Raw genomic sequence first — 57,671 nt, 5'->3', positions numbered from 1 at the left:
TGAAAGAGCTTCCGGCGGAGCTGTCGAAGATTCAGCTCATTTTCGAGACGAAGGACGGGTTCCCGTACAAAATCGAGGCGCGCGTCGTACGGTATATAGACGGGAACGACGGAAGCAAACGCCTCATCACGGCGCATACCGACAAAATCACCCCGTTGCAGATGAGGCAGTCGGAGCGCGTCGAGCTTCAGCTTCCGTGCAGTTTCTCTTCGGTCAAGACGAGCGAGAAAAAGAAGGGCGAGATATCGTACGAGCGCGCGGAAAAGACGCACGAGGGCACGCTCGAGGACGTTTCGATTGGAGGTTGCAGGCTAATAACGACATTGCCGATAAAGCCGGATCAGTTCATATACATCGAGGGGCAATTCAACAGAAAAGTGACGGATTCCGCGATAGGATCCATTGTACGGACGACAAAAAGAATCGACGGAATGTTCATTCTCCACGTCAGATTCTTGAAAATCGAAAATGCCGCCACGAACAGAATCCAGGCGCTCGCGATCGGCTATGACGACTAGTATACAGGAGATTCTATGAAAGTTTTGGGATTGGATCAGATTCGGACTGATGACAATTACATTTATTACAGAAGAAATTACACGGCGCAGGCAAAACTGGAACTGCTGTCAAAGACTCTCAGCGCGAACATCTCATTCACCATCGAAATGGGGCCGTTCGGCGACAAAATAATATACGTCGATTTGGCTCCGGGAACGGACATAGACTATCCTCTGATTCCGGTAAAATCCGCGCTGAAAACGTACATTCTCTCGCTCGACAACGAAGGCAAGCTGCCATGCGCCTGACATTCACCACTAACAGCGCCGAGGAGACAATCGCGCTCGGAAGAAAAATCGGCGGGGCGCTCACAGGCGGAGAAATCATAGCGATGCAGGGAACGCTCGCGGCGGGAAAAACGACCATGACGAAGGGAATCGCGGAGTCGCTCGGCGTTGCCGACACGATAACAAGCCCGACATTCTGCCTCATTTCAGAATACGAAGGTCGCCTCCCCCTCTACCACATGGACGTATACAGGCTCGACGGCGGAGAAGATTTCATAAACCTCGGCGTCGAGGACATGATGTACGGAAACGGAGTCTCGATAATCGAATGGAGCGAGAAAGTGATGGACGAGCTTCCCCGCGAGACGATAATAATCAGAATCGAGCCGAAGGAAGGCTCGACCGAAAGAACGATAACAATCGAAAACTGGCCACACGGCAGCATCTAAAGGAAAAACAAAAATGAAATCATTGGCAATAGATTCGGCGTCGCCCTGCATGGTGATCGCCGCAAAAAACGGAAACGAGAAGGCGACGCTCTCGCTTGACATAGGGATGAAGCAGTCGCAGAGGATTCTTCCGGCAATAGACGATATCCTTGCGCAGGTCGGGCTGAAACCGGCCGACCTCGATTACATGGCGCTGTGCGAGGGACCGGGAACGTTCACGGGGCTGCGCCTCGCGTTCTCCGCGCTGAAGGCAATAGAGCTTTCGTGCGGAAAGCCGATATACGGAATTCCGAGCCTTGAAGCGTACGCGTTTCCGTTCAGGGATTTCGGCGGGACGGTCGTCTCGGTCATCGACGCAAAAAAAGACCAGTTCTTCGCGGCAGCATACGAGAACGGAACCTGCGTTCTTGAGGCGGAAGACACAACCGCGGAAAAAATAGCCGCATTTTTGGGCAGGCGCGGGACAAAATCGCTCGTCGTCGGCCCTGACGCCGCGCTTTTTTCTGAAAAAATAAGGGAAGCCGACGGAGCGCTCGACATCATATCGTTCTCATCGCAGCCGAACCCGACCGACGCGCTTTTCACAATTGCGGAAAACCTCATCGAACAAAAAAAAGAACCGCTCAAAGATTATGACGGTCCCGTTTACTTGAGGAAAAGCGAAGCCGAACTTGCGCTGGACGCAAAATAGGCTCCGCATCGCATCATTTTTTCTTGCCGAAGAGTTTTGACAGAACATCGAGCGCCGGGGCAGCAGCTGCGGCCTCCATATTCTGCCTCTGGATATCATCAAATACTTCCTGCCGGAAGACCTTGACGTTCTTGGGGGCTTCCACGCCGATTTTCACCTGATCGCCGGAGATTCCGATAAGCGTTATCGTTATGTCGGTACCGATTTTTATTTTCTCATCGACTTTTCTTGAAAGAATTAGCATTCACATCTCCCCCAAGCTCATCTTTTTGAGCTTGACCTGAGCGCCTCTACGATATTGTGCTTCGTAGTCCATTTTGAATCCGAAAGGATAGCCTGCATGGCGTTGTTGTTACGCCTGTTAATGACGACAGGTCCCTGAAGGTTTGCCGTCACGGGGCCTCCGTCAGCGGGAACAGTCACGATAGAATACACGACGACATCGGCGGGCGAATCGACGCCAATCTCAAGGAGCGTCTTGTCGTCGACGTCAATCTCATACCCGTCAGTCACCGTGAACGGGTCGATGAGGAGGAACGCGAGGTTCCTGTCATTAAGCGACTGCATCCATATGAAAGGGCGATACTCAGCCTCGATAAGGGCAAAATCATGGTAATTCTCGAACCCGAAAAGCCCCACCGGAAATTTTATCACCTTGTCCATATCGACAGAAACCGTTCCCATTGTCTTTGTTTTCACTTCAATTTTGTTCATTTCCATTTTTCAATACCCCTCCATCAATTTTCTGTCATCTCATGTAATTAAGAAGCGAAGACGAATAAATCTTGCTCGCAGAATGGAGCGTAGCCTGCTGAACGTGCTCCAGCGCCTTCTCGTCCGTAATCGCCTTCGTTATGTCCAAATCGCCCTCACGGGAAATCTGCTCCGTCACATTGAGAGCGACAGAGGAATTCCTCAATATGTCCTTCTCCAGCCTCTCGTATTCGGAACCGCTTTTCGCGAGACGGTTCACGAGGTTGTTGATTCCGCTGTCAATTCCCATCAACGCGCTTCCGCCGACCGTCTCCGAGTCGCCGGCAAAAAGGGCATCGCGCAGCGTTATCACGGCATCGAAAAGCGAACCGCCCGAAAGCCGCACGCTGTCGCCGATATTGTACGGGGGTTTCTGGCTCGAATCCTTTATGATGCCAAGTTCATTGAGCGTCGAGCCGCTCAAATCCTCAAGCCAGAGCTGATGCGCATCCGTCGTCGCAAGGTTCAGGCCGTGCGAAACGGGATCGACGGACGCTTTCACGGCGATTCCGCTCGCGTTTATCTTGGAGACGAGGACAAAAACATTGTCCCCCTCGTCGATGTAGATGTTCTGCCCGTCAATCGCGACGACGGAATCCTCCTGCGCCTGCCAGTCGGAAGCGTCGCGCCCGCCAAACAGGCGCTGGTTTTCCGCCCAAAAAGTATGGTTTCCGGCATTGTCAACCGCGATGAATTTGTTCTCGTCCACTTCGATAAGATTCTTGTCGATTGAGCCGTTGTAGCGGACGTTGGCGATAACAGGATAAATAGAGCCCTTCACCGCCCCCATCTCCGCGTCAAATGCCTGGATGTTCGTGCTTGTTCCGGAAAAAATCGAAGTGCCGTCAGGCCCGACCGCGTTCGCGTTCTGCAGAAGCTCGCCGAGAAGCTCGTTGACCTCGACGGCGATGTTCCGCATATCTTCGGCAGTGTTTATCCCGTTCGCGCCCTGCACGGCAAGCTCGCGCACGCGCTGCATAACCTCAAGGGAATTCTTCATATATCCCTCGCGATATTCGAATTTATCGCTGAGGGTCTGCGCATTCTTCTCGAAATTATTTACGCGCGAAAGATACGACTGATATTTGACAAGATGCCCAGCAGCGAGAGGATCATCGCGAAGGTTGGATATCTTCGACTGGGTTCCAATCTGATTATCAATCTTTGCCTTCTGTATTTCCTGACGCCTCAGATTGTTCTGTGTCTGCCTGTTGTTGTACTGACTGCTGATTCTTGTCGGCATTCGCTATATCTCCTGAAAATCAAACTCCGAGCCTGTTTATGACAGTATCAAGAAGACTGTCCATGACGGATACGAATTTCGCGGCGGCGTTGTAACCGTGCTGGAATTTTATGATATCCGCAAGCTCCTCGTCGATATTAACACCGCTGATGGAATCTCTCAATCCTCTCAAATCGTTCATTACCGCGTTCTGGCTCAGGTAATTCGTCTCCGCCTGCTCGCCCTTGAGACCGACATTCGTCACGGAATTCGCGAAATAATCGTCGAACGTCCTGTCCTTCCCAATCATGACGTACGTGTTGCGGATTGACGCAATCTCAACCGCAGCGCGACCGTCGCCGGAAAGCGCGCGCCCGCGCACGGGATAAGCCGCCGCCACGCTCAGGACATCGGTCTTTATCTCCTGGTTCACGGATATATACGCCGCGGGGTTCTGGACGGGGGAAACGGCAAACTGCGCGTCCTGCCTGAGCGACGAGACAGCATCCGCACGGGCAAAATCATACGCGCCCTCCGGACCTGTCATAGAAAGAATTCCCGAATATCCTGTGAGGAACAGCCCGGAATCCTCGATGTGGCGGATTACGAAGTCTGGATTCTCCGCATTCGCCGCCGTCGTCGCCTTCAAAACGAGCCTTGAATTCCGGTCGAGGTACGCCTTCACCTCGCCGTCCGAATCGTTGATTCTGGCAATGACTTCCTCAATCGTGTCCGTCGCGTGGTACGGAACCGTAACATTCCCGTTCTTGCCGGAAAGAACCATCTCGCCGTCAAGCCCGACTTTCTCCTGCGGGTTCAGCCTGTTCGTACCGGTGAACCTGAAAACATACGACGAATCGTTGGTACCGTCGCCGTTCCTGTCGTAATTTCCGCTCGCATCAGTCACGAAAGGCTGCTGCGAGAAGAAATCGATTCCCGTGACGTTGTTCGCGCCGACAGCATTCCTGTGAACATCGTTGACGAGGTCGGCGAAATTCATCGTCATGGTGTTGAGCGACTGAATCTCGTTCCTGATATCGACGTCGCGGAGCTCGATAAGGGCGCCGAGAGAGCCACCGGAAATATGCGCGTCAGCACCGGTGTCGTTCCAGACGACCTTGCTGTATCCGCTGTTGTCCGTAACGGGCTCCACGTCGAACCCTCGCGCCAGATGCCCTTGGACGAGGATATGCCCGTCAAGGTGAACCATAAATTCGTCCGAATCACGGTTGTCCGAAGTTATGTTCGCAAGCTTCGACAGCTTCTCGACAAGCACGTCGCGCCTGTCCATCAAATCGTTGGGATTGTCGCCGACCGCCTTCGATTTGACAATCTCGGAATTTATGCTGGCAATCTGCTTGGCGATGTCGTTGACCTGCCTAACGGAACCTTCAATATCGCCGTTAATGAGGGAGCCGACACCGGAAAGGCTCTTGAAGCGCTGCTGTATCGATTCCGCAAGGGACTCTCCCCTCGTCACGATTGCCTGGCGCGCCGCCTGGCTTTCCGGATACATCGAAAGTTCCTGCCAGCCCTGCCAGTATTTATCCATGTTCCCGCGCACGGAAATCTCGTCCGGCTCGTTGTAGATATCCTCTATCATGGAATAATATTTCTCGCGGGTTTCCCAGTACGACTCCTGATTTCCCTGCGCCACGATGCGCTGGTCAAGCAGCTCGTCGCGCAGGCGGGTGATGCTCTCGATGCACGAGCCCTGCCCGAGCTGCCCCGGAGTCTCCGCCCTGGAAAGGTCCGCCCTGTAAAGCGGATCCATCGTCTTTATCTGGACGCGCTGACGGGAATATCCCTCTGTGTCCGCGTTGGAAATATTGTGGCCCGCAGTAGAAATCTGCTGCGTGTGCGCCATCAAACTTCTCTTTCCGATTTCGATTCCAGCGAACGTACTTGCCATTTATTATTCCTCCATTTTTTTCTATGAACGCGCCCGCATGTCACAGGCTGATATCGAGCGAAACACCGCTAATCTCCGGACGGACGATTTTTCCCGTCTTCGAGTAGAGAACGTTCCTCCGCTGCGGCACGACAGAATCGAACACACCCTGAAGAAACTTGCGCGTCGTCGTTATGTATTCGTTCAGCGCATGGTTCTCTATTTTCGATTTCTGGAGTTTTCCCCGAACCTGCGTCAGCACCGGCGAAAGCTCCTCGTCCGAGCGCATGTCGATAAGCTCGCAGAGCGTCTCGCGCTCCTCCTCAAGCTCGGAAAAACTGTCGCTGAGATTCTGAAGGCTCTCAAGCTTCTCGTTCAGCGAATCCCAATTCTTCTGCCTGACAAAATCGTGGAGCTCCGCCTGCGTCCTGAGAATCTCGTCGAGAAGGTCGTTCTCGCGCTGCATCACATCGACGAGGCATTTCTTGCTCTCTATCAAATCCGGGGACACGCCCATCTTCTCGAGAAAATTCCCGACGGATTCCGGGTCGAGCGGATTGAACGCCGCCCCCGCCTCCTCTATCGCGCGGTTCTCGTCCTCAACGGGGGGAACGTCGCCCGAATCATCCCCGCCCGACGGAATTTCCTCCGGATTTTTCTCGGCGAAAGCCGCATCGACTTCCTGAACGGGAACGACAGCGGCGCTGTTTTCCGGAACGGCAGGAGAAGGCTCGTCCTCCTCATGAACGGAAGCGCATTCATCTTCCGAACGGGCGTCGTCGACAAAAACATCAGCGGCGGAAGCTTTTTCCCGAGACGTCTCGTCGACGCCGCGAGCGTTTTCGGCAGCAGAATCGTCAGCCATGACGCCAAATCCGTCATCCTCATCCATCTGCGCTACGACTTCATCAAAAGAAAAATCAACAATATCGTCTGCCATCGAAAACCCTCGGAAAACAGTTCCTCTTTATGATTTTCGGCGTCTGAAAGATAAAACTTAACGGCAACGACGGCATAAAAAAAAGCGCGCCGCCGGAAGAGAGGCACGGAGAGCACCTCAGACGGCAGCACGCTTTTATGCGTCCGGGAAGGATTCAGTTATGAGAACGAAAGCGATTTCCCGTCGGGCGCGACATCGACAGTGACGGAACCGCCGTCGCCGAACACACCTTCGAGGATTTTCTTCGCCAACGGATTCTCGACGAATTCCTGCACGGCACGCTTGACGGGACGGGCACCGAACGCGGGGTCGTACCCTTTATCGGAAAGAAAGTCGATTGCGCCGTCCGTGAACGAAAGCCCGATTCTTCTTGCGGAAAGCCTGTCCTTGACGCGGGAAAGCTGGTTCCTGACGATTCCGGCGATGCATTCTTTGGCAAGGCGGCTGAACATCACGATTTCGTCGATTCTGTTCAGGAATTCGGGACGGAACTTCGACTTCAGGAGGGCATCAACCTGAACCTTCGCCTCAGCCATCTTCTCGTCGCTGTCGGCGTCAAGAATCAGCTCGCTTCCGAGGTTGCTCGTCATGATGATTATCGTGTTCTTGAAATCGACAACGCGCCCCTGCCCGTCCGTAAGCCTTCCGTCATCGAGAACCTGAAGGAGTATGTTGAAAACGTCGGGATGCGCTTTCTCCACCTCGTCAAAAAGGACGACGCTGTACGGACGGCGCCTGACAGCCTCGGTGAGCTGCCCGCCCTCGTCATAGCCGACATATCCCGGAGGCGCACCGATAAGGCGCGACACGCTGAATTTTTCCATATATTCGCTCATGTCGATTCGAGTCAGCGCGCGCTCGTCGTTGAAAAGAAAGTCCGCGAGCGTTTTTGCCAGCTCCGTCTTTCCGACACCCGTCGGGCCGATGAACAGGAAACTGCCGAGCGGCCGGTTCGGGTCGTTCAGGCCGGCGCGGTTCCGCCGTATTGCGTCGGAGACGACGCGCACCGCCTCGTCCTGCCCGATTACGCGCTCGTGCAGGACGCTCTCAAGCCTGACGAATTTCTGCTTCTCGCCCGCCATCATCTTCGCGACAGGAATTCCCGTCCACACGGATACGACGCGCGCGATGTCCTCCTCAAGAACCTCCTGGCGGAGAAGCGAATCGTCCTCGCCCGACGAGCGGTCAGCATCGGCCTTCATGCTCTCGGCGAGCTGCTTCTCAAGCGAGGGAATCACGGAATACTTTATCTCGGCAGCCTTCTCGAGGTTCCCCTCGCGCGAGAATTTCTCCTCGTCAAACCGAGCCGCCTCAAGGGATTCCTTGAGCTTTCTCGTCCGGTCTATCTCGGATTTCTCGTTCTGCCATTTCAGCTTCATCGCATCGCGCTCGGCCGTTATCCCAGACAAATCCTTGTCGAGCTTCCGCAGGCGCTCAGCGGACGCCTCGTCAGTTTCCTTCGAAAGCGACTGCCGCTCAATCTGGAGCTGGAGAATCTTCCGGTCGAGCTGGTCGAGCGCAATCGGCTCGCTCTCGATTTCCATCTTGAGACGGCTCGCCGCCTCATCGACGAGGTCAATCGCCTTGTCGGGCAGGAAGCGGCTCGTAATATAGCGGTCGCTGAGCGTGGCGGCAGCCACAAGCGCCTCGTCGTTTATTTTCACGCCGTGGTGTATCTCGTATTTGTCGCGCAGCCCGCGGAGTATGGCAATCGTGTCCTCGACCGTCGGCTCCGCGCAGAAAACCTGCTGGAACCGGCGCTCAAGCGCGCTGTCCTTCTCGATGTATTTTCTGTACTCGTTCAGCGTCGTCGCGCCGATTGCCCGAAGCTCGCCGCGCGCAAGGGCAGGTTTGAGGAGGTTCGACGCGTCCATCGAGCCTTCCGACGCGCCCGCACCGACAATCGTGTGAAGCTCGTCGATGAAGAGGATTATGCGCCCCTCGCTTTTCGCGACCTCGGTTATGACAGCCTTGAGCCGCTCCTCGAATTCGCCGCGGAATTTCGCGCCCGCGACAAGGCTTCCCATATCGAGGGAAAGCAGCCGCTTGTCCTTGAGCGACTCCGGGACATCACCCGACGCGATTCGCCTTGCAAGCCCCTCGACGATTGCCGTCTTTCCGACGCCCGGCTCGCCGATGAGGACGGGATTGTTCTTCGTCCTCCTGACGAGCACCTGCATCACGCGCCTGATTTCCTCGTCGCGCCCGATTACCGGGTCAATCTTGTCCTGCCGCGCGCGTGCCGTGAGGTCGGTGCAATATTTTTCGAGCGACTGCATTTTTGCCTCAGGGTCCTGCGAATCGACGCGCTGGTTTCCGCGCAGCGACTTCAGCGCCTCGAGGAGAGTCCGCCTGTCGACGCCTGATTTTCTGAGCATCCCGCCGACTTTCGTGTCCGAATCGGCCATCGCGAGGAGAAAATGCTCGACGGAAAGGAACGAATCCCCGAGCGCGCCCATCTCCTTCTCCGATTTCGCGAGAACGCGCTGCGCTTCCTGGTTGAGTCCCAGCTGGATATTTCCGGAAACCTTCGGGTAAGAGCCGAGCATGTCCCGTGCGGAAGATAGTATCGCCCCCGCATCCGCTCCGACGCGCTCGACAAGGGGACGTGTCATACCGTCCTTCTGCTCGACGAGCGCCACGAGCATGTGCTCAAGCCCGATTTCGCCGTTGTCGTTCTGCTGTGCGATTGCGGACGCAGACTGGAGCGCGTCCTGCATTTTTATCGTAAACTGTTCGTAGTTCATTGTACGCCTCCGTTTCTTTTTTCATGAGCAAAGATAATCACGGATTCTGAAATCGGCAAATCGCGGGGACAAAAAAAACGCCCCGCGCAGTGCGGGACGCTTCACGACAAGCAACGAAAAATCATTGAGCGGATGTGTCGTTCTGACCGAATTCGCATATCGTGTCGACGAATTTCGCATGCTCAAGAAGCTCAAGGTTCCCCCCGACTTTCTTGTAGATGCGGATTTCACCGACGCCCGTTCCGCCGCCCAGAATCTGCATGAGCTCGCGGTTCCTCTGCGGAAGCTCGTAGCTTCTGACGAACATCTCGGAAGTGTCGCAGAAAACGTCGAGGTCGAGAACCGTGTTCCCCTGCTCGACGCATATCGTCCAATGCAGCTTCTCCGCGGACTCGTTCGCGGGAACCTGGATGCAGTCGTGCCGCTCCTTCATTCCGCCCATGCAACCAAAAAGCCCGCCGAGCTTGAATTTCCATTCGCCGATGCTGATTACGCCGGACAGGCATTTCTTCGAGCCGAATTCACCGTCCACGGAAAAGAACGACTTTTCGAGAGGCTTGCCGGTAATAATGCTCGTGATTCTTCCAGAGGCAAGATGGAAATACGAATCGCCGAATTTCTGCCCCCAGCTTTTGTCTATAAAGCCGAACGACTTCATCGGCTCGACGGAATATTCCTCGCCGTCAAGGACGACACGGCCGCTGAACATCGTCCCGATTCCGAGCGGAACCCACGAATACATCGAATTCCCGAAAAGGACTTCCTGCTCGCGGCACATTTCCTTCCTGTCGTAGCGGAGATCCCATTCCATCGTCCCCTCATTGCAGAGAATCTCGGGACGGACGCGGATATCGGAAGCGGAAACCGACACGGAACCGACGAGCGCCTCCGCGGAAAACTCGCAGCCGCCAGCCCTGAACGAGGCGATGGAGCGCGTGTAGTCGAGATGGGACGACGCGACAAACGAATTCATCTGCTTGCCGCCAGCCCCAAAGACGCCGGCCTTTATGAGAACGTAAGACGGTTTCACCACTATATCCTGCCCGGAATACCGCCCGCCATACGACGAGCCTCCGACAAGCGCGTTTTGGACATCGGCCTCGGTCTCCCCGACAAAAGTCCGGGTCTTCTGGGCGATGACGGCAACATTCGGGGAAACGCTCGGGTTTACCAGATACATCTCGATGAAAAATCTCTTTTCGGAGCCTGTGAACCGGCTGACGCCGCAGAAGGAATACCTCCACCTCTCAAAGCCCTCAACCCGAAGTTTCCCGCGCAACAAATACTGTTCCAAACCGCTTGTTTTTCTAGAAGCCGCCATTTCCTACCAATCCTTTTGCCGATGAATGAACATCAACACTTTTGATTTTCGGCATTTAAAAATAGCAACTTCATATTTTATTGGCGCTGTCCGCAAAATCATGACGCGCGATGCCGACGCGCAGCGACGCTCATTATTTGTCGAAAAGGTTGTCCAGCGTTTTTGAGAAATCGCTCTTTTCGAGAGGGAAATTCAAGTCGAGATAGCGGAAACACTCGCCGGCCGCCTTCTGAACGTGCTCATACCAGATTTTGTACAGCTCCGGCTCAAAATCATCCCCCGGATACGGCGCGCCCTGGATGTCGGAAACAAGCTGCCGCATCATCTTTATGCACTTCCTGAACTTTTCGCTGTCACATGCGACCTTCTTTTCTTTGCTGTTTACATTCTGCTCCATAAAAAGCCTCCTTTTTTTATTGAAAACAGGGCAGGGAATATTACCGGGCCCCGCAAGAAATTTCCCAAAACAAGACGGAAATCACACAGGAAGAACTATAACCTTTACGCCCGCGGAATCAATATCATCCGGCAGCTGCCCCTTCCCGCACATCACGGCGCGCCGCCTCTTCGTCCCCGCGCTCATTCGGAAACGGGCAAACGATTCCCGCATCGATTCGGCCGTCGTCCCGATCGCGTTCATGAATTTCCGCGCGCGGTCGCATTCGCACAGCCCCTCGAGCGAATGCATCATCCCCGTCATCCCGCGGTCGCGCGGTGCGAACGGCTGAATCCACCGGCTGTAATCGCCGACGACCGCCTTCTCGACATCATCCACGCTGAAATCGATTCCGGACGCCTCCTCAAGGCACGACTCGAAGACGTCGCACGACGAGAACGGGGACGGATCGCGGAACGTGGAGAATTCGAGCAGCCCCTGAAATGAATTCACGGAGCAGAACGCGCCGTAAGCGCCGCCGATTGTCCTGATTCGTTCCCAAAGAAGGTTGTTCGAAAGCCAGTGCGCGCAGACATCCTCGACCCCGGCATTTTCCGATGCAAGCGTTCCCGCGCCGACGACTTCCGCCGCGAAACCGACCTGCGAGTTGACGACGAAAACCTCGTCCCCGTCGTCGGAGCCTTTCCTGTCAATAAGCGTCAGCCCGACAAAATCGCCGACAGAACGGCGAGCGACGGTCCCGAGAGAGCGCAGCGAAACCTTCCGCACGAACGAGGGAAGCAGCTTGCGGACGGTCCGGAGCCCGCTTTCCTCCGCGATGACGTTCACGAGCGCGCCGCCCTCCATCATCCTCGCGACCATTTTCCGGAACCGTTCGGAAAGAGCCCCGATTCCATCATCATCAATACCGTGGAGCGTCATGAGCTGGCTCAGCCCGCTCCAAATCTCGTCGACGGCGCACGAGCGGCTTGAGCGGCATTTTGCGCGGCTCTCGACGTACATGCTTCCGTCGGGGACGATTCCCGAATCCATGTCGTTGCGCCCCTCGACAATCAAATCCTTAATGCGCTTCGTGTCGTGGAAATCGGTTCCCGTCATGCAGTCGGCAAGGATTCCCAATGCAGGCTCGATTTCTTCCTCAAGCATCGAAAGGCGGAACATGAACCAATCCCTGCCGAGCCAGCCGCGGCTTTTCCCCATTTCCACGGCGGCATCCGTGTCGCCCGAATCGGTCGTAACGAACATGGAGCCGAGCCCGCCCGTGTGAAGCGCGCATTCCTCCGCCGACTCCGCCCAGCCGAGCTCCCGCCCGTCAAGGGTCCGCCATCCGCATTCCGTAGCGACGAGGGACAGCATCGGGACGAACGGATAATCCTCCACATCGAGGACATCGACAGGAAGCGCGACATTCACGTACACAAGGCCGTTCACGTTTTCCCTGCATTCAAGGAGCGGAATCCCGCGCCCAGTTTCGGCAGAATCGATTCCGTCAACGGAAGAGACGGACACGCCGAATCTTTCCATGCGCGGCTTCCCGTCTATTATGAAATCCCGCGGGTTGAGATGCGGGATGCATGACACGTCGTCTTCCTTGCGCTGGAATTCATGGAGGCGCGAGCAGACGTCACGGATTTCCTCCGCCGACGTCCTTTCGGAAAGGAGAGCGACGAGTTTTCTCTCCGCATCGTCGCGCTCCTTCGAGAAATGCTCCGAGGGGACGACGACGACGAGCGAGCGCCCTTCGTTGTCGATGAGAAGGCGTTTCATGCGTTCGACGAGGAAACCGGGATTCTGCGCGAGGATGCGCCTCATCTCGTCAAGGTCGCGCCGCTGCCGTATCTGCCGGCTCAAATCGAACCCGTACAGCCATCCATAGACGATGCGCCCCATCAGCACCCGGGAATACGGGCCGTCGCTTCGCCTTATGGAGCGCTGCGAGAATTCAAGCGCCATCATAGTGGCATCGATATCGTTCGCGGAAATCCCGTCATCCGCGACTTTTTTCAGCGTATCGAGAACGAGCTCCCCCACTTTCCGCTCGTCCCCGTCGCGCACCCCGCGAAGCCCGAACGACATCACGGATTCGTAGAGATAGCTTGAGAAGCCGGACTGCGGCGCGATATCGTCGCCAAGCCCGCTTTCGATAAGCGCCTTGTGAAGGGAGGAACCGTCGTGATTCATGAGCACGCCGAACATGACGGTGTTCTCCATCGCCGAAAGGGAATCGGAAACCTGACCGAGCCTGAAATTCAGCACGACCGTATTCTTCGTCTCGTCCCCGTCGCCGCCTTTCGGCCCCTCGTACCTGCATTCCACCGGCTTTTTCATCGGCGCGGGCGCAACATACGAAAGGAATTCCGCGACGCGGCTCTTCCGTCCCCCGTCCGACACGTCGGCAGGAGGGAATTTCTGCTCAAGACGGCTGAGGAACCGTTCCTGAAGGAAATCGAGCTGTTCCTCCGTCGGTATGTTCCCATAAAGGAAGACAAGGCAATTTTCCGGGCGGTACCATTTCTCGTGGAAAGCGACAAGCTCCCCGTGCGTTATGGAAGGAATCTCGAGCGGATCCCCGCCGGAATCCTTCTCGTACACGGAGCCTCCGAGCACGCTCGCATTGCAGGCATTGGACACGGCGGATTCGAACGACGAATAATCGCCCTTCATCTCATTGTAGACGACGCCCTGAATCGAATGCACGCCGTTCTCGTCGCACTCAAGCCGGTGGGCTTCCTGCATGAAAATCTCCGGCGCCAAATTCGGAAAGAACACAGCGTCCCCATAAACGTCCATCAGATTGAAATAATCCGCCTTCACTATGGAACTCGCCGGATACACAGTCCTGTCAGGATACGTGAGCGCGTTGAGATACGTCTTCACGCTTTGGTTTGACAGCGCGACGAACGGGTCTTTCAGCGGATAGCGCTCCGAGCCGCAGAGAACGGAATGCTCAAGGATATGCGCGGCACCGTTCGATTTTTTGTTCGGGGTTCTGAACGAGAACGAAAATAGGTTCTCGTCGTCGTCGTTGAGGAAATGAACGACCTCAAGCCCAGTCTTCTCGTGGAGCAGATGGAACGCCACGGAATGGTAATCGGAGACATCGAAAACATCCAGAACACGGAAATTCTTGTAACAATCGCCTTTCCTAAACATACAACTCACCATTCCTGCCGCTTACTATCAAATCTCCATTGTCATAAGCCATCTTCATGTCTTCCATAAATTTCGCCGTAATCTTATCGACCTCGCTTCTCGGCATCGGCTTGTTGATAACCTCAAGCTCAAGAATCCCGTTCCCGCGCGACTGCGAAACGTTCCGCAAAATTTTCCGCCTGAAATCATCGTTCTTCGCGGCTATAAGGTACGAAATGTCGTTGTCCCCCATTTTTCTGAGGTAATCCTGAATGAACCGGTCATCCGCCATGACGACATCTTCCGTAGTGAACAGGCGGCTGCGCAAATCGTCGCCAAGCTCATGATCCTGCTCGGACAGGGAACTGAGAATTTCTTCCTCCGTCCCCGGATCCATCCGCTTGAGGATTTGTGCCAGCGCCGACCGCCCGTCAATCGCATCCGATTTCTGGACGGACAATTTATTGGCTTTCTCGTACATTGCCTCATCAACGCGCCGGAGAACATCAGGATTTATCTTTTTCAAATTCGCCAAACGGATGACGACATCCCGCTTATCCTCCGCGGAAAACGACTTTATGACATCCGCGGATACTTTCGGCTTCAGGTACGACAACACGAGCGCACGGACTGCATTCGACTCGTCCTTCAGAAGGACAGAAACCTTGTCCCCGTCGGACTCGGAAAGATAATCGAACGGCTTTCCCGCGGGACGCCTGTCAACACTGTCAAGAATCTGCTTCGCCTTATCGCTTCCGAACGCCTTCTCAAGAATTTCCTTTGCAGTATCGATTCCGCCGCTTTCACGAACCTTGTAGAAAAGCGACTGGAATTCCGAGAGTATCTGCTCGGCTTCATCCGGGTCTATTTTTTGTATTGTCGCTATCTCGGGAATTATCTTCTCGGTCTGCTCGTCGCTCAGATGCGGAAGTATTTTCGCAGCTTCATCAACACCAATAAGAAGGAGGAACTTTGCCACGCGCCTGTAAACGCTTTCCCGCCCGTCGCTTTCCCGCGGAAGCGCCGGAACTTTTATCAAGCCGCCGGAAGTCAAGGCTTTTGCGGCTTCGCTCACGCCAACGTCACCAGCATACCGTTCCTTTGAAGACGCTTTTTCTATCGGGTTTATTATGCTTGTATTATTTATCTGAAAATTTGTTTTTTTTTCTTCAGTCGGTCTGGAATCGCTTTCCGCTGTTTTTGACAGCCCGCCATTCTTATAGGCTTTCATTAAGAGAGCATTGAAATTCATAGACAACTATTCTACAGAGAATCCGCGAAAAAGGCAAAAAAAAATCCGCTTTTTTAAGTCCAAAACCTAAAAAAGCGGATTTTTGGGAGAATCTCAGAATCCCCCAAAAGCGTAATCTCCGAACCGGCGATTACCAGTCATCCCTCATGTCATCCTCATCGCGGTTCTCGACATCGTAGAGGTCGGTAACAGCGCGAAGGTCATCGAAGTAGAGGTAGTACGTACCGCGTGCAAGCATCGGATCGCAATCAACCCTGAAGCCGACAATGCGGAGACCAGGGCGGATTCCGTCATACGCGCTCTGCTGGATGATTCCATGCTCCCCATCGGGAGTCGGGGGAACAGCAACCTGCATCTTCTTCCAGCCGCTGAATCCGAGAGAACCAACATAAAGCTCGAAGTTGTTTCCGTAGTAGTCCTGAACGAGAACATACAATGAGTGGTCCATATTGCGTCCGGCAACCCACAAAGAGATTGTCTTTGTGACGCCTTCAATCGGAATCGGGCGTGTAGAGCGGATATAGAAAGAGTTCAGACCGCGATGGAAGAACTCGACCTTAACACCGAGAACCCTTGTATCGGGCGCATCCTCGTCACCCTGAAGCGGCTCCTTTGCAGCAGGAGCTCCTTCGAACAAGCGGGCGCTGATGACACCGTTATCGGGAGAGATGGACGCATTCCAACTTCCCTCCAACTCAAACTTGTCAACAGAAACCTCTTTCAAAGCCTGACGAGCTGAATCATTTCCGATTACGGTCGGATCAGGATTTGCAAGGCTTTCCTGAGCGAACATCAAACCGGCCGTAGCCGTCAATGTCAACACAGCAGTAAGTATCTTTTTCATTATTTTGCGTCTCCTGTAGATGATGTCGTATTAGTAGAGCCTGATGATGACGAGCCGCCGAAATCGATGTCGGTAAGCTCATATCCATCATAGATGTTGCTCAAAGAATTCGTCGTGTACTTGAGCTGGTCAAAGAACACGTTGAAATCATCAACATACTCGTTCGGATCCGTGCGAATCCTGAATCCGACGAACATCATCGTCTTCGGACCGCTGCGGAGCCGAGAGCGCTGCCTGATATAGGTCGGAACCGGAACGATGATGTTCTTCCAACCAGCGAATGTAAGGTTTCCTGCGGGAAGCGTATAGACGCGACCATCAGCATCGCGAACGAGGAGGTCAATGTAGTAGAGGTACTTAGCGCCCCATACCCAGAAATCAATCTGCGTAACATGGCCGGCCAACGGAATTTCAAAAGCCTTTCCGTCCTTCTCCGGATAAACCTCGAACCAGTTCTCTCCCTTGCGGAGGAAGCTGGTCTTGACACCGAGCACTTTCGGCGTTGACTCATCTCCCTGTTTCAGGAATTTGAGGGAATTCGGCTGCCCCTCAAAGAAACTCTGTTTCGGGAATCCGTTCTCCGAATCGATAAAGCGACTTGCCGTAACGTTCCAAGTCCACTCATTACTACCTGTGTCGTCGAAATTATCGACGACGATTGTCTCTACAGCTCTATTGCTAGGCTGCGCAACTGCCGGAAGGCAGAATGCAACCAGAAGAGCAAGACTAGTAAAGACTACTGCGCCCTTTTTCATTCAAAACTCCTTCATTTTGTTTGTGCAATCCCACCTTGTATTAAGACTACACTTTGAAAGCATTATATTTCTAGCCCTTCTCTTTGTCAAACATTTTATTATTCTTCAAGTTATTTTTGGTTTTTATAAAACCGCACAATCGGCGATAGATTACAAAAAAGTGTTCCTTGATTTATTGCGAGAATATCCTTATCATCAGTCATGTCATTTTTATTAAAGGAGTGAAAAATGGTCAGCTACAAAGAGCTCGGTCTGGTGAACACGAAGGACATGTTCGCAAAGGCTATCAAAGGCGGATACGCTATCCCTGCCTACAACTTCAACAACATGGAGCAGATGCAGGCAATCATCCAGGCTTGCGTCGAGACGAAATCACCGGTCATCCTTCAGGTTTCGAAGGGTGCCCGCCAGTATGCCAACGGAATCCTGCTGCGGAACATGGCAAAAGGCGCCGTCGAATACGCGCACGAACTCGGATGCGACATCCCGATTGTCCTCCATCTCGACCACGGCCCGAACTTCGAGGTCGCAAAGGACTGCATCGACAACGGATTCTCATCGGTCATGATTGACGGTTCCGCCCTTCCCTACGACGAGAATGTCGCGCTCACGAAGAAAGTATGCGACTACGCCCATGAGCATGACGTCACGGTCGAAGGCGAGCTCGGCGTTCTCGGAGGAGTCGAGGACGACGTCGCCGCCGAGGAATCGAAGTACACGAAGCCCGAGGAAGTCCAGGACTTCGTATCGAAGACGGGCGTAGACTCGCTCGCAATCTCAATCGGAACGTCACACGGACGCTGCAAGTTCACGCCGGCGCAGTGCACACGCACGGCTGACGGAATCCTCGTTCCGCCGCCGCTCGCATTCGACGTCCTCGAGGGTGTCGAGAAGATGATTCCGGGATTCCCGATTGTCCTCCACGGCTCAAGCTCGGTTCCCGTCGAGTACGTCAAGATGATTGAGCAGTTCGGCGGAAAAATCCCCGATTCTGTCGGAATTCCAGAAGAGCAGCTCAGGAAGGCGGCGAAATCGGCTGTCTGCAAAATCAACATCGACTCCGACGGACGCCTCGCGATGACAGCTATGATTCGCAAAGTCTTCGCAGAGCACCCCGACGAATTCGACCCGAGAAAGTACCTCGGACCGGCTCGCGACGAGCTCAAGAAGATGTACGCCCGCAAGAACATCGAGGTTCTCGGTTCTGCAGGCCACGCGCTTGACTAATCGCGCCGAACGAAAATAGAAAACGCGGGCTCCGCAGAGACGCACCTCCGTTTTGGGGGACGGCTCATGCGGAGCCCGCGTTTTTTTTCGCAGCGCTAAAGCTCAATAAGCTCGCCAACCTCGCAGTCGTCGGCGCGCATGCGGTCGTACTTCCGAATCTGCGAAAGAAGCACCTCGCTCTCCTCGACAAGCTCGTACAAATCGACCGGGGCAGAGACTCCCTTCAGGCTCGTGCGCTCGACGAACCTGCACACGAAGAAATCTTTGACCATATCGAACGTACGTCCGCTTATGAGAATCTGCGTCCCATATTTCTTGTTGCAGTCCTCAATCCGCGAGGCGATGTTCACGTTCGAGCCGATTATCGTGTACTCGAACCTGCTCGCCGAGCCGATGTTCCCGACGACCATATCGCCCGAATTCACGCCGATTCTCGTATACAGGGGAGACGAGACCAGCCCGGAGGAAACAAGCTGCTCGTTCAGGATGCGCTCCATGCGGCGGAGCCTCAGCGCCGCGAGGCAGCAGCGCACCGCATGGTCGACAAGCGTATGCGGCGCGCCGAAAAATGCCATAATCGCGTCGCCCTCGAATTTGTCGATTGTCCCGCCGAGCCCGAATATGACCTCGCTCATCTCGGAGAAATACATGTTGAGAATCTTCACGAGGTTTTCCGGAGCAAGCGTCTCGGAAAGAGACGTGAACTCGCGCAAATCGGTGAATATGACGGAAAGCTCCGCCCGTTTTCCGCCGAGCTCCACCTCCTCGGGATTCTCGATAAGGCTCTCCACGACATCGGACGAGACGTACTTTGAGAAGGCGAACCGCATCATGTCCCGCTCGCGCCTGCTCTTCATCGCCTCAAGGTAAACGAGGACGTGGTTCAGGGTTCTGACGACAGGAATCATCTCGCGCATCGCGTTCATCGTATGGAGCGTGCCGTCCATCCTCGGCCCGACGAAAATGCATCCGGGAGTGCCGTCCTCCATCCTGAACGGGACGGAGAAACCCCTGTTGCGGTGCTTCAGAAGCCTGTCGTGGGCGGCGTAAACCCTCCGCTCCGCGACAATGTCGCTGACGCTCGCCGCCCCGGGGACGCGCTCGCCGTAATTCAGGACGCGCCCCGAATCCGAATGCACGTCCGAATAGAAAAGGACATACGTGCAGCCGAATTTCCGCGCGAGGAAATTTGCGAGAACGCGATATACGACCTGGGGCGACTCAAGGGACAGAAGCCTGTTCTCAAGATGGTCGTACTCATTCTCCATGAACACTATCTCATTCGTAGAAAAATCTTCCATAAAAAGACGACTCCTTTTTGCGGGTGCGGCAGAAACTGGGGATGCCTCAAAAAAAACGGAATCATCCCGCGCGTGCAGGGACAATTTCGTCGGAAATCATGCAGGGAAAAAGCCCCGTTCCGTATTTTCATGCCGACAGGAATTTCCGGGAATCAGATTCCCAATAAATTCCTATCGGCACGGCGGGGCGTTTTCAGCATGTTTTTACAATCCGCCTATTCCATCATCTGCTGGTCGATAGGCTTTCCCGGTATCGCCATCGGAAGAATCATCTCGTCGATGTCGACCCGCGTGTCGACGATGAAGGGGCGGCCCGCGCGGAACGCCTCCCCGAACGCGGCCTCGAATTCATCGTTGTTGCCCGCGTGGACGTACCCGACGCCGTATGCGTCGGCAAGCTTCTTCCAGTCGGGACCGAAATCGAGCGTCGTGTGGCTGAAGCGGCTCTCATAGAAAAGCTTCTGCCAGACGCGGACATTCCCGAGCGTCCCGTTGTTGACGAGGACGATGACAATCGGGAGGTTGTACCTGGCGATCGTGCAGAGCTCGTTGCAGTTCATGCGGAAAGAGCCGTCGCCCGCGATATGGACGACGCGGCGCCCGGGGTTTCCGACCTGGATTCCCATCGCGGCGCCCGTTCCGAATCCCATCGTCCCCAAACCGCCCGACGTGACGAACGTGCGCTCCTTCATGAACGGATAGAACTGCGCCGTCCACATCTGGTGCTGTCCGACCTCCGTCGTCACGAACGCGTCGTCGCCGGCGATTTTGTGGACGGTCTCGAGCATGAATTTTGGGTTGACGGAATCAGCCTTGACCACAGAGTATGATTTCGGCACTTCCTTTTTCCATGCGTCAATCTTCGAGAGCCAGTCCTTCCGCTCCCGTTTCTCCACGAGCGGGAGAAGGCGCTGGAGGATTGCCTTTATGTCGCCGACGAGGCATCCGTCAGTCTTTATGTTCTTGTTCACCTCGGCGGGGTCGATGTCGATATGGAACACGGTAGCCCCGGAAGCGAATTTGTCGGGGTCGCCGATGACGCGGTCGGAGAAGCGAGAGCCTAGGGCGAGGACGAGGTCGCTTTCGGTGATGCCCATATTGCTCGCGCGCGTTCCGTGCATTCCGACCATCCACGTGCACAGCGGATGGCTTGCGGGGAACACGTCGCGCCCCATAAGGCTCTCGGACACGGGAATCTGCGCCTTCTCGGCAAACGCGAGGAGCTCCTTCTCCGCGCAGGAAAGCTTCACGCCTCCGCCCGCGTAGATGATGGGGCGCTCCGCCTTGTTGATGATGTCCGCGGCACGGCGAATCTCATCGTCGGTCGGGACGGCGACGGTCATGACGCGGTTGAAGTTCGAATTCTCGGCGACGAGCGCGGCCGAGCCGTCATCCCCGTTCGGAAGCGGCTCGAAATCGCAGACAGCCGCGGTAACGTCCTTGGGGATATCGACGAGGACGGGGCCAGGGCGCCCTGACTTGGCGATGAGGAACGCCTCGCGGATGGTGCGGGCGAGGTCCTTCACGTCCTTGACGATGAAATTGTGCTTCGTGATGGGGAGCGTGACGCCCGTTATATCGATTTCCTGGAACGTATCCTTCCCGAGGAGGAACGTCGCGACGTTGCACGTTATCGCCACGACGGGGGACGAATCCATGTATGCCGTCGCGATTCCGGTCACGAGGTTTGTTGCCCCCGGGCCACTCGTCGCCATGCAGACGCCGACCTTTCCAGTTGTGCGCGCGTACCCGTCCGCCGCATGCGCCGCTGCCTGCTCGTGGGCAGTAAGGATATGGGTAATCCTGTCGGAATTTTTGTAGAGCGCATCGTATATGTTGAGGATGTTCCCGCCCGGATAACCGAACACAGTGTCCACGCCCTGCTCGACAAGGCATTCAATTACGATTTGCGAACCGTTGATTTTCATTTCTTCCACCTTTCCGATTTTTTATGCATATCTGCAAGGCCTCAAGGATAAACGAAAATCACGCGATGAAAAAGGGGCAGACGCGCGAAGGGATTCCCGCGCGCAAAAAAAATGCGCCCGGAATCAGTTCCCCCTGAAAGCGCATGAAACTACCAATTCCGGCGTTTCGACTATATAATCCATCCCCATGGAACACATCGAGAAAACAGGTCAATACGATTTCTTCCCCGTCGGCGACGGAGAGGACGCGCTCAGGAAAGCCTCGGAGATTGCATTCTCGCGGCTTTCGTTCACTTTCACGCGGGAGCACATCGAAGGCATCATCCGCGCGGCGCTCTCGCCGGATGCAAGCGGGAACGACAGGTACGTCTGCGCCTGCATACTCAAGAACGCGCAGACAGCCGCGGAGGGAACGTTCCCGCTGTGCCAGGACACGGGAATCGCGAACGTCTTCGCATGGATGAGGCGGGGATTCGAGCTAAAGACGGACGCATACGGCTCGATTGCCGGCGGCGCGAGAGAAGTCTACGACAAGCGGAAGCTCCGTTTCTCGACCAGCGTTCCGTCAAGCTTCTACGACGAGTTCGACCCGAAGGACAACATGCCCGCGCAGGTCGCGCTCTTCCCGGAAAGCGCGCCGCTCGCGCCCCTTCCCCCGTTCGTGTCGGACGCCCCGGAAAAATCGCTCGCGCTCGTGTTCTGCGCGAAGGGCGGCGGCTCGTCGAACAAGACGAGCTTCATCCAGGGAACGAAGGCGTTCCTCACGAAGGAGAAATTCACCGCGCTGATGCGGGAGCAGATTTCGAAGTTCGGCACGTCGGCATGTCCTCCCTACACAATCGCAATCGTCGCAGGCGGACTTAGCCCGGAACAGAACATGCTCGCGCTGAAGCTTGCGACGGCAGGCGCGTACGACGGCATGACATACGAGCCGAACGCGTTCGGGTTCCGCGACAAGGAACTTGAATCGCTCGCGATGGAAATAGCGGCGGAATCAGGATTCGGGGCGCAGTTCGGCGGCAAGGCGTTCGCACTCGACGCCGTCGTCATCCGCCTTCCGCGGCACGGAGCCAGCTGCCCGATTTCGTTCGGCGTCTCGTGCTCCGCGCACCGGAACCTGAAGGCATACGTGACGGAGAAAGGGATTTTCGTGCAGAAAACCGCGGAAAACCCGTCGGAGATTCCAGGATTCAGCGAGGCGGTCGCCGCAGCGGACGGAGATTGCGGAGGCGGGCGCACCGTCGACACATCGGGCGGAATCGGCTCCGTCATCAAGCAGCTTTCCGGCGCTAAAGTCGGCGAGCGAATCCTGCTTTCGGGAAAGATTCTCGTCGCGAGGGATGCCGCGCACGCGCGATGGCAGAAAACGCTCGACGAGACAGGCCAGCTCCCCGAATACACGACGCGCTACCCGATTTGCTACGCGGGGCCCGCGCGCACGCCGGACGGGAAAGTCATCGGAAGCTTCGGGCCGACGACTGCCGGGCGCATGGACGTATACGCCGAGACGCTGATGAGCCGGGGAGCCGCCCTCGTGACGCTCGCGAAGGGAAACAGGAGCAGGCAGTGGACTGACGCATGCAAAAAGTACGGCGGGTTCTACCTCGGGACGCCGGGAGGAATCGCGGCGCTCATCGCCTCCAAATACATCGTCTCGCAGGAGATAATCGACTACGAGGACCTCGGGATGGAAGCGGTGCGGCTCGTCGAGGTCAGGGACATGCCGTGCTTCGTCATAACGAACGACAAAGGGGACGACTTCTATGGATGACACGGACGGAAAAATCCTCGATTCGGAGAAAGGGCTTTCGCTCGTGGACAACGACGGGGAGCTTTACAGGCTGCTCCTCGACACATTCCTCTCCGACGCAAAGTTCGACCCGGAGTCGTTCGGGAAGCTTGTCAGCGCGGGGAACAGGGACGGGGCGGCGAGCTACATCCATGCGCTAAAAGGAGCCGGAAGGCAAATCGGGGCGGAGCGGCTCGCGGCGGCAGGCCAGCGGCTGGAGGACGTCCTGCGCGGGAAGGCGGGAGGGAACGTCGCGGCGCTCGCGGGAAAAGTCCTCACGGAATACGAGCTGGCTTCGGAAGCCGTGAGAAACTTTCGGCTGTGATATCAAAAAAGTCCGCGCCGAACAACCTCGACGCGGCTTCGTAGACGCGGACGATTTCCGACGAGGAAGTGGAGCGCTCGCCGCGCAGCGTCTGGTACGGGCAGTCCGTCTCGAGGAAAATCCTGCCCCTGAATTCGCCGGCGCGGGAAAGCATCTCGAAAGTCGCCTTCTTCCCGTTCAGAATCTGGTGCTTCCCGAACGAGAAGAAGGCGTTGACCCCACGACGGAGAAGGCACCGCGCATCGGCAGAATTTCCGGGAAACGAATGGAACACGACCGCGGGAAGCGACGACAGGATGCGCGCGTCAGAGTGGATCCGCTCCATCGCCTTCCTGCAATGAACGACGACGGGAAGCGACATTCTTCCCGCAAAATCTACCTGCCGCAGCCAGAATTCCTCCTGCAGAGATGAAACAGCGCGGAACCGCTCCTCAAAAAAATCAAGCCCGATTTCCCCGACGGCGTACAGCTTCCCCTCCGAGGCAAGTTTTTCCATAAAGGCAAAACCGCGCTCGAAATCATCGGGGACGGCACCAGCATTCGCGAACGACTGCGGATGGATTCCGAACGAGCGGAGGACAGCGCTCCTGTCGTGGTAGGCAAACGAATTCCACTCGTCCTCGCTCCCGAAAGACGATATGCACCCGTACGCTCCGCCGGGAATGTCGGGATAGGAATCATGGCAGAGATGGTTGTGCGCGTCAAAATAGAACATAAAAAGCTAAACTCCCCAATCAAGATTCCGACAATCTTACTGTATCGGTTTTCTCCGGGGAACCGCCCGCAACGGGGTTCCGGAAAATGACCGTTCACAATCATAAAGTGTACGGAGACAAAAAAATGGCAACTTACACATTAAAAAGCATAGGAAAAAACGTTGATTACATGTCCATTGTCCGCGAGATGGATGACGGCTACGTCGTCCGCATCGTGCGCGACAAGGACGGATACGAGGACGTGACGACCGACTATCTCAGCAAGGCTCTTTTCGACTCCTGCCTCAGGACGGGATACATCACGAAAGTCGTCGAGAGCAGCGCCGTCACGGCATGACGCATTCCCGCGCGAAAGAAGACACAACGAAAAAAAGATAACAAAAAACCTGATTCAGGGAACGCCGCCGTCCCCACGGATTAAGGCGCGCAGCCCACGCAATCGCATTTAAAAACACGAAAAGCCCCGCATGAAGCGGGGCTTTCATTTTCCGCACGGGAAATCACAGGCCGAGCGAGGATTCGATTATCGACGACGCGGCACGGAACCGCTCCTCAATGCCGGGAACCTCCGGAAGCCATGTTATACTGACGCCCTTCCGCTCCATCCCCCTGAACCACGTTTCCTGGCGCTTGGCGAACTGGCATATCGCCGTGCAGAGCAGCGTGAAAAGGCGCTCCCTCGCATCCGCGCTCCCGACGGCGCCGTACTGCCCCTGAAGGTACTCGCTGACGAACCGGTACTCAAGCCCGAGCGACTCCAGGCGGCGGAACGACCATCCCTGCCGGTGCAGCGAATCGACCTCCTCGACAAGCCCCTCATCGAGACGCGCCCGAAGCCTTCCGGCAATGCGGGAGCGAACGAGGCTCCTGTCGAGCGTCGTTCCTATGACGAGGGGCGACACGGCGGGCAGGGACTCCGAGAGGGAGGCTTTTTTTGCCGCGTACTCCTCCGTCTTCGAATAGCGGTTGAGCAGAATCGCCTTGACCATCCGCTCCTTGTCGCCGAATTCGGTCGTGTTGTGGAGCTTCTCCTTCTCGGCGATGAGGATTGCCTTCAGCTCATCCTCGTCCTTCGACATAAGCCCGTCGCGGTCGCCGAAACCGTCGGGAAGCTCAATCATGTCGTAGCGGCGCAGAATCGAGTCGACGTACATGCCCGTCCCGCCGACGCACACGGGAAGCTTTCCCCGCGCGGTTATCGACGAGAACGCGGAATAGAAATCGCGCTGGAAATCGAAAAGGCTGTACTCAACGGAAAGGTCGCACACGTCTATCGCATGATGCGGAATCTCGTTCACCGTCCCGTCGGCGCGGACGAACCGGTACTCCGCCAAATCCTTTCCGGTGCCGATGTCCAGCCCCCGGTAAACCTGGCGGGAATCCGCGCTTATTATCTCGCCGGAAAACCTGTCCGCTATCCGCACGCCGATTGCGGTTTTTCCTACGGCAGTTGGCCCGATTACGAAGACGCAGTTATACGACACGGCACACCGCACATTTGAGGTACTCGGACTTCGGGTATCCGGCAAGTACGGGATGGTCGGCGCCCGCCCCGAACTTCGCGATTATCTGCACGCGCCTCTTCGCGTCCTCCGCAGCCTTCATCAGCATCCCGTAGAAATGCGGCGCGTCGAAGAAATACGAGCACGAGCACGTCACGAGGATTCCGTTCTCCGTGAGGAGCCTCATCGCGCGGAGATTTATCTCCTTGTATCCGCCGTACGCCTTCTGGATGTTCTTCGCGGATTTAGTGAACGCTGGCGGGTCGAGGATTATCACGTCGAATTTCTCGCCCTTCTCCTCGTATTCCTTGAGCAGCGCGAACACGTCGGCGCAGACAGCCTTCATCTTCCCCTGCGCGCCGTTGAGCTCAATGTTACGCTCGACGAGGGAAACAGCGTCGGCAGACAAATCTACGCTGACGACCTCCTTCGCCCCGCCCTTCACGGCGTTCAGCCCGAACGCGCCCGTATGGGTGAACGTGTCGAGCACGCGCTTTCCCCCGCAGAGAGACGCGACATAGCGGCGGTTGTCCTTCTGGTCGAGGAAATACCCTGTTTTCTGGCCGTTAATCATATCGACCTCAATCAGGACGCCGTTCTCCCGGATTACAATCTTCCCCTCGCGGACCTCGCCATCCCACGCGGAGCGGAGCGGAAGCCCCTCCTTCTCGCGGGTAGGCGCGTCGCTCTTCTCGAAAATACCGTAGGGGCGCACGACTTTCCGGAGCGCGGAAAGAATCTCGCGGCGGAAAACCTCGCACGAGAGCGTCGAGAACTGAACGACAAGGTACACGTTCTTCTTTATATCGACATACCGCTCGACGATAAGCCCCGGGATGAAGTCGGACTCGCCGTAGACGAGCCGGTAGGAATCATCCGGCGAGTAGCGAAGCTTCCTCAGCTCATGCGCGTCGCGGATTCTCCGCTCGTAAAACGCGGCTTTGTCGGCGAGGATTTTGTCGGCGTGCTCCGTTCCTATGATGCGGACGGAAATCTTGGACTTTCTGTTGAGGACGCCCGTGCCGAGAAAACCGCCGGCATTGGCAAAAACCTCCACGACGCTCCCGTCCGGAACGCCGGCGTCAAGCATGGAGTCGGCAAGCGGGACAGTCTTCACCCCGCTCCCGTCAGACGCCTCGAACCTGACGCTCTCGATTTCATTGTCGAAAACCCACGGAAACCCTTGTTTGAGCTCCGACTCCTCCTTCTTTTTCAGAAACACCCTTGGTGTCATATCAAATCTCCTTGCGATAGGGGCAGCCATCCGTCACGCGCCGCCCTCCCCCGAAAAATATAGTAGATTAACGTGAAAAGCGTCTTTCGGAACTCGGCAGCTACCGAAGCCGCCCGGCATGACAAACTTTCTTGCGGTTAATGTACTATGCCATACCCCCGTCCGTGTCCCCATCGGCTCCGGAACAGGGTACCTTGAAACGCGCCGTTCTGAAATACCTTTTTTCGGAAGCGGCGCACAAAAACGCGGGTACGGACCTAGAACCCGTATCCCTCGGACGCCTTCTTCGGCTCCGGCTGGAAGACCGTGCTCAAAACGTCCATCGCATGCGTCACCGGAATGAATTTCACGCCGGTCTTGACGATTTCGGGAATCTCCTCAAGGTCGCGGAGGTTCGCCTTGGGAATGTATATCGTCTTTATCCCGTTCCTCTTCGCCGCGACAGTCTTCTCGCGAAGCCCGCCAATCGGCATCACGCGCCCGGTCAAATCGAGCTCGCCCGTCATCGCAACGTTCGGCTTTATGAGCCTGCCCGTGAGAAGCGACATGAACGTCGTCGCCATCGTGATTCCGGCGCTCGGCCCGTCCTTCGGCGTCGCGCCCTCGGGGATGTGAAGGTGGACGACGTTCTGGTCGAACCATTCCGCGCCCCTGATTTTGTGCTCCACGGCATACGAGCGGCACCAGTTCATCGCAATCTGCGCGGATTCCTTCATGACGTCGCCCATCTGCCCGGTGAGGACAAGGCCGCCGCCCTGCTCCGGATACGTTATCGCCTCAAGGAGGAGCGTGTCGCCGCCCATGCTCGTCCACGCAAGCCCTATCGCCGTTCCCGGGACATCCGCCTTCTTCACGTCCTCCTCGTCGAACACCGGCATCCCGAGGTATTTCTTGAGGTCGTCCGCGCCGACGGTAAACGCCATCCCCGAAAGGGAGTCCGCGCCGTCGCCGACCTTCACGTCGGAAATACGCTTCGCATCCGCGGGAATCCCGGTGAGCCCCTCAAGGACAATCTTGCGGCATATCTTGTCGATGCACTTCTCGTAATGGCGGACGCCGGACTCGCGGGCGTATTCCTCCGCAATCCGCAAAAGCGCCTCCTTCGTGAATTTCACCTGGTTCTTCGACAGCCCGTTCTTCTCGAGCGTCTTGGGGATGAGGTATTTCCGCGCAATCTCAATCTTCTCCTGGTCGATGTACCCCGAAAGGAACACGATTTCGGCGCGGTCGAGGAGCGGCTCGGGAATCGTGTCGAGCGTGTTCGCGGTGAGGATGAAGAAGACGTTCGAAACGTCGAACGGAAGGTCGAGGTAGGTGTCGCGGAAGCTGACGTTCTGCTCGGGGTCGAGAACCTCAAGAAGCGCGCTCGCGGGATCCCCGCCCGAATAGCTCGCGCCCATCTTGTCGATTTCGTCAATCATGAACACGGGCGACTTCGACTTCGTTATCTTCAGCCCCTGGAGGATTTTTCCGGGAAGCGCGCCGATGTATGTGCGCCGGTGACCGCGAATCTCAGCCTCGTCGCGCAGCCCCCCGACGCTGAACCGGTAGAACGGCTTCCCCATCGCGTCCGCAATGGAATGCCCTATCGACGTCTTTCCGACGCCGGGCGGCCCGACGAGAATCATTATGGAGCCCTTGCTGTCGTCGCGGAGCTTCCTCACGGAAAGGAATTCGAGGATGCGCTTCTTCACGTCGTCGAGCCCGTAGTGGTCCTTCTCGAGTATGCGGCACGCGTTCTTTATGTCGAACCCAGGCTTCGCCTCGTCGCGCCACGGCAGGGAGACGACAAGCTCAAGGTAGTTCCGCTCCATGAAGTACTCGGACGCGCTCGGATCCATCAGCTTGAACTTCTCAAGCTCGTTGTCGAGCGTCTCCTTTATCTCGCCCTCGAATTTGAACGCGTCAATCTTCGCCTTCAGCTTCTGGTAGTCGCTTCCGTCCACGCCGGAACCGAGCTCGTCCTGAATCATCTTCATTTCCTGGCGGAGGAAGTGGTCGCGCTGGTTCTTCTCGAAGTTGTCCCGGAGCTCCTCCTGAATCCGCTTCTGGATGTGGATGAGGTCCTGGTCCCGCTTTATGTAGACGAGAACCTGCTCGAGCCTGCGGCGGACGTTCGTCTCCTCAAGGATTTCCTGCTGCTCGCCGCGCCCGATGTTCAGTATCGTCGCGACGAAATCGGCGATGCGCCCCGGGTTCTGGATGTTCACCATGTTGACGCGCATCTCCTCTGAGAAAAGCGGGTTGTTCTCGCTTATCTCCTTCATCTCGCTGACGAGCGCGCGCGTCAATGCCTTCACCTCGAACGAATCGGTCTCCTCGTCCTCGAGGTATTCGACGGACGCGTAGAACGGAGCCGACGCCGAGATGAATTTCCGAATGCGGAAGCGCCGTATCGACGAGACGAACACGTTCACGTTGCCGTCGGGGAGGTTTATCTTCTTCACGATTTTCACGAGCGTCCCGACCTTGTAAAGCTCGGACGCGGACGGGGATTCCTCCTCCCCCTTCGTGAGGACGAACCCCATGTAGCCGTTGTTCCCGTCGGCCGCGTTCTCCACGGTCTGGGTATCCTCCGCGGAGCTGACCATAATCGGCGTGAATATGCCCGGAAAAATCGGATGCCCCGAAAGCGGCAGTATGTGGATTTTTTTCGGGATGAATTCGTCCATCGAAAGGAGCGCGTTGTTGAGGGCTGACGTTATCGACGACGTGAGCGCGCGCTCTATCTTGCGCTTTATCTTCCCGTCGCTGCCGTCATTTCCGCCGTCGCCGTCCTCCCCGTCATCCCCGCCACGCCTGTGCGCGGAAATTTTTATCTCGAAGACGTTCTTGCTGTCGCCCGCGTTCCCGGATTCCGGTTCCTGCGGCTCCGTCTCTTTCGGCTCCGCTTCCTGCTGCTCTGCTTCCTGGGAAGTCCCGTTCTGGGAGGCGTCCTGAACGTTGATTTCGTTCTCTGTTTCTTTGTTTTCGTTATCAGCCATGACAAAGAATATAACAAATTGGGAGATTCATCGGCAAGGAAAAAGGAGGCGGCGCAATCCCGGCGTAAAAAACGGCGCGGACGAAAAAAAACGGGCCGCAAGGGGCAGCTCCGCCCGCCTGCAGTCCGCAATGAAAAGAGCCGGCTCCCGTTATTCAAGCCCCGCGTTCAGTATGATGCTGTCCTGATACCAGTCTATGAGCATCGAGAATTCCTTCGTCGAATACCCGTCGCAGTTGGCGCGCACCTTCCACGCGCGGCCCGACACGATATCCTTCGGCGGCACCTTCTGGAGCGAGACCCAGTCGCCCTTGTAGAAAAGCGTGAACTTCGTCTTCTGCGTAAGGTCCGCGCCCGTCTTGAGGTCGAACGCCCGCGCCGTTATCGATATCCGCCTGTCCTTCATCGAAACGAGGTCGTCGATGACGATGTTCTCCCCGCTCTTGCCGACGTTGACGGACCTCCAAATGATATACGAACCGAAAACAACCTTGATGCGGTACCGCCCCTTCTGGAGATAGACAGGACGCGTGGTGAAAATCTGGCTCTTTCCGTCCGTGCCGCCCTTCTTCTCGAATTTGCGCGAGGAATTCCCCACCTCCTCCTGCTCGCCCTCGTCCTCGAAGAAGAACGCCATCATCGGGAGGTTCGTGCTGTAGACGTTGTCCACGCCCTTGTCTGGAATCTTCATCGTAAGGTCGACCGGCGTGTACCACGGGCTGAGGAGCGTCTTGTGGACGTATCCGTTCCGCCACAGCCACATCGACCCGCCGATGACAACGAGCGCGCCGAAAACGCACGCCGCGAACATCTGCGCGACAGGCTTCCGCCGCTCGTAAATCTGAATCTTGTGCTTCTTGTTGTCCGAAAGCCCGCGGACCATCACCGCAAGCTCCTGCCGGATTTTCGACTTGTCGAATTTCGAGAGGTGGGCGGCGAGAATCCTGATAATCGGCTCCATCGAGTCGTAGCGCTTTCCCGCATCGTAGCGGAGCATCTTCCGAATCATCGAGCATATTTTCCGCGGGACGGACGGGTTGAATTTTCTCGGGCTCGAATACCGCCCCTTCATTATCGCGCGGGAAACCTCCTCGTCCTCGACGTATTTCTTCTTCCTTGCGTCGAACTTCACGGGGCATCCGAACGGCTTCTCCCCGGTCAGCATCTCGTAGAGCATGACACCCATCGAATAGATGTCTGCCCGCCTGTCGACGGAGCTCGAGTCGCGCACCTGCTCGGGCGACATGTAGGAAGGCGTCCCGAGCATGGAGCCGACAACAGTAAGCCCCTCGGAATCGACGGGATCGTCGTCATCGTCGTCGTCGTCGCCTTCAGACGGGTCCGCCTTGTCGTCGGATGCGATTCCGAAATCGGTCAGCTTCACTTCGGCATCGCGCGAAATCAGCAGGTTCCCGGGCTTGATGTCCCTGTGGACGATGTTCTTCCTGTGCGCGAAATTCAGGCCGTAGCAGGCGTCGAGAAAAACAAGCAGCGCGAGCTCCGTTCCGAGCGGCCCCGTGCCCTTCCATGTCGACGAAGCGTCGTCCTTTATGTCGTTCGCGCGGTATTCCTTGTATTTTTCGATGAGGCTGTCGAGCGAGCATCCCTCAATAAGCTCCTCGACGAGATAGCTGCTCCTGTTGAGCTTGAAGTACTCGTACGTGTTCACGATATGCGGGTTCTGCAGCTCGCGGAGTATGTTCGCCTCCCGCTTGAACCTGTCCTCGGCGGCAGCGTTGTTCTTCAGGAGGAGTTTTTTTATTATGACCTTGTTCCCCAGCTCCGGGTCGCTTGCGATGTAGACTGCGCCCATTCCGCCCTGCGCGAGCTTCTTCTCCTTTATATACTTCCCGATTTTCCGCGGTTCTTTTGACGGGGTGGCTTTCCGCGCGACCGTTTTTGACGGGGCGGGAACGGAAACTGTTTCCGGCGATTTCGATGCGGTTCTCGTCGCAGGCTTCGGCGCGCTTTTTGCCGGGGGCTTCGCGGCGATTGTCTTCGTCTCCGCGGCTTTCGTCACCGCGACAGTGCTCGCCACGGTTGCCTGAGGCACAACCTTGCGCGCAGTCCTCGCCGCACTCTGCTTTGGAGAGGGAGCCGCAGCGACTGTCTGCGCGACTGTCTTGTCATTGTCTGCCATTTTTCTGATTCTCCTTTTTTTAATTGTCCCTGCCCGTACCGTTTCATTCAGGGCAGCTTTGTCCGTTTTTTCTCTCTATGACGGTTTGCCGCAGGCGGAAAGCAGAAGCCCGCGACCGTTACCCCACATCGAAGATGTCCGTCTCCGGGTTGAATTTCCGCGACGGAAGCACGAGCGAGACGAATTCGCGCGACGGATTGTGAATCTGTACGAAAAGGCCGCCCTGCCGTTCCGCGTACCTGCCGTCAATCGGGCGGTGGCCGCCGAACCAGACGACATCGCGCGTCCTCCTTCCGAGCATATCCGCAATCGGATTCCCCGTCCTGTACAGATGCCTGACGGTTTCCGAGACGCTTTCCGGAGCGGCGTCCCCGTTCGCGGTCCACGTCAGCCCGAACACGACATTGTCATCGCGCATTCCCCCGACAATCTCGTCCTTCCTGAACGCGCGCCGCGGCTCGGCATGGCTCACGACGCACTTTCCGGACATAAGGCAAAGCGGAAGGGCGCGCTCGAAGCATCCGACGCAATGGAGGAGCAGGTCGTCGTAATAGCCCCTGATGAATTCCGCGCACATAAGCCCCTCCTCGCAGAATTTCCTGAAGGCCCTGTTTCCGAATCCGTCATCGTCATCCGGAGAATAGGTCGCGTTCTTCACGTTCTCGTGATTTCCTTTCAGGACGTGGAAAAATTTCGGAAAAGAAAGCTTCAGGAGGAAAATCATCTGGAGAAGGGAGAAATTCTCCCGCATCTCGGCGTTCATTGCCGCGCTGTCGAGGAACCGCGACGACGGCTCCCCGTCGTAATAGTAGGCGCGGAAATCCTGGTACGCATCGTCCCACCGTTTGCGCGCGCGCGACTCGGAATGGAAGATGTCCCCGACGCAGCAGACGATGATTTCCCCGGACGAAAGGAGGTCGATGACAGTCCGCCCGCCCGCAGAATCGACGCGGAAATACATCGCATCGAGGAGGAACCGTCCGCGCGCATGGAGGTCAGGAACGACGACGACCGGCAGGCTGCGCATCGACGGGGACGAAAAGTCGAGAAGACCGCCCGGGCTCCCCGACGAATCGTACGGACGGTATGAGGAATCCTCCGTCTCGAGAACGGAAGTCACCGCATTGCAAAGCGATATGAGCCCGTCGTACGAGGGAAGCTCCCCGTCGGAAAGGAACCGCTCCATGCGGCTGAGAATTTCGTTTGTATCGTTGGAATACACGGCCGGCACCGAAAAAAGAAGCCCCGGAGCCTTGAGCGAATCACCGGCAGCGCGGGGCGTTCCGCTCAAGCAAAAACAAGCGTGGTGTTGCCGATTTTCAATTCGTCGCCAGCCTTGAGCTTGACGAACTTATCCTCGGGAATCCTGTGCCCGTTGACGAAAGTGCCGTTCGTGCTTTTCTCGTCCTTAAGGAAATATGCGTCCTTGATTTTCTGTATCGTCGCATGAAGGCGGCTTGCGGCCTTGTCCTCGACGACAATCGTGCAGTCGGGATTGCGCCCGATGGACATCTTCTCGACGAGGTTGATTTTCTTCTTGTTGAACGTGAGATAGGAGACGGGAGCTCCCGCGGAAATCTTTTCCAAACGCTGCCCGAGCGGGCTTGATGACATTATTGTTTGTTCCATAATGCCAAGATTATAAATCATGAACCGGCAAACGGCAAACAGGAAAAACATGCCCCGCGGATTTTTTTCCGCAGGGCACTCCCGCTACAGTATATAGCGGCTCAAATCCTGGTCCTGGACGACGCCCGTCAGCTTCTCGTCGACGTATCCGGCATCGACCGTTATCGTCTCGCCGGAATGCTCGTCCGCATCGAAACTGATATCCTCGAGCACCTTCTCCATTATCGTATGGAGACGGCGCGCGCCGATGTTCTCGCTCTTCGCGTTGACGTCCTCCGCGAGGAAGCTCATGCGCTCTATTGCGTCGTCGGTGAACGAAATCTTGACGCCCTCGGTCTCGAGGAGCGCGGTGTACTGCTTCGTGAGGGCGTTCTTCGGCTCGAGGAGGATGCGCCTGAAATCGGACTTGGTGAGCGACTCGAGCTCCACGCGGAGCGGGAAGCGTCCCTGAAGCTCGGGGATGAGGTCGCTCGGGGCTGAAAGGCTGAACGCGCCCGCCGCGATGAACAGGATGTGGGTCGTGTCCACGACGCCGAATTTCGTGTTGACCTTGCTGCCCTCGACGATGGGGAGTATGTCGCGCTGCACGCCCTCGCGGCTGACCTGACCGCCAGAAGACTCGTTCTTCGTCGCGATTTTGTCAATCTCGTCTATGAAGATGATTCCGCTCTGCTCGACGCGCTCGCGGGCGATGTCGGAAACCTTGTCCGCGTCAATCATCGAGTCGAGCACCTCCTCGGAGATTATCTTCCGCGCCTCCCTGACGGAGACGAACCGCTTCTTCACGTTCTTGCCGGAAAGCATGTCCTGTATGTCCATCATCCCGCTCTGTATGTCGTCAAGGCTTCCGCCCGCGATGATGCCCATGCTCGGCGCGCCGCGGCTCTTCTTCACGGAAACCTCGACCTCGCGCTCCTCAAGCGAACCGCTCCTGAGCATCGCGCGGAATTTCTCGCGAGTCTCGGCGGACACGACGGGCTTGTTCCCGCCGTCATCCTTCGCCGCGCCGTCCTCGCCGCTTCCGGGAAGGAGCAGGTCAAGGAGGCGCTCCTCGACTTTCGGCTCGCTCTCCTTGCGCATGGATTCCTCCATCTCCTTCTTCACGTTGTTGAACCCGACAGCCATCAGGTCGCGGACCATGCTCTCGACGTCGCGCCCGACATAGCCGACCTCGGTGTATTTCGTCGCCTCGACCTTTATGAACGGCGCGTTGACGAGCTTTGCGAGGCGGCGGGCAATCTCCGTCTTTCCCACGCCCGTCGGCCCAATCATGAGGATGTTCTTCGGCGCGACCTCGTCCCTGATTTCCTCGGGAAGCTGAATTCTCCTGAGCCTGTTCCTGAGAGCCACCGCGACGGCCCGCTTCGCCTTCTCCTGCCCGATTATGTACTGGTCGAGCTTCTCGACTATCTGCTTCGGGGTAAGTCCTTCCATTTTATTCCTTCCTTGTACCGGTTTTCAGCCGATTTCCTCGACGGTGATGTTCGAATTCGTGTATATGCAGATGTTTCCCGCAATGCGCAGGCTTCTCTCGGCAATCTCGCGCGCGGAAAGCTCCGACGAGTCGAGATAGGCAAGCGCCGCCGAATAGGCGTAGTTTCCGCCCGAACCTATCGCCAGGACGTCGTTCTCCGGCTCGATTACGTTCCCGTCGCCGGAAATGAGCAGGATTTTCGACGCGTCCGCGACAATCAGCATCGCCTCAAGGTTCCTGTACATTTTCTCGGTGCGCCACATCTTCGCAAGCTCCACGGCGGCGCGCGTTATGTCGCCGTTGAATTCCTTGAGCTTCTCCTCGAATTTGTCGAGCAGCGTGAACGCGTCGGCAACGCTTCCCGCAAATCCCGTAAGGACTTTCCCGCCGAATATCTTCCTGACCTTGCGGGCGTTCCCCTTGCAGACCGTGTTTCCGAGCGTGACCTGACCGTCGCCTGCCATGGCGACCTTCCCGTTTCTCTTGACCGCAACGACCGTCGTGCTGCGGATTTTCACTTCATCTTTCATCTTCATTTTTCCTTCCTAAAAATCCAAACCTTTCAGCGGCTTCCGTCCCCGCCATGGGGATGCGCCTTGTTGTAGAGCTCTATCATCTTCTCGGTGCTTATGTGCGTGTACCGCTGCGTCGTCGATATGCTCGAATGCCCCAGAAGCTCCTGCACGAGGCGCACGTCCGCCCCGTTCGTTATGAGCGACGTCGCGAACGTGTGCCTGAACGAATGCGGCGTGACGTGGTGGTTCGTGCCCTCCGCCCCGGAATACCGGTCGAGTATATAACGGATTCCGCGCACGGAAAGCCGCTCCCCCCGCTGGTTCACGAAGAACGCATTGACGGACTGGAGGCTCATAATCCCGAACCGCTCCTTCCTGTCCTCGATATACGCCCGCATCGCCTTCCGCGCGTCCTCTCCGAAAAACACGAGCCTGTCCTTCCGCCCCTTTCCGGTGACGACAGCCTGCGAGTAGTCCGAGCTCACATCCGGAAGGGAAAGCCCCGCCAGCTCGCCGATTCGGCAGCCGCTCGAATACATCATCTCGAAAAGCGCCGTGTCCCGCTTCTCCCAGAGAAGCTCGCATTCCGCCGGCTGCGCGCAGATTTTGTCCACCTCCGCCTGCGTCATGAAGCGCGGAATCCGCCTCGGAACCTTGACGGACTTCAATTCGAGGGCCGGATTCGCCGTTATGTAGCCGAGCCGCCTGCAGTAGGCGAAAAGAGAGCGGACTGACGCGACAAACCTGTTTATCGAACTCGCGGCACGCCCCATCCTCGAAAGGACGCCGATGCACTGCCGGAGCATCTCGACGCTGACGGAGCCGACCGGAAGCGAGCCGGAAAATCCCGGCATCCCCAAAAACTGGGAAAGGTCGTTCCGGTACGCGGCGATTGTGTTCCCCGACAAAACGAGAACGCCCTCAAGGTACACGAGGAATTCCGACACGCACGAGCCGAGCGGCGGGGATTGCCGCGCCGTTCCGCCAACTATTTCGCCCTCAGCCATTTCCTACGAGTCGTCCTCCGCCGAAGCGCCCGGAATCTCCTCGTCCGTCTCGGAATGGAGGTAATCGCAGGCAGGATTTATGCACGACTTGTACGTGCCGTTCTTCTTGTCGAATTTCTCGACGAGGAACCAGCCGCACTTCGGGCACGTCGCCTCAATCGGCTTGAAATGCGTGAGGAAGCTGCATTTCGGGAAATTCGTGCACCCGTAGAAAGAACGCCCGCGCCCCTTGCTCTTCCTCTCGACAATCTCGCCGTCGCACCCCTCGACGGGGCATTTCGCGAGCGGAATCGACTTCGTGTTCTTGCATTCGGGGAATCCCGTGCAGGCGAGGAAATAGCCGAACCTGCCGAGCTTCTTGAGCATCGGCTTCCCGCATTTCTCGCACACCTTGTCGGTCTTCTCGTCGAGGAATCCCTTTATCGATTCCTGCGTGCGCTCGACCTCGTCTATCCGCTCCCGGAACGGCCCGTAGAATTCTCCTATCATGTCGTTCCAGACGATATTGTTCTTCTCCACCTCGTCGAGCTTGTTCTCGACCTCCGCAGTGAACCCCTCGTTTATGACGGCGGGGAACGCCTCCACGAGGATTTTGCATATCATGCGCCCGAGCTGAGTCGGGACGAGCTGCTTGTTGCTGCGCTGGACATAATAGCGGTCGAGGAGCGTCGATATAATCGGCGCGTACGTCGAAGGCCGCCCGATTCCCTTCTCCTCAAGAACCTTGACCATCGATGCGTCCGTGTAGCGCGCCGGCCCCTGCGTGAAATGCTGCTCCGGATAGAACGAATGCTCGGAGGAAAGCACCTCGTCCTTCTTGAGCGACGGAAGGCTCCCGCAAACGTCGTCCTTCGAGGACAGAAGCTTTATGACCTTGTAGAATCCCTTCTCCACGAGGCGGCTCGCCGAGCACCTGAAAATCGCGTCGCCGGCAGTTATGTCGACGCTTGTCGTCGCGCTCTTCGCGTTCACCATCTGGCACGACACGAATTTCTCCCAGACGAGCGTGTAAAGGCGGAGCTGGTCGCGCGAAAGGTAATTCTTGACGTCGTCCGGGGTGTACGAGCTGTACGTCGGGCGGATACATTCATGGGCATCCTGCGCGCCTTTTCCGACGGCGTACACAATCGGCTCTGGCGGAAGCTCGGCGGGATGGTTCTTGGAAATCCAGCCGCGGACCTCATCGAGCGCGGTCTGCGAAATCCTCACGGAATCCGTTCTCATGTAGGATATAAGTCCGACGCGGTGCTCGCCCATCTGGATTCCCTCGTAGAGCTGCTGCGCAATCTGCATCGTCTTCCTCGAATTGAAGCCGAGCCTGTTCGCCGCCGCCTGCTGCATCTTGCTCGTCGTGAACGGAGGCTTCGGGCGCACCGTCTTCTCCGAAACCTTCACGTCGGATACGCGGCACTCGGAATTCCGTATCTCGGCGATTATCGCGTTGACGTCCGCCTCGCTCCTCAAATTCGGCTTCTCGCCCTTGTACTGCACGAGCTGCGCTGTGAACACGCTCCGCCCCTTCGCGAAATCCGCCTCAAGCGTCCAGTATTCCTCGGGGATGAATTCCTCGACTTCCTTCTCCCTGTCGCAAATCAGCCGGAGCGCGACAGACTGCACGCGCCCCGCCGAAAGCCCGTTCTTCACTTTCTCCCACAAAAGCGGGCTCAAGTTGTAGCCGACGAGCCGGTCGAGGACGCGCCGTGCCTTCTGCGCGTTGACCTTGCTCTCGTCGATGTCGCCGGGATTCTTCACGGCATCCTTTATGGCGACGGGCGTTATCTCGTTGAAGACGATGCGCTTTATCTCGGCATCGGTTTTTCCCTGAAGCGCCTTGTTGAGATGCCACGCGATCGCCTCCCCCTCGCGGTCATTATCCGACGCGAGCAGGACCCTGTCGCTCTTCTTCGCGTCCTTCTGAAGCTCTTTCAAAAGCTTTGCCCGTCCCCTGACCGTTATGTACTCCGGCTGGAAATTGTTCTCTATGTCTATGGCCATCCTCGATTTGGGAAGGTCTATGAGATGCCCCATGGATGCCTTGACGGTGAAGCCCGGCCCCAGATACTTCTCGATTGTCGTCGCTTTTGCGGGGGACTCGACTATTATGAGCGTCTTTTTCTTTGCTTTTTTTGCTGATTTTGACTTGCCTGTCTTGGAGGATTTCCGGGCGGGCTTGGCCGCCGTTTTCTCCACGGGGACTACCGCCGCCGTTTCCGTAGAAGAAGAATCATTTGCCATTCTTTTCCTCTTTGTTGCTGATTTTTGGGGATGGACTCGGGCGCACTTCCGCCCATCCGCTTTTGTTTTAGCGGGAGCCGGACACTATTTTCCCGAATCCCGCACCGGCACGCCCGGAAAACGCAATGAATCCCGGACACGCCTCTTTATATGTTCGACACATACAGATGATTTTTATATTCTTTATAGGAAGAAATGACAACAGCCCCGGACTCGACGAACGCGGAGGGAGAATTCTCCATTTTGGAGGCGACCGACGACGCCGAGCGGGCGCCCGATTTTGCGTCACGCAGGAGCGCATTCCGAACAGCCCCGTCAAGAGAGAGCGCCTGAGGCGCGAAATTCTCCGAATGGAAGAAAACGTACCTGTTGTAATCGAGCGCCATTGACGCCGTTATCATCGCCCCGCTTCCCGCAGTCGCCTGAATCACGACGGTTGCGGGGGACAACGACGCGATTATCCTGTTCCGCTCCACAAACCTGAATTTCTCCGCGGGAGTGCCGGGAAGATACTCGCTTGCGACAAGGCCGCCGCTTTCGAGTATGCGCGCGGCATATCTCGCGTGCGACGACGGGACAATCGTGTCGATTCCGCCGGGAAGAATTGCCGCGGTATGCGGAGTCACGGAGGACAGCGCCCCCTTGTGCGATTCGATGTCTATTCCGAACGCAAGCCCGCTCACGACGGTCAGCCCGTCATCGCAGGCATCCCGCGCAAAATCGAACGCCGCCCGCCGCCCGCCGGCAGTCGCGCGGCGCGTTCCGACGACGGAGACGCATGCGTGCCCCAAAACATCCAGTTTTCCCCTGTAGAAAAGCGAGAACGGAGGATCCTTCACCTCCGCCTGCGTCCTCGACATCATCGCGGGAAACCCCTCGTCCCCGTAGAAAACCGAACGAATCCCGAACGAGCCGATTATGTTTCCCGCGCGCTCGGCGTTTTTCAGGCATTCCCCGCCGCTCCACTTCGAGCGGATTTTCCTTCCGATATCGGAGCCGACGGACTGGGATGAAAGAGAGCTGAGCCAGGACACTGCCCTGTCGGTGCCGGACTCGTCCGCGATTGCGAGCGCCCGTCGCCTGAAATCGAGCTTCTCCTTCAGCGTGAGGAAAAACATCCCCGAGACGAAAAGGTTCGCGAGGAACCCGAACTCCCCGTCATTTCCCATATGCCTTTTCCATAACGATTTTCTTGTTCGCGAGGGCTTCGTTCTTCTTCTGCTCGAGCTTCGTCGTGGCGATTATTCTGTCGTACATGCCGACCGCCTTGTCGTAATCCATGTTCCCGAAATACGCCGCCGCGAGCACCATCATCGCGTCGGTGTCCTTCGTCTGAATCTGCAGGAGCGTCTCAAGGTACGGGATTGCCTTGTCGAATTTGTGCATGTCCCACACATAGAGGACGCCGATGCTGTAGAGCGCCTTTGCATGCCGCGGGTCGAGCGACAGCGCGCGCAGGAACGACGATTCGGCGAGCTTCAAGTAGTTGTCGTGCTCCGCCGACGAGCCTGTCGCGTCGAAATCGAGGGCGGCAGATGCCATGAAGCTCGCGCACACGCCGGTCCAGTAGAACAGGTTTTGGTTCGCTGGATAATAATTCAGCGCCGCCTGAAAATTCTTGAGCGCCTCGCCGTACATCTTCGCGTCGAGATACCGGACGGCGAGCATCTTGTACCAGATGCCCACCTGCGCGTTCGCAAGCTGGATGTCGGCGACGCGGTCCTGATATTTCTTTATCGCGTCCTTCAGCTCAGCCTCCGTCGTCGGCGAGGAGACGTTCTCCTCAAGGCGCTGCATACGCTGTATAGTCCTGTTCGACTTCGCGCATCCGCAGAGCGATGCCGACAAAAAAGCAGCGGACAGAACGACCGCGGCGCCTTTCGTAAAAACGACATTCAAAATCCTAGACATACTGTTCTCCTTAAGTTTCCTGCCAAAAGTTAATTCTCGCCCGTACCGCTGTTTTTTTCGATTTTTCCATCGGAATCTCCAGCGGAATGCCCCGGAAAGAACGCCTCGTGGCCGCTTTTCAGCTGTTTGTTCTCGACGTGAGTGTAGATTGTCGTGGTGGAAAGGTCGGCATGACCCAAAAGCTCCTGCACCGAGCGCAAATCCATGCCGCCCGCAAGAAGGTGCGTGGCGAACGAATGCCGGAGCGTGTGGACTTTTGCCGTGACGCCGCTCGCGTTCTCCATCGCCTGGAAATTCTTCCAGATTCCCTTCCGCCCGAGCGGCTCCCCGCGGAAATTCAGGAACACTTCGGGAACGGCACGCCCCTTCGCAATCGACGGACGGACCTCCATATACCGGAGGAGCCATTCCCGCGCAGACTCGCCGAAGGGAACCATCCGCTCCCTGTCGCCTTTTCCGCGGACTATTATCACGCGCTCGTCCATGTGCAGGTTCTCGATTGTGAGGGATGCAGCCTCGCTTATCCTGAGCCCGCATGAATAGATAAGCTCGAAAAGCGCCCTGTCGCGGATTCCGAGCGGTTTCGTCGTGTCTATTGCCGAAAGAAGCCCGTCGACCTGCTCGACGCTGAGGACTTTAGGAAGCGAATGGGAGGCACGGGGGCGCTCAAGGAGCATCGCCGAATTCTCCTTCCAGTATCCGCCCCTGACGAGGTATGCGCCGAACGAGCGCAGCGCCGATATGTCCTTCGCTACCGTCAGCTCATCGACGCCGCTTGTGCGCCGCCACAAAAGGAAGTAGATGAGGTTCTGCGCGGTGACGGACGCAAGCTTCACCTTCTCGAAAACAAGCCACTTGAGGAACTGCCCCGCCGTCTCCGAATACGTCCTCGCGGTCAGCTCCGCCCTTCTTTCAACGGCTATCAAATCCGCGTAGAATCCGGACACAAGCAAATCGGCAGTCATATCGAAGAAACTATTTCCGCCCGAGGTTTATCTCGCGGGTCAGGTTGCGCCTCCATATAGCGGGCTTGTCGAGGTCGTTGACGTCGATGTTCTCGTCCGCAGGCGGCGCGAAATCGTTCTTCTTCTGCACCGGAGGCTGGCTCTGCACCGGCTGCGGCTGTGGAACGCGCGCGACCTGCGGCTGCGGGACGACCTGCGGGCGTGCGGACGGCTCCTCGTAGACGGAACCGCCGAGCACGTCGGACAAATCACCGCGCTGGCGGACGGGCTCCGGACGAGGAGCGCTCTGCTGCGCGCGGAGGGGATTCGCGACGGTGACGAATTCGCCGCTTGAGACGAACGTGTCGTCGCGCTTTGCCTGGACCGTTTTCGCTGACGGCGCCGACGACGCGGATTTTCCCGGAACCTCAAGCCCCGTCGCAATCACGGTGACGCTTATCTCGTCCTCCATGTTCTCGTCGATGAGAAGCCCGTATATTATGTTCGCGTCCTCGCTCGCGCGGGAGCGGATGAAGTCCGCGATTATCTTCGGCTCGCTGCGCCTGATGTCGTTTCCGCCGCAGACGTTTATGAGTATGTTCCGGGCGCCGTCGATGTGCGTGTCCTTGAGAAGCGGATTGTTGATTGCGTCCTGCGCGGCATCGAGCGCGCGGTTCTCGCCCTTTCCGATTCCGATTCCGAGAAGGGCCTCGCCCTGCCCCTTCATAATCGACTCGACATCCTTGAAATCCCTGTTGATGAGGCCCGGGCGCATGATGATGTCCGTTATTCCCTGAACGCCCTGCCTGAGGATGTCCGTTACGGCCTGGAACGCGAGCTTGACGGGCAGATCCTCGCGGAGCTCGTCAATCTTGTCGTTCGGAATCACGATGAGCGAATCAACCTCGGCCTTGAGCCGCTTTATTCCCTCGTCCGCGTTCTGCGACCTCGTCTTTCCCTCCCAGGTGAACGGATACGTCACGACGGCGACGGTGAGGGCGCCGAGCTCCCGCGCAATACGGGCGACGACAGGCGCCGAACCGGTTCCCGTCCCGCCGCCCATTCCCGCGGTGATGAACACCATGTTTGAGCCTTCAAGGATTTCTTTTATCTCGGTCTCGCTTTCCTTCGCCGCTTCCTCGCCAAGCTCGGGCCTTCCTCCGGCACCAAGCCCGCGGGCGTTCTTCAGGCCTATCTGGATTTTTCTCACTGCCTTTGATTTGTCCAAATCCTGGCCGTCCGTGTTCAGCGCGATGAATTCGACGCCCTGGACATTCGCGTCTATCATCATATTCACGGCGTTGCCGCCGCCGCCACCGCATCCGATTACCTTTATGACGGCCGGATTCACTGCATGCTGCTCGCTTTCTTCCTTTGCAACCTGATAATCAAACATAGTTTCCCACCCTTTTTATCTTAGAAAAGCACCTTCCTGATTCTAGTCAGAATGCTGTCCTTCTTCACCTTCTCCGAAGAAGAATCAGAGAAGTCGGACTGGTAATCCGAAGGCTTCTTCTTCTTCGACTTGCCGGCCCGACCGGCGCTCAGCACGCTTTCCTTGTCGGCGAGGATAAGCCCCACCGCAGTCGCATACTCCGGAGTCGAATAGGACTCCTCTATTCCGCCAAGCCCGCTCGGCATACCGATTCTAACAGAACTCGTGTTGAACGTATATTCGGCAAGCTCAAGGACGCCTTCCATCTGCGCGCCGCCACCGGTGAGAATGATGCTGCCAGAAAGCTGCCGCAGACGAGAGCGCTGGACCACCTCGTCGAGAACCATCGAAAAAATCTCGCTCATGCGGGACTGGATGACGGTGCAAAGCTCCGACCGCGTCGTCAGCTTCGGGGGCCTTCCACCGAACATCGGGATGACGACCTCGGAATCGTTGTCCGCGACCAGCTCCGACCAGCAGCATCCGTGCCGAATTTTTATATCCTCCGCGGTGTCCATCGGCATTCCCATGACGCGCGCCAAATCCTTCGTGACGTTCTCGCCGCCGAACGGAATCGAGACGGTGCAGACGGGGGCATCGTCGAAAACGACGATGACATCGGTCGTACCGCCACCGAGGTCTATGAGAATGGAGCCGAGATTTCTCTCGTCGGGGAACATCACGGCGGCGGACGCCGCAATCGTCTTGAGGAACACGTTGTCAAGCTCGTAGCCCGAATTCTCGATGCAGCGCTCCATGTTCCCGAGCTGCGTCCGCGAAGCCGTTATTATGAGGACATCGACCTCAAGCCGTACCGCAAGGTTGTTCAGCACGGTATCCTGCTTGTAGCCGCCCATGCCGTTGACCTTGTATTCCTTGGGAATCAGCGCGATTATCTCGTGGTCGGGCTTTGTGGGAAGCGAATTCGACGCGTCGAGAACCCGGTTTATGTCGTCCTGCGTTATCGCGCGGTCCCGCTTGCCGACGGAATGAATCGCCACAAGCCCGTGCGAGCTCATGCTGTCTATGTGCCTTCCTCCGATTCCTATGACGCAGGAGCGCACCTGATAGCCGAACTTGTTCTCGGCCTCGTCGATGACCTTCTTTATGACATCTTTAGCACGCTCGATGTTCACGATGTTTCCCTCGCGGAGAATCTCCTGCGAGGGCTGCTTCGCTACGCTGAGGATTTCGACCTTCCCGTCATCAACTATCATCCCGATGACCGCGCGGACGAAGCATGTGCCTATGTCCAAGCCAACGATATAATCACTCAAAAGGAATCTCCTGAACTCCGACGTGTCCGATAAGCGATAGAGCCGTAACGGAGGTCTATTTCCTCAACGTCGGACTCAAGCGTGTTTACCACATCGAGAGCAACCATCATATACTGCAAAGCCTCTTCAGTTAGCTGACGGCCCGTGAGAATCCGCGTCCTGCTGTGAATCGGATACAAGACGAGCTCGTAGTTTCCCGATTCTTTCGGGACGATGTGAATCTCCGATATGGCGGCGAAATAATTCTGCGAGAGATTTCCGATTGCCGAAATCTGCTCCAAAAGGCCGCGATATTTCGAGGGAACCCTCATCCCGCCGGGAACGCTCTCAATCGGAATCCCGGAAACGAGCGGGATGGAACTCGAATGAGGCTGCGAAGTTTGCAGCGTGAATAGTACACCATTTTTGTCGATTTGAATAGGGACGGTCCGCGAGCCGACGTCGACGAACGTCATGGCGACGGGAGTCCTCTCGACGACGTTTATGTAGACCTTGTCGGGGAAGCGCTTCACAATCTGCACGTCCTCGATTCCGGACACGGAAGAAAGGAGCGAGAACGCCTCGGATTTGCTGAACCGCATCCAGCTCCTGTCGGAAAGCGGCGAAATCACCCTCGAAAGATACTCCTGCGAATAGGAAGCGGCTCCGCTCCATATCACGGTCGCGGTCTGCATTGACGGAATCACGACGAGATAGACGAGGGCCTCGATGACGAAAATCAGGGCGAAAACTATGAAGAACCATTTCACCGCCTTCATCCGGATGCGGACGCCGCCCTTCTTGCCGGCTCCCCTGCCCTCAGCACCGCCGACGCTTCTGAACACAAAATCACTCATATTCCACCTCCCGCTGAAAAACAGACCATCCGGTCTGACAATTTCCCAATACCGAAATCAAAAGGAAACACGCCCGGAAACTGATGGGCCGGAACATGCTTCATCCTATTTTTTTCCGCCAAGCCCGCTGTCGGACGAATCAGGGCCGACAGATGGCAGGACGTTCCCGACGCTGTCGAGACGGGACGCGCCGACGACGAACCCGCACATCGCCATCGTGACGATTATCGAAGAGCCGCCGGACGAGAAGAACGGCAGCGGGACGCCCGTCGTCGGAAGCACGCCGATGACAACGCCCACGTTCATAAGCGACTGCCCGACAATCGACATCAGGAAGCCGAAAACGCCGAACGACGCGAACCTGTCCGCCGTCGTCAGCGCGCACCTCAGCACGCGCCACGCGAAAAATCCCAGAAGCAGGAAATAGATTACGACGCCGAAAAAACCGAACGCCTCAACCCAACCGGCGAATATGTAGTCGGTCTGCACCTCCGGAATGGAGCCGATTTTCGAAAGCCCGCTGCCGAACCCCTGCCCCCAGAAACCGCCGTCCTCGATTGCCTTCCGCGCGGCGGTGAGCTGGTAATTGTACGTCTGGTCGTAAGCCCCGCTCTTGTCGAAGAACCCTATCAGACGGCTCATCCGGTACGGCTTCAGGAAAACCGTCGTTATCGAGAGCGGAACCATAAGAATCCCGAGCGGAATCACCCACCGCACGCGCTCGCCCGCGACGACGAACATCGCGATGCCCAGAATCAGCAGGAAAAGGCTCGTCGAAAAATCCTGCTGCAGAATGACGACGCCCGAGAACGCGACGAGGAACACGACCGCCGGGAAAACATTCTTGTCCTTCTTCTTCAGCCCGCTGATTTTCTCGAAAAAATTCGCCAGGTACAGCACGAGCGCGAATTTCACCGTCTCAGAGGGCTGGAACGTCCCGATGAACGGAATCCGTATCCACCTGCGCGCGCCGTTCCTCGCCTCCCCGACATAGGGAATGAACGTCAGCACGCACAGGAAAAGGGAGCCGAAAACGATGAACGGCAGAATCCGACGAATCGTATCCATGCTCAGCGAGACGAAGACGAAGAACGCCGTGAAGCCGATTACGGAGCACAGGAGCTGCCGCTTGACGAAATAGAGAGAATCGTCGCGCAGCTTCAGACCGTAGTTCCGCGAGCAGAAATACAGCGCGAGAATCCCGAGCCCCCACAAAAGGAGCATGGAGACCATTATCAGAGGATCGCTCTTCCTGTATCTCTCCAACGGCTTGTCGGTGAAAAAATTGAACCTCATCAGATTCCCCTTCTATACCAAATGCGCGGAATCACATTCCGACCAGCGGAAGAATCCGCTCAAGGCCAATCCCGCGCGAACCTTTCAGCAGGACGAAATCGCCGTCCGCCGCGAACGAGAGGAGCGCCTCCGCCGCCGCGGAAATCGATTTTTCGTCGCGACCGCGCACGAAAACGCACGGGACGCGCCCCGATGCCGCGCATTCCTCATAAGAAAACCCGCTCTCATCCCCCACGAAAACGGCGGCATCCGCGCCCGATTCCGAGACGAGACGGCCGAGCGCGCGGTGCGCTGCCTCCGATTCCGCCCCAAGCTCGAGCATGTCGCCGAGGACGAAAATCTTCCGCCCGTCAAATTCAACCGAGGAGCAAAGCTCGACAGCCTTCTCCATCGAATCGGGGTTCGCGTTGTAGCAGTCCTTGAGGACGGTGAACCTTCCGCGGACAATCTCGGAGCGGCCGCCAAGAACGCCGACCGCCTCGATTCCCTTCTTTATCTGTTCCGCCGTGAGCCCAAGCTCCAGCGCGAGCGAAACAGCCCCGAGCGCGTCAAGGAAATTGTACCGCCCCGGAAGCGCAAGCCTCATCTCAACGCCGTCAACGGAAAACACCGTCCCGGAAAGCCCCTCGTCCGCGACGAGCGCTATCCGAGGGTTCACGCCGAGCCCGTACCTGACGACCTTCCCGCGCACGCCTTCCGCCAAGAAATCCGCGAAATCGTCCGCAGCAGGAATGACGGCAACGCCGTCGCCGTCCATATAGGAGAATATCTTCCGCTTCTCCCGGGCAATGTTCTCGCGGCTCCCGAGAATTCCTATGTGGGCAGTCCCGATGTTCGTGATTACGGCGTAATTCGGGCGGAACACGGACGCAATCTCGCCAATCTCATCGACCCTGTTCATCCCCATCTCGAACAGCCCCAGCTCGTCCCCGCCGCGTATCCTGAAAACGGAAAGCGGAAGCCCCGTCTCCGAGTTGAAATTCCCCGGATTCGCGACGACCTTGTATTTCTGCGAGAGGATTGACGCGCACAATTCCTTCGTCGTCGTCTTCCCGCTCGACCCCGTAACGGAGCACCTCAGCAGCGCCGGGAATTTTCCGACATAAGCCCCCGCCGCAAGCTGCAGCGCGCGCATCGTGTTCCCGCAATGGATGAGGACGGCGCCCGGATATTTTTCCGCGGCAGCGAGGACGTCGCCGTCGTCGCGCGAGACGAACACGACGGACGCGCCTTTCTCCAGCGCCTGAGCGACGAACGCGTGCCCGTCGCGGAATTCCCCGACGAGGGGAACGAAAAGCGTGCCCGGAACGACGTTCCTCGAGTCCGTCTCGACCGAGGTGAAACAGAATTTTCCGGTGTCGCCGCACAGAACCCTTCCGCCGACAGCGGAAAGCGCGCCGAGAACCTCGTCAAGCGTCAGAAGGCTTGCCTTCATGCCGGCCATGATAGCGGCGCTTTTCCCACAATCGCTCATTTCGACTTTATCTCCACGCGAACAATCTCCTCTTTCTTTGCCTTGTGCATGCCGAGGTCGCGCTCGGCGATGCGCTCAATCCGGTCGGAACTCGAAAGCACGCTTATTTCCGATATAAGCTCGCGGTTCTTCTCGACCATCTCCACCTGCTCCTTCTGCATGTCCTCGACTTCGTCCCGAAGCTTCGTGAATTTGTCCGCCTGAAAAGCGTTGATTATGAGCAGGACGGGGATGAGGAGCGCAAACAGATAGACTATCACGTGTGTCTTCAAACTCGGATTCCCGTCCTCGTAACGGCGCAAGAACGCAAGATTCATAAAAACCTCCTAAAACAAACCGGCGGGAAAAACATCCGTGTACGCCCCGCCCTGCGCAAATTCTCCATCACTCAATGGCGACGTTCAGGAGATGATCCCCCGAAGCGTCGCGGATTTTCCTGACGACGCGGAGCTTCGCGCTCCGGCTCGGGGAATTCGACTCCACCTCCTCCTTCGTCGGCTCGACCGGCTTCCGGGTCAGAATCTCGGCGCACGGCTCCCCGCCGCAGGTGCAGACGGCACGTCCCGGAGGACAGACGCATTTCCGCCCGAGATTCCTGAAATAATTTTTCACAATCCTGTCCTCAAGGGAATGGAACGTGATGACACCGAGCTTGCCGCCGGGAAGCAGCACGTTGAACGCGTCGTGAATCGCTGAGGGAAGACGGCGCAGCTCGCTGTTGACCGCGATGCGGAGCGCCTGGAACGTCCTCGTCGCGGGATGTATCGCCCCGTGCCGGTAGTTTCCGGGAACGGCATCGTATATCAAATCGGCGAGCGCCTTCGACGACTCGATTCTTCCTGACGCGCGGGCCTCGCAGATGGCGCGGGCAATCCGGCGGCTCATCTTCTCGTCGCTGTAGAGGTAGATGAGGTTCGCAAGCTCCTCCTCGCGCATGCCGTTCACGATGTCGGCGGCGCTCTCGCCCTCCCTGTCGTTGAGCCTCATGTCGAGGGGCTCGTCGTGGCGGAACGAGAAGCCGCGTCCGGAACGCTCGTAATGGTAGACGCTTATCCCGAGGTCGAAGAGGATGATGTCGGGGCGCCTGCCGCCGGTGATGTCATCATGCTCGCCGTACCGTCCGTAGAAATCGTTGAACCATCCGTTGAAGAAATTCATCCTTCCGGCAGAGGAGAAACGCGCCAGCCGCTCCTTCGCGCGCGACTGGATAGTGCTGTCGGCATCGAGCCCTATAACGGAAAGCCCCGGATACGCAGAAAGGAACGCCTCGGAATGCCCCCCCTCGCCCAAAGTCGAATCGACCATGAGCGCCGACGACTCGAACGGCTCGCCGACAGGAGACAAATATGAAAGGCATTCATTCAAAAGCACAGGCGTGTGGACAATTTCCATTTTCTTCTTTTCCTCTGTTCCTAATGTTTCGGCAATTCGCATTTGGGAGTTAAGCGAACAAAGAAAAATGGCAGACGGCGCCGATACTCATTGGATGATAAACACCTACAACGAATCCCCCCTGCACGCCGCGCTCAAGGAACTGTATGCGGCGGAGAACGGCGGGAAGACCGAGCAAATTATAGAAGGAAGCTGCTCGATTGCTGATGTTCTCCTGCCCGACGGGAGCGTCATCGAAATACAGACGGGAAGCATATCCGCGCTGAGCGAGAAAATTTTCTGCCTCATCTCGAAGAACAGGAGGGTCACCATCGTGCGCCCCGTCGCGATAGAGAAGACCATCGTCACGGTCGACGGGGACGGGAACGTGCTGTCGAAAAAACGCAGCCCGAAACGCGAGACGGTCTACTCCGTCTTCAGGGGAATGACGAAGCTCGCGGGGACAATCCCGAACGACCTCCTCACAATAGAGGTCGCGTTCGTCAGGATTTCGGAGACGAGGCTGAGGACGGACGAGCCGGCGCAGCTTGCGAACAGGAGCCGGCGCCACCTCAGGAAATGGGTTCCCCTCGGAAAGAAGCTTGTCTCCATCGAGGGAAAGAAAACGCTTCGCACGGAGGAAGACTACCTGTCGCTGATTCCCGCATCCGTGAAGGAGCCGTTCACCGCAAAGGAAATAGCGGAGGCGATTCTCGACTTCGGGACCGACCCGTTTTCCGGGGAGCCGCTGACGGCGGGCGCACGGAAAGACGCGGCAAGGGGCGCCTCCCCCCTGCTCTGGCTGCTCAGGAAATGCGGAATCGCAGTTGAGTCAGACAAAAAAGGACGCTCAAAATCGTACGCGGTCCGAAAAAAATCGTGAACTTTTTCCATTTTTTTCAAAATCGCTGTTGACATGGTAAGGGGGAATCATATATAGTACCTCTCATCAATTCTTGGTGCCTGTAGCTCAGGGGTAGAGTTCCAGATTGTGGATCTGGCTGTCGTGGGTTCGAAACCCACCAGGCACCCTTTTTTGTTTGCGTTCGTAGCTCAACTGGATAGAGCAACGGACTTCGAATCCGTAGGTTGCACGTTCGACCCGTGTCGGACGCAATTGCGAAAAGCACAAAAAAAAACAAGGGCGACTAGCTCAGCTGGTAGAGCAACAGACTCTTAATCTGTGGGTCCGGGGTTCGATCCCCCGGTCGCTCATTTTTGGGAGAAAGAACCAACCCAAATAGCAAGAGAAGCGAGAGTGGTGAAATTGGCATACACGCTGGATTTAGGTTCCAGTGCTTCGGCGTAAGGGTTCAAGTCCCTTCTCTCGCAATTTTATTCTGCGGGAATAGCACAGTGGTAGTGCGCCACCTTGCCAAGGTGGATGTCGTGGGTTCGATCCCCATTTCCCGCTCTATTGCAGATTTGCTCGGATTCGTTCCGGCAGATTTATGAAACGCAGATGCAAATTTTTATTCTGCGGGAATAGCACAGTGGTAGTGCGCCACCTTGCCAAGGTGGATGTCGTGGGTTCGATCCCCATTTCCCGCTCTAACTGAGGCGATTTGGATTTCATCTGAATCGCCTTTTTTTATTTTATAATTTCATTTTTCAAGGGGAACTCATTGTGAAAGTCACCAAAGAAATCGAAAAACTCGAAAAATCAGCTGTGAAGTTGACCGTCACCGTCGCAAAGAAGGATGTGGCGGACGGATACAACGAGACGCTCAATCAGTACGTCAAGCATGTCCAGATTCCGGGCTTCAGGAAGGGACACGTTCCCGCCAAAGTTCTCGAAAGCAAATACGGCGACCAGATAAAGTCCGAGACAATCGCCAACATCATCGACAAATCATTGAACGAGATTTTCTCGGACGAGAAGGAAACAGAATCCCGCCCGCTCCCCTACGCGCAGCCCGTCCTCGAAAAGATGCCGGAGCTCGACGTGACGAAAAACCTCGTCTACACGGTGACGTACGACGTGTTCCCGAAAGTCGAGGTCGCGAATTTCGACGGAATCGAAATCAAGGAGACGCAGACCGAGGTCGGCGACGAGGAAATCGCGGAGGAGCTCAAGGGTCTTCAGGACAGGAACGCCGTCGTGACGGACAAGAAGGACGAGACCGTCGCGAAGGATGACATCGTAACCATCGACATCGCGGAGAAGGACGACGCCGGAAACGAAATCGCCTCTACGAAGCGCGCCGGATTCGTCTTCACCGTCGGCACGGCGGAGAACGTCTACAAGATTGACGACGAGATTGTCGGCATGAAGAAGGACGAGACGAAGGAAATCAAGAAATCATACGCGGCGGACGACAAGGACGCGGAGCTTGCCGGAAAGACGAAGACGTACACCGTGACCGTCAAGGCAATCAAGGTGCGCGACCTTCCCAAGCTCGACGACGACTTCGCACAGGACGTCAACGACAAATTCAAGACGCTCGACGACCTCAAGGCGGACATCAAGAGGCAGCTCAACCTCGCGAAGGACAGGAAAATCAGCGAGCTCAAGCAGAATTCGCTTCTTGAGCAGCTCATCGAGAAGAACGCGTTCGACATTCCAGCTTCTATGCTCCGCGCGGAGCTTGAGGGTCGCTGGGAGATGATGGCCCGCCAGTTCCAGACGACGGCGGCCGAGCTTGACAGGCTCGTCACGTCATCGGGACAGACGAAAGAGGGAATGCTCTCACAGTGGTCTGCAGAGGCCGAGAAAATGCTCAAGAGCCGCATAATCGTCGACGCGCTCCTCAAGGAATACAAAATCGAGGTTTCCGAGGACGAAATCAACGCGAAGTTCCAGGAGATTGCCGACCAGAACGCAATCACGCTCGACGAAGTGAAGAAGCACTACGAGGACGCGAAGGCGAAGGAATACCTCGTGGACGACACCAAGGAGCAGAAACTCTTCAAAGAGTTGTTCGCGAAAGTGAAGGTCTCGAAGGGCGACAGCGTAAAATTTGCCGATTTGTTCAAAAATCAGTAGACTTTAGGTGAAGCTTTCAATGCGGAATGCTACCGTTAGTAATGGCTGCATTCCGCTTTTTTTTAGCCGTAAAAAAGACAAGGAGATTTTTATGAACGAGCAGATGAACAACAACATCCCATTCGTCATCGAGCGCAGCGGAAACGGGGAGCGTTCCTACGACATTTTCTCGAGGCTCCTGAAAGACAGAATCATATTCATCGACGGAGAAATCAATGACCTCAACGCGGACCTCGTAGTAGCGCAGATTCTCTTCCTTGAGTCGGAGAACCCGGAGAAGGACATCAGCATCTACATCAACTCGCCGGGAGGAAGCGTCACCGCAGGACTGGCAATCTACGACACGATGCAGTACGTAAAATGCGACATCCAGACGATATGCATGGGACAGGCCGCGAGCATGGGAGCAATCCTCCTCGCGGGCGGAACGAAGGGCAAGAGATACGCGCTCCCCTCATCCCGCGTGATGATTCACCAGCCGTTCGGGGGAGTCCAGGGGCAGGAAAGCGACATCGCAATCCAGGCGAAGGAGATTCTCCGCCTCAAGTCGCTCTCAATCAAATACCTCGCCGAGAAGACCGGCAAGGACGAGGAGACCGTAGCAAAGGACATGGAGCGTGATTTCTACATGTCAGCGCAGGACGCGCTCGACTACGGAATCGTCGACCATGTCATGCCGCACCGCGCTAAATTGTCGGAGACGGCAGAGGAGAAGAAATAATGGCGTTCGGAAGAAACATCAAGCGCTGCTCGTTCTGCGGCAAAGAGGCCGATGAGAAGAGGCTTCTGGTCGAGGGGCCGGGAAGCATTTTCATCTGCAACCAGTGCATAGAAATCTGCCAGGGAATCATGTCGGAGAAATCGCTGGACGTCCCGTCGATTGAGATGAACGATGTCCCCACGCCGAAGGAATTCAAGGAACACCTGGACCAGTACGTAATCGGGCAGGACTACGCGAAGAAGGCGCTCTCCGTCGCAGTCTACAACCATTACAAGCGCATGTCGCTCGGCCGGAAAACGTCAAAGGACGGCGTGAAAATCGAGAAATCGAACGTCCTCCTCATCGGGCCGACAGGAAGCGGAAAGACGCTCCTCGCGCGCACGCTCGCGGAAAAGCTCAAGGTTCCGTTCGCAATCGCGGACGCGACGACGCTCACAGAGGCGGGATACGTCGGAGAGGACGTCGAGAACGTGCTCCTCAAGCTCATCAACGCCGCGGACGGGAACATCCAGGCAGCGGAGCGCGGAATCATTTTCATTGACGAAATCGACAAAATCGCGCGCAAAAGCGAGAACACGAGCATAACGCGCGACGTATCGGGCGAGGGAGTTCAGCAGGCGCTCCTCAAGATAATAGAAGGAACGCTCGCGTCAGTTCCGCCGCAGGGAGGAAGGAAGCACCCGAACCAGGAGATGATACAAATCGACACGACGAACATCCTGTTCATAATGGGAGGCGCGTTCGTCGGCCTCGACAAGATAATCGAGCAGAGGACTTCGGCGCACTCGATGGGATTCGGGAGCAACGTCGGCAGCATGGACGAGGAGCAGAAGATGGACCTCCTCAACGAATGCACGAGCGACGACCTCGTCAAGTTCGGCATAATCCCCGAGCTTATCGGACGTATGCCGATAACCGTCGCGCTCAAGGAGCTGACGAAGGAAGACCTCAAGAAAATCCTCACCGAGCCGAAGAACGCGATAACGAAGCAGTTCAAGGCATCGTTCGCCATCGACGACCTCGACATAGACTTCACGGACGACGCGCTCGACGAAATCGCCGACATCGCCATAAAGCAGAAGACGGGCGCGCGCGGGCTCCGCGCGATTGTCGAGAAGATGCTCATGGATTTGATGTACGAGGCTCCGAGCGTCAAGGGTCAGAAAAAACTCACGATAACGAAAGAAATCGTGAAGACGAAATCGATACCGAACGCGGAGACGCTCCTGCTCGAGCAGCAGACGGCATAAAACCGCAGGAGACAACAAAAAAAGCACCCTTCCGGGTGCTTTTTTTTATGCGCTATGCCGAACGGCGTTCCTCAATTTCAGATTCCGGAACGCGTTCAGAATGGCAATTTTTTCAGCTCGCAAAATCGCAAAGACGCGCAAAGCGCACCAGGACGAGAATCAGTCGAGCGATAGGAACGCCTTGTACGCGCCGAACGCCTGCATTATGTCCTCGCGGCTCGTAATCTCCCACGGCGCGTGCATGGAAAGGACGGACACGCCCGCGTCGAGGACGTTCATTCCGTATTTTGCCGCCTCGAACGCAATCGTTCCGCCGCCGCCCTGGTCGACTTTTCCGAGCTCAGCCATCTGGTAGCGGACGCCCGCAGCGTCGAGGATGTTCCGGAGGCGCGCGATGAATTCGGGATTCGCGTCGCTCGCGCCGGACTTCCCGCGGCTTCCCGTATATTTGTTGAACACGATTCCGCCGCCGAGGAAGCTTGCGTTCGCGCGGTCGAACAAATCCGCGTTCATCGGATCAAACGCCGCGTTGACGTCGCTCGAAAGCATGGAAGAATTCGCGAGGCACCTTCTGAGCGAAAGCTCGGAGAAACCTTCCGGAAGGCGTGCGACAACCTCCGCGACGGCATTCTCGAAGAAATGGCTTCCCATTCCCGTCGCGCCGACCGAGCCGATTTCCTCCTTGTCCACGCAGATGCAGCAGCTGGTGCGCGCGCCGCAGCCGCCTTCGAGGAGCGCGCGGACTGACGCATACGCGCACGAGCGGTCGTCCTGCCCGTAAGCGAGAATCAGCGAGCGGTCGAGCCCGAGGTCGCGCGCGCGTCCCGCCGGGACAATCTCAAGCTCCGCCGAGCCGAAATCGCTTTCCTCGATGCCGTATTTCTCCTTGATGAGGGCCATGACCGCCTTTTTCGCGGACGCCTTCTCCTTTTTCTTCTCCTCGTCGTCCTTGTCATCCCCCTTCCTGCGGGGAATGCCGCTTCCTATCACGAGGTCGAGGCTCTCGCCGGGGATGAATTCCGCGGCGGATTCCTTCATCTGCTTCTGCGCGAGGTGCGGGAGAATATCGGAAATGCAGAAGACAGGGTCGCCCTCGTCCTCGCCAATCCTGATGTCGACGACGGAACCGTCCTTCCTGCACACGACGCCGTGAATCGCCAGAGGAATCGTAACCCACTGGTATTTCTTTATGCCGCCGTAATAATGCGTGTTGAGATACACGAGGAAATCCTTCTCGTAGACAGGATTCTGCTTCACGTCAAGCCTCGGGGAATCGATGTGCGCGCCAAGTATGTTCATTCCGTTCTCGATTCCGGAAGTTCCGATTGTGAAAAGCGCGACCGCCTTTTTCATCTTGACCGAGTAAACCTTGTCGCCGGCTTTGAGGGAATCGCACTTCATGACGTCGCGGAACCCGGCATTCTCCGCCATCCTCACGATTTCGGAGACGCACTCGCGCTCCGTCTTGCATTCGCTGAGGAATTCCTTGTATTCCTCGATGAAATCTTTGCTCATAAAAACCTCTTTATCTATGATTTCAGCCGAGCATGATACCAAAAATAGGAAAGAATTGGAAACACCGCCCCAAAACAAAAAAATCCCGGCATATCGCCGGGAAAGTGGAGATGGCGGGAGTCGAACCCGCGTCCGAAAGTGTAAGCCACACACGTCTACATGTTTATCCGTGCGAGGTGGTTGTCGGGAGAAGGTAGCAGCACGGCAAGCGTCTCCTCCTTATTCCGATTATGAAGTCCCCTCCGGAGACCGGAAACACCGGAGAGCGAGTCCCTGTCATCAACGGAATGCCAGACCACTAGGAACAGCGTAACCTGGATTCCGGCCCAAGCTTATGCAGCGAGAGCTTCTGCAGAAGAAGCCTCAACGACTTCCTCTTCTTTTCTTGCGAAAATTGCAGTTATTTTTTTCTCAGTTTAGGGAACCTTGACTCCCACATGCAATATGCGCCTTCAGCACAATCGTCGAAACCGGTGCACCCCCTTATCATTTCCCGAAGGCGCAAAACGCCCCGGAAAGTTCACATATCATATTAGGAACAGCAGAAATCGTCAACCGCACAGGCTCTGCGGAACGCTACTTCACGTTCTTTATGAACGCATCCTTGAAGCCCGCCGCGCGCATCTCCTTCTGAACGGACTTTCCGCTCTTTTTGGGAACAGGCCCGACGAGAACAGTGTACGCAGAATCCCCCGTGCCGGACGGGACGACGCACACCCGGTATTTTTCCGGGATTTTCGACACGGCGGCGTTCAGGTTCTTCACGGAACCGAGAATCGCAACCTGAACGTACGTTCCCTTCTCAAGACGTTCCTTCTCTACGATTTTCGACCTGACGAGCGCGGAAATCGGCTCCCCCGAACCTGCCGAAGGAGAAACGGACGGATTCTCGTCGACGACCTCCTCGGGAATATCGTACTTCTTCGGAGCCTTCCCCTCCGCCGAATTTTCGCTGACAATTTCCTCGGGAATCCTGTGCTTCGCTTTTGACGGCGATTTCGCCTCGGCAGCTGACGGCTCGGAAACGATTTCCTCGGGAATTTTGTAGCGCTTTCCTTCATGAGCCGTTTTCTCGGCGCGGCTTCCGGCAGCAGGCTCCTCGACAGTCTCCTCGGGGATTTTCTCATCCGAGGCGGAATTCTTCGGGGGATTCATCTCCGCGGGAATGAGCACTATCGGCTGATACACCTGCTCGTCGCGGGAATCCTCCGCAAGCGGCTCCGTTTTCTTCGCCGGAGACGGAACATCATCGGACGCGACATCACTGCCGCTTTCCATATTCTTTGCGGGAGCGGGAACAGGCTCTGAGAGTTTTTCATCCTCACCGCTTTCCTCGGGCGCGATTTTCTCGTCGTTTTCCGCACTTTCTTCGGGAGCGGGAACTGGCTCGTCGAGCTTCTCGTCCGCGGCGCTTTCTGCGGGAACATCCTCAAGTTTCTCGGGCGCGATTTTCTCGTCGTTTTCCGCGGTC

At 56.8% G+C, this 57,671-nt stretch carries 49 protein-coding genes, 6 tRNA genes and 1 other RNA gene (1 of these 56 running past the window's edge); 18 read left to right on the top strand and 38 right to left on the bottom strand.

Annotation, left to right across the window (positions count from 1 at the left end; genetic code table 11):
* The 4 genes in view from TRESADRAFT_RS12760 to tsaB are tightly spaced (at most 15 nt apart) and all read left to right on the top strand, a layout consistent with a single transcriptional unit that may run on beyond the window.
* Positions 1 to 518, top strand: partial view of a PilZ domain-containing protein gene (locus tag TRESADRAFT_RS12760; protein ID WP_002706229.1) — the final stretch only. The gene continues 574 nt to the left of window position 1, outside the view; 518 of the gene's 1,092 nt are visible here — the last part of the coding sequence; the start codon falls outside the window, past its left edge; its stop codon occupies positions 516 to 518.
* 15 nt (positions 519 to 533) lie between these two features.
* The gene (locus TRESADRAFT_RS12755) at positions 534 to 806 is read left to right on the top strand and encodes a hypothetical protein (RefSeq protein ID WP_002706228.1); all 273 of its coding nucleotides are present in this window, start codon (positions 534 to 536) and stop codon (positions 804 to 806) included.
* Positions 803 to 1,234, top strand: coding sequence for a tRNA (adenosine(37)-N6)-threonylcarbamoyltransferase complex ATPase subunit type 1 TsaE (gene tsaE / locus TRESADRAFT_RS12750; protein ID WP_040843228.1), 432 nt, complete (start codon positions 803 to 805; stop codon positions 1,232 to 1,234). Before TRESADRAFT_RS12755 ends, tsaE begins: the two co-directional genes overlap by 4 nt.
* A gap of 13 nt (positions 1,235 to 1,247) precedes the next feature.
* Complete coding sequence (tsaB, locus tag TRESADRAFT_RS12745) at positions 1,248 to 1,925, top strand: tRNA (adenosine(37)-N6)-threonylcarbamoyltransferase complex dimerization subunit type 1 TsaB (RefSeq protein WP_002706226.1); 678 nt, start codon at positions 1,248 to 1,250, stop codon at positions 1,923 to 1,925.
* Positions 1,926 to 1,938: 13 nt separating this feature from the next.
* Here tsaB and csrA read toward each other — a convergent pair whose 3' ends face one another.
* From csrA to TRESADRAFT_RS12685, 12 genes are all read right to left on the bottom strand, one after another.
* Positions 1,939 to 2,169 carry a carbon storage regulator CsrA gene (gene csrA, locus TRESADRAFT_RS12740; RefSeq protein ID WP_002706225.1) on the bottom strand — a complete coding sequence of 77 codons (231 nt, stop codon included), beginning with the start codon at positions 2,167 to 2,169 and terminating at the stop codon, positions 1,939 to 1,941.
* 17 nt (positions 2,170 to 2,186) lie between these two features.
* Positions 2,187 to 2,630 carry a flagellar assembly protein FliW gene (fliW, locus tag TRESADRAFT_RS12735; protein ID WP_040843226.1) on the bottom strand — a complete coding sequence of 148 codons (444 nt, stop codon included), beginning with the start codon at positions 2,628 to 2,630 and terminating at the stop codon, positions 2,187 to 2,189.
* A 43-nt stretch (positions 2,631 to 2,673) separates the two neighbouring features.
* Positions 2,674 to 3,921, bottom strand: coding sequence for a flagellar hook-associated protein 3 (locus TRESADRAFT_RS12730; RefSeq protein ID WP_002706222.1), 1,248 nt, complete (start codon positions 3,919 to 3,921; stop codon positions 2,674 to 2,676).
* A 19-nt stretch (positions 3,922 to 3,940) separates the two neighbouring features.
* A complete protein-coding gene (gene flgK, locus TRESADRAFT_RS12725; protein ID WP_002706220.1) occupies positions 3,941 to 5,812 on the bottom strand; it encodes a flagellar hook-associated protein FlgK in 1,872 nt (623 codons plus the stop codon).
* 40 nt (positions 5,813 to 5,852) lie between these two features.
* Positions 5,853 to 6,731 (bottom strand): flagellar protein FlgN, encoded by an 879-nt coding sequence (locus TRESADRAFT_RS12720; protein WP_002706218.1) that lies wholly within the window; start codon positions 6,729 to 6,731, stop codon positions 5,853 to 5,855.
* 158 nt (positions 6,732 to 6,889) lie between these two features.
* On the bottom strand, positions 6,890 to 9,478 hold the full coding sequence (gene clpB, locus TRESADRAFT_RS12715; protein ID WP_002706217.1) for an ATP-dependent chaperone ClpB: 2,589 nt from the start codon (positions 9,476 to 9,478) through the stop codon (positions 6,890 to 6,892).
* Between the two features lie 121 nt (positions 9,479 to 9,599).
* Positions 9,600 to 10,772 carry a hypothetical protein gene (locus TRESADRAFT_RS12710; protein ID WP_141607402.1) on the bottom strand — a complete coding sequence of 391 codons (1,173 nt, stop codon included), beginning with the start codon at positions 10,770 to 10,772 and terminating at the stop codon, positions 9,600 to 9,602.
* 160 nt (positions 10,773 to 10,932) lie between these two features.
* On the bottom strand, positions 10,933 to 11,196 hold the full coding sequence (locus tag TRESADRAFT_RS12705) for a hypothetical protein (protein ID WP_002706215.1): 264 nt from the start codon (positions 11,194 to 11,196) through the stop codon (positions 10,933 to 10,935).
* An 81-nt stretch (positions 11,197 to 11,277) separates the two neighbouring features.
* A complete protein-coding gene (locus tag TRESADRAFT_RS12700; RefSeq protein ID WP_002706214.1) occupies positions 11,278 to 14,349 on the bottom strand; it encodes an insulinase family protein in 3,072 nt (1,023 codons plus the stop codon).
* Positions 14,342 to 15,580 (bottom strand): flagellar motor switch protein FliG, encoded by a 1,239-nt coding sequence (locus TRESADRAFT_RS12695; protein WP_141607400.1) that lies wholly within the window; start codon positions 15,578 to 15,580, stop codon positions 14,342 to 14,344. The genes TRESADRAFT_RS12700 and TRESADRAFT_RS12695 overlap by 8 nt, the downstream gene beginning before the upstream one ends.
* Positions 15,581 to 15,710: 130 nt before the next feature.
* Positions 15,711 to 16,424: a flagellar filament outer layer protein FlaA gene (locus TRESADRAFT_RS12690; protein ID WP_002706211.1), complete on the bottom strand. Its 714-nt coding sequence runs from the start codon at positions 16,422 to 16,424 to the stop codon at positions 15,711 to 15,713.
* Positions 16,424 to 17,179, bottom strand: coding sequence for a flagellar filament outer layer protein FlaA (locus TRESADRAFT_RS12685; protein ID WP_002706209.1), 756 nt, complete (start codon positions 17,177 to 17,179; stop codon positions 16,424 to 16,426). The genes TRESADRAFT_RS12690 and TRESADRAFT_RS12685 overlap by 1 nt, the downstream gene beginning before the upstream one ends.
* A gap of 228 nt (positions 17,180 to 17,407) precedes the next feature.
* On the opposite strand from TRESADRAFT_RS12685, the gene TRESADRAFT_RS12680 reads away from it, so the two are divergent.
* Complete coding sequence (locus tag TRESADRAFT_RS12680) at positions 17,408 to 18,406, top strand: class II fructose-bisphosphate aldolase (protein WP_002706207.1); 999 nt, start codon at positions 17,408 to 17,410, stop codon at positions 18,404 to 18,406.
* A 95-nt stretch (positions 18,407 to 18,501) separates the two neighbouring features.
* On the opposite strand, the gene TRESADRAFT_RS15400 is transcribed toward TRESADRAFT_RS12680, so the two are convergent.
* Both TRESADRAFT_RS15400 and ilvB read right to left on the bottom strand, forming a co-directional pair.
* The gene (locus tag TRESADRAFT_RS15400; protein WP_002706203.1) at positions 18,502 to 19,707 is read right to left on the bottom strand and encodes an adenylate/guanylate cyclase domain-containing protein; all 1,206 of its coding nucleotides are present in this window, start codon (positions 19,705 to 19,707) and stop codon (positions 18,502 to 18,504) included.
* A gap of 215 nt (positions 19,708 to 19,922) precedes the next feature.
* A complete protein-coding gene (gene ilvB, locus TRESADRAFT_RS12670) occupies positions 19,923 to 21,635 on the bottom strand; it encodes a biosynthetic-type acetolactate synthase large subunit (protein ID WP_002706202.1) in 1,713 nt (570 codons plus the stop codon).
* Between the two features lie 187 nt (positions 21,636 to 21,822).
* Between ilvB and TRESADRAFT_RS12665 the strand changes: the two genes are divergently transcribed.
* The gene (locus TRESADRAFT_RS12665) at positions 21,823 to 23,406 is read left to right on the top strand and encodes a fumarate hydratase C-terminal domain-containing protein (RefSeq protein ID WP_002706201.1); all 1,584 of its coding nucleotides are present in this window, start codon (positions 21,823 to 21,825) and stop codon (positions 23,404 to 23,406) included.
* Positions 23,399 to 23,749: an Hpt domain-containing protein gene (locus tag TRESADRAFT_RS12660; protein ID WP_002706200.1), complete on the top strand. Its 351-nt coding sequence runs from the start codon at positions 23,399 to 23,401 to the stop codon at positions 23,747 to 23,749. The genes TRESADRAFT_RS12665 and TRESADRAFT_RS12660 overlap by 8 nt, the downstream gene beginning before the upstream one ends.
* Here TRESADRAFT_RS12660 and TRESADRAFT_RS15395 read toward each other — a convergent pair.
* Positions 23,700 to 24,464, bottom strand: a complete 765-nt coding sequence (locus TRESADRAFT_RS15395; RefSeq protein ID WP_002706199.1) for a TatD family hydrolase — start codon at positions 24,462 to 24,464, stop codon at positions 23,700 to 23,702. The genes TRESADRAFT_RS12660 and TRESADRAFT_RS15395 overlap by 50 nt on opposite strands.
* Positions 24,465 to 24,589: 125 nt before the next feature.
* On the opposite strand from TRESADRAFT_RS15395, the gene TRESADRAFT_RS12650 reads away from it, so the two are divergent.
* A complete protein-coding gene (locus TRESADRAFT_RS12650; RefSeq protein WP_002706198.1) occupies positions 24,590 to 24,802 on the top strand; it encodes a hypothetical protein in 213 nt (70 codons plus the stop codon).
* Between the two features lie 163 nt (positions 24,803 to 24,965).
* Here TRESADRAFT_RS12650 and miaA read toward each other — a convergent pair whose 3' ends face one another.
* The 20 genes from miaA to rsmH all read right to left on the bottom strand — a co-directional run bounded on the left by miaA (position 24,966) and on the right by rsmH (position 49,749).
* On the bottom strand, positions 24,966 to 25,949 hold the full coding sequence (gene miaA, locus TRESADRAFT_RS12645) for a tRNA (adenosine(37)-N6)-dimethylallyltransferase MiaA (protein WP_245534358.1): 984 nt from the start codon (positions 25,947 to 25,949) through the stop codon (positions 24,966 to 24,968).
* Positions 25,939 to 27,201 (bottom strand): class I SAM-dependent rRNA methyltransferase, encoded by a 1,263-nt coding sequence (locus TRESADRAFT_RS12640; RefSeq protein WP_002706195.1) that lies wholly within the window; start codon positions 27,199 to 27,201, stop codon positions 25,939 to 25,941. The genes miaA and TRESADRAFT_RS12640 overlap by 11 nt, the downstream gene beginning before the upstream one ends.
* A gap of 257 nt (positions 27,202 to 27,458) precedes the next feature.
* Positions 27,459 to 29,873, bottom strand: a complete 2,415-nt coding sequence (lon, locus tag TRESADRAFT_RS12635; RefSeq protein ID WP_141607436.1) for an endopeptidase La — start codon at positions 29,871 to 29,873, stop codon at positions 27,459 to 27,461.
* Between the two features lie 462 nt (positions 29,874 to 30,335).
* Positions 30,336 to 32,324, bottom strand: coding sequence for a protein kinase domain-containing protein (locus TRESADRAFT_RS12630; protein ID WP_002706191.1), 1,989 nt, complete (start codon positions 32,322 to 32,324; stop codon positions 30,336 to 30,338).
* A 118-nt stretch (positions 32,325 to 32,442) separates the two neighbouring features.
* Positions 32,443 to 33,546: a metallophosphoesterase gene (locus tag TRESADRAFT_RS12625; protein ID WP_141607398.1), complete on the bottom strand. Its 1,104-nt coding sequence runs from the start codon at positions 33,544 to 33,546 to the stop codon at positions 32,443 to 32,445.
* Positions 33,547 to 33,611: 65 nt separating this feature from the next.
* Positions 33,612 to 33,953 (bottom strand): FHA domain-containing protein, encoded by a 342-nt coding sequence (locus TRESADRAFT_RS12620; RefSeq protein WP_245534357.1) that lies wholly within the window; start codon positions 33,951 to 33,953, stop codon positions 33,612 to 33,614.
* Between the two features lie 84 nt (positions 33,954 to 34,037).
* Positions 34,038 to 35,387, bottom strand: coding sequence for an ATP-dependent protease ATPase subunit HslU (hslU, locus tag TRESADRAFT_RS12615; RefSeq protein ID WP_002706187.1), 1,350 nt, complete (start codon positions 35,385 to 35,387; stop codon positions 34,038 to 34,040).
* A 24-nt stretch (positions 35,388 to 35,411) separates the two neighbouring features.
* The gene (hslV, locus tag TRESADRAFT_RS12610) at positions 35,412 to 35,957 is read right to left on the bottom strand and encodes an ATP-dependent protease subunit HslV (RefSeq protein WP_040843206.1); all 546 of its coding nucleotides are present in this window, start codon (positions 35,955 to 35,957) and stop codon (positions 35,412 to 35,414) included.
* Positions 35,958 to 35,989: 32 nt separating this feature from the next.
* A complete protein-coding gene (locus TRESADRAFT_RS12605) occupies positions 35,990 to 36,949 on the bottom strand; it encodes a tyrosine-type recombinase/integrase (protein ID WP_002706185.1) in 960 nt (319 codons plus the stop codon).
* Between the two features lie 3 nt (positions 36,950 to 36,952).
* Positions 36,953 to 39,184: a type I DNA topoisomerase gene (gene topA / locus TRESADRAFT_RS12600; RefSeq protein ID WP_002706184.1), complete on the bottom strand. Its 2,232-nt coding sequence runs from the start codon at positions 39,182 to 39,184 to the stop codon at positions 36,953 to 36,955.
* Between the two features lie 146 nt (positions 39,185 to 39,330).
* Positions 39,331 to 40,353 (bottom strand): DNA-processing protein DprA, encoded by a 1,023-nt coding sequence (locus TRESADRAFT_RS15390; protein ID WP_002706183.1) that lies wholly within the window; start codon positions 40,351 to 40,353, stop codon positions 39,331 to 39,333.
* The gene (locus TRESADRAFT_RS12590) at positions 40,343 to 41,095 is read right to left on the bottom strand and encodes a tetratricopeptide repeat protein (RefSeq protein WP_002706182.1); all 753 of its coding nucleotides are present in this window, start codon (positions 41,093 to 41,095) and stop codon (positions 40,343 to 40,345) included. The genes TRESADRAFT_RS15390 and TRESADRAFT_RS12590 overlap by 11 nt, the downstream gene beginning before the upstream one ends.
* A 29-nt stretch (positions 41,096 to 41,124) precedes the next feature.
* Positions 41,125 to 42,060 (bottom strand): tyrosine-type recombinase/integrase, encoded by a 936-nt coding sequence (locus TRESADRAFT_RS12585; protein ID WP_002706181.1) that lies wholly within the window; start codon positions 42,058 to 42,060, stop codon positions 41,125 to 41,127.
* Between the two features lie 10 nt (positions 42,061 to 42,070).
* Complete coding sequence (ftsZ, locus tag TRESADRAFT_RS12580; protein WP_002706180.1) at positions 42,071 to 43,435, bottom strand: cell division protein FtsZ; 1,365 nt, start codon at positions 43,433 to 43,435, stop codon at positions 42,071 to 42,073.
* A 20-nt stretch (positions 43,436 to 43,455) separates the two neighbouring features.
* Entirely contained in the window at positions 43,456 to 44,751 is a 1,296-nt protein-coding gene (gene ftsA, locus TRESADRAFT_RS12575; protein ID WP_002706179.1) for a cell division protein FtsA, read from the bottom strand.
* Entirely contained in the window at positions 44,748 to 45,587 is an 840-nt protein-coding gene (locus TRESADRAFT_RS12570; protein ID WP_002706178.1) for a cell division protein FtsQ/DivIB, read from the bottom strand. The genes ftsA and TRESADRAFT_RS12570 overlap by 4 nt, the downstream gene beginning before the upstream one ends.
* A 105-nt stretch (positions 45,588 to 45,692) precedes the next feature.
* Complete coding sequence (locus TRESADRAFT_RS12565) at positions 45,693 to 46,883, bottom strand: FtsW/RodA/SpoVE family cell cycle protein (protein ID WP_002706177.1); 1,191 nt, start codon at positions 46,881 to 46,883, stop codon at positions 45,693 to 45,695.
* A gap of 31 nt (positions 46,884 to 46,914) precedes the next feature.
* Entirely contained in the window at positions 46,915 to 48,318 is a 1,404-nt protein-coding gene (locus tag TRESADRAFT_RS12560) for a UDP-N-acetylmuramoyl-tripeptide--D-alanyl-D-alanine ligase (RefSeq protein ID WP_141607396.1), read from the bottom strand.
* Between the two features lie 35 nt (positions 48,319 to 48,353).
* Positions 48,354 to 48,674, bottom strand: coding sequence for a cell division protein FtsL (gene ftsL / locus TRESADRAFT_RS12555; RefSeq protein WP_002706175.1), 321 nt, complete (start codon positions 48,672 to 48,674; stop codon positions 48,354 to 48,356).
* 67 nt (positions 48,675 to 48,741) lie between these two features.
* Positions 48,742 to 49,749 (bottom strand): 16S rRNA (cytosine(1402)-N(4))-methyltransferase RsmH, encoded by a 1,008-nt coding sequence (gene rsmH, locus TRESADRAFT_RS12550; RefSeq protein ID WP_002706174.1) that lies wholly within the window; start codon positions 49,747 to 49,749, stop codon positions 48,742 to 48,744.
* Between the two features lie 67 nt (positions 49,750 to 49,816).
* Between rsmH and TRESADRAFT_RS15385 the strand changes: the two genes are divergently transcribed.
* The 10 genes from TRESADRAFT_RS15385 to clpX all read left to right on the top strand — a co-directional run bounded on the left by TRESADRAFT_RS15385 (position 49,817) and on the right by clpX (position 54,685).
* Complete coding sequence (locus TRESADRAFT_RS15385) at positions 49,817 to 50,611, top strand: DUF8091 domain-containing protein (protein ID WP_002706173.1); 795 nt, start codon at positions 49,817 to 49,819, stop codon at positions 50,609 to 50,611.
* Between the two features lie 76 nt (positions 50,612 to 50,687).
* Positions 50,688 to 50,759: transfer RNA gene (locus TRESADRAFT_RS12540), tRNA-His, on the top strand.
* A gap of 11 nt (positions 50,760 to 50,770) precedes the next feature.
* Positions 50,771 to 50,844, top strand: a tRNA-Arg gene (locus TRESADRAFT_RS12535).
* 26 nt (positions 50,845 to 50,870) lie between these two features.
* Positions 50,871 to 50,943 (top strand) — tRNA-Lys (locus TRESADRAFT_RS12530).
* Between the two features lie 37 nt (positions 50,944 to 50,980).
* Positions 50,981 to 51,060 (top strand) — tRNA-Leu (locus tag TRESADRAFT_RS12525).
* 10 nt (positions 51,061 to 51,070) lie between these two features.
* Positions 51,071 to 51,142, top strand: a tRNA-Gly gene (locus TRESADRAFT_RS12520).
* A gap of 65 nt (positions 51,143 to 51,207) precedes the next feature.
* A tRNA-Gly gene (locus tag TRESADRAFT_RS12515) sits at positions 51,208 to 51,279 on the top strand.
* A gap of 76 nt (positions 51,280 to 51,355) precedes the next feature.
* On the top strand, positions 51,356 to 52,714 hold the full coding sequence (gene tig, locus TRESADRAFT_RS12510) for a trigger factor (RefSeq protein ID WP_002706172.1): 1,359 nt from the start codon (positions 51,356 to 51,358) through the stop codon (positions 52,712 to 52,714).
* 91 nt (positions 52,715 to 52,805) lie between these two features.
* Positions 52,806 to 53,435, top strand: coding sequence for an ATP-dependent Clp endopeptidase proteolytic subunit ClpP (gene clpP / locus TRESADRAFT_RS12505; protein WP_002706171.1), 630 nt, complete (start codon positions 52,806 to 52,808; stop codon positions 53,433 to 53,435).
* The gene (gene clpX, locus TRESADRAFT_RS12500; RefSeq protein ID WP_002706170.1) at positions 53,435 to 54,685 is read left to right on the top strand and encodes an ATP-dependent Clp protease ATP-binding subunit ClpX; all 1,251 of its coding nucleotides are present in this window, start codon (positions 53,435 to 53,437) and stop codon (positions 54,683 to 54,685) included. The genes clpP and clpX overlap by 1 nt, the downstream gene beginning before the upstream one ends.
* 159 nt (positions 54,686 to 54,844) lie before the next feature.
* Here clpX and TRESADRAFT_RS12495 read toward each other — a convergent pair whose 3' ends face one another.
* The 3 genes from TRESADRAFT_RS12495 to TRESADRAFT_RS12490 form a co-directional block, all read right to left on the bottom strand.
* The gene (locus TRESADRAFT_RS12495) at positions 54,845 to 56,200 is read right to left on the bottom strand and encodes an aminopeptidase (protein WP_002706169.1); all 1,356 of its coding nucleotides are present in this window, start codon (positions 56,198 to 56,200) and stop codon (positions 54,845 to 54,847) included.
* A 102-nt stretch (positions 56,201 to 56,302) separates the two neighbouring features.
* Positions 56,303 to 56,683: a transfer-messenger RNA gene (ssrA, locus tag TRESADRAFT_RS15760) on the bottom strand.
* 93 nt (positions 56,684 to 56,776) lie between these two features.
* The coding region (locus tag TRESADRAFT_RS12490) for an SPOR domain-containing protein (RefSeq protein ID WP_002706168.1) at positions 56,777 to 57,671 on the bottom strand (895 nt) is incomplete at its 5' end.

Origin of the sequence: Treponema saccharophilum DSM 2985 (genome assembly GCF_000255555.1) — a bacterium.
Taxonomy (GTDB): Bacteria; Spirochaetota; Spirochaetia; order Treponematales; family Treponemataceae; genus Treponema_D; species Treponema_D saccharophilum.
The sequence above is the reverse complement of the archived record's forward strand: the minus strand, read 5'-3'. Positions and strand labels throughout refer to the sequence as shown.

Excerpts from the sequence above, each read along its gene's own strand:
- TRESADRAFT_RS12700 (WP_002706214.1), bottom strand. The coding sequence starts at position 14,349 with ATGTTTAGGAAAGGCGATTGTTACAAGAATTTCCGTGTTCTGGATGTT.
- TRESADRAFT_RS12665 (WP_002706201.1), top strand. The coding sequence starts at position 21,823 with ATGGAACACATCGAGAAAACAGGTCAATACGATTTCTTCCCCGTCGGC.
- TRESADRAFT_RS15390 (WP_002706183.1), bottom strand. The coding sequence starts at position 40,353 with ATGGGAAATGACGGGGAGTTCGGGTTCCTCGCGAACCTTTTCGTCTCG.
- TRESADRAFT_RS12630 (WP_002706191.1), bottom strand. The coding sequence starts at position 32,324 with ATGGCAGACAATGACAAGACAGTCGCGCAGACAGTCGCTGCGGCTCCC.
- TRESADRAFT_RS12690 (WP_002706211.1), bottom strand. The coding sequence starts at position 16,424 with ATGAAAAAGATACTTACTGCTGTGTTGACATTGACGGCTACGGCCGGT.
- TRESADRAFT_RS12560 (WP_141607396.1), bottom strand. The coding sequence starts at position 48,318 with ATGAAGGCAAGCCTTCTGACGCTTGACGAGGTTCTCGGCGCGCTTTCC.
- TRESADRAFT_RS12495 (WP_002706169.1), bottom strand. The coding sequence starts at position 56,200 with ATGAGCAAAGATTTCATCGAGGAATACAAGGAATTCCTCAGCGAATGC.
- TRESADRAFT_RS12605 (WP_002706185.1), bottom strand. The coding sequence starts at position 36,949 with ATGGCTGAGGGCGAAATAGTTGGCGGAACGGCGCGGCAATCCCCGCCG.
- TRESADRAFT_RS15395 (WP_002706199.1), bottom strand. The coding sequence starts at position 24,464 with ATGTTCTATTTTGACGCGCACAACCATCTCTGCCATGATTCCTATCCC.
- TRESADRAFT_RS12650 (WP_002706198.1), top strand. The coding sequence starts at position 24,590 with ATGGCAACTTACACATTAAAAAGCATAGGAAAAAACGTTGATTACATG.
- topA (WP_002706184.1), bottom strand. The coding sequence starts at position 39,184 with ATGGCAAATGATTCTTCTTCTACGGAAACGGCGGCGGTAGTCCCCGTG.
- ilvB (WP_002706202.1), bottom strand. The coding sequence starts at position 21,635 with ATGAAAATCAACGGTTCGCAAATCGTAATTGAATGCCTTGTCGAGCAG.
- TRESADRAFT_RS15385 (WP_002706173.1), top strand. The coding sequence starts at position 49,817 with ATGGCAGACGGCGCCGATACTCATTGGATGATAAACACCTACAACGAA.
- TRESADRAFT_RS12590 (WP_002706182.1), bottom strand. The coding sequence starts at position 41,095 with ATGTCTAGGATTTTGAATGTCGTTTTTACGAAAGGCGCCGCGGTCGTT.
- TRESADRAFT_RS15400 (WP_002706203.1), bottom strand. The coding sequence starts at position 19,707 with ATGGAAGATTTTTCTACGAATGAGATAGTGTTCATGGAGAATGAGTAC.
- TRESADRAFT_RS12685 (WP_002706209.1), bottom strand. The coding sequence starts at position 17,179 with ATGAAAAAGGGCGCAGTAGTCTTTACTAGTCTTGCTCTTCTGGTTGCA.
- TRESADRAFT_RS12640 (WP_002706195.1), bottom strand. The coding sequence starts at position 27,201 with ATGACACCAAGGGTGTTTCTGAAAAAGAAGGAGGAGTCGGAGCTCAAA.
- csrA (WP_002706225.1), bottom strand. The coding sequence starts at position 2,169 with ATGCTAATTCTTTCAAGAAAAGTCGATGAGAAAATAAAAATCGGTACC.
- TRESADRAFT_RS12755 (WP_002706228.1), top strand. The coding sequence starts at position 534 with ATGAAAGTTTTGGGATTGGATCAGATTCGGACTGATGACAATTACATT.
- clpB (WP_002706217.1), bottom strand. The coding sequence starts at position 9,478 with ATGAACTACGAACAGTTTACGATAAAAATGCAGGACGCGCTCCAGTCT.
- TRESADRAFT_RS12585 (WP_002706181.1), bottom strand. The coding sequence starts at position 42,060 with ATGACTGCCGATTTGCTTGTGTCCGGATTCTACGCGGATTTGATAGCC.
- TRESADRAFT_RS12565 (WP_002706177.1), bottom strand. The coding sequence starts at position 46,883 with ATGAGGTTCAATTTTTTCACCGACAAGCCGTTGGAGAGATACAGGAAG.
- TRESADRAFT_RS12660 (WP_002706200.1), top strand. The coding sequence starts at position 23,399 with ATGGATGACACGGACGGAAAAATCCTCGATTCGGAGAAAGGGCTTTCG.
- clpX (WP_002706170.1), top strand. The coding sequence starts at position 53,435 with ATGGCGTTCGGAAGAAACATCAAGCGCTGCTCGTTCTGCGGCAAAGAG.
- TRESADRAFT_RS12705 (WP_002706215.1), bottom strand. The coding sequence starts at position 11,196 with ATGGAGCAGAATGTAAACAGCAAAGAAAAGAAGGTCGCATGTGACAGC.
- rsmH (WP_002706174.1), bottom strand. The coding sequence starts at position 49,749 with ATGGAAATTGTCCACACGCCTGTGCTTTTGAATGAATGCCTTTCATAT.
- TRESADRAFT_RS12570 (WP_002706178.1), bottom strand. The coding sequence starts at position 45,587 with ATGAGTGATTTTGTGTTCAGAAGCGTCGGCGGTGCTGAGGGCAGGGGA.
- TRESADRAFT_RS12620 (WP_245534357.1), bottom strand. The coding sequence starts at position 33,953 with ATGGAACAAACAATAATGTCATCAAGCCCGCTCGGGCAGCGTTTGGAA.
- ftsZ (WP_002706180.1), bottom strand. The coding sequence starts at position 43,435 with ATGTTTGATTATCAGGTTGCAAAGGAAGAAAGCGAGCAGCATGCAGTG.
- TRESADRAFT_RS12680 (WP_002706207.1), top strand. The coding sequence starts at position 17,408 with ATGGTCAGCTACAAAGAGCTCGGTCTGGTGAACACGAAGGACATGTTC.
- hslV (WP_040843206.1), bottom strand. The coding sequence starts at position 35,957 with ATGAAAGATGAAGTGAAAATCCGCAGCACGACGGTCGTTGCGGTCAAG.
- tsaB (WP_002706226.1), top strand. The coding sequence starts at position 1,248 with ATGAAATCATTGGCAATAGATTCGGCGTCGCCCTGCATGGTGATCGCC.
- clpP (WP_002706171.1), top strand. The coding sequence starts at position 52,806 with ATGAACGAGCAGATGAACAACAACATCCCATTCGTCATCGAGCGCAGC.
- flgK (WP_002706220.1), bottom strand. The coding sequence starts at position 5,812 with ATGGCAAGTACGTTCGCTGGAATCGAAATCGGAAAGAGAAGTTTGATG.
- hslU (WP_002706187.1), bottom strand. The coding sequence starts at position 35,387 with ATGGAAGGACTTACCCCGAAGCAGATAGTCGAGAAGCTCGACCAGTAC.
- TRESADRAFT_RS12730 (WP_002706222.1), bottom strand. The coding sequence starts at position 3,921 with ATGCCGACAAGAATCAGCAGTCAGTACAACAACAGGCAGACACAGAAC.
- TRESADRAFT_RS12720 (WP_002706218.1), bottom strand. The coding sequence starts at position 6,731 with ATGGCAGACGATATTGTTGATTTTTCTTTTGATGAAGTCGTAGCGCAG.
- ftsL (WP_002706175.1), bottom strand. The coding sequence starts at position 48,674 with ATGAATCTTGCGTTCTTGCGCCGTTACGAGGACGGGAATCCGAGTTTG.
- TRESADRAFT_RS12695 (WP_141607400.1), bottom strand. The coding sequence starts at position 15,580 with ATGAATTTCAATGCTCTCTTAATGAAAGCCTATAAGAATGGCGGGCTG.
- lon (WP_141607436.1), bottom strand. The coding sequence starts at position 29,873 with ATGGACGAATTCATCCCGAAAAAAATCCACATACTGCCGCTTTCGGGG.